The organism is Cryobacterium zongtaii (genome assembly GCF_002909375.1).
Classification (GTDB): domain Bacteria; phylum Actinomycetota; class Actinomycetes; order Actinomycetales; family Microbacteriaceae; genus Cryobacterium; species Cryobacterium zongtaii.
Genome location: NZ_PPXD01000027.1, coordinates 1 through 56,476, shown reverse-complemented (window position 1 = coordinate 56,476; position 56,476 = coordinate 1). Strand labels below are relative to the sequence as shown.

Sequence of the window (56,476 nt, the reverse complement as noted above, 5' to 3'; positions counted from 1 at the left end):
ACCTGCCGTCGTAGGTGTCCAGGTAGTTCTCGACCTGGTAAATCGCCTTGACCACGTCGATCTCGCCGGTCTCCGGGCGGTTGTTCTCGTTGAGGTGGCTGTGGAAGTAGACGCCCCGATCGCGCACCCCGTCGTAGAGCTCGCCGAGCGCCGCGAGGGTGTGCGGCGTCACCGACAGGCTGAACCTGGGTACGACGGCCACCTGCAGCAGCGCCGTGCGGGCATCACCGGTGTCGCGGGCGTGCCAGCGGGAGATCTCGTCGCTGACCAGGTCGAGCGCCTGGCGTTCCGAGGTGATCAGGGCGCTGGCCGAGTCGGGGCCGACGGTCTGGATGCCGCGCCCGCTGACCAGCCTCAGCCCAGCCCGCTCGGACGCGGCGAACAGTGCGTCCTGGGCGTGCGGAAAGGCCGACCCGAACACCAGGGCGCTCGTGGTGCCTGCCGCGGTGCGCCGGCGGGTGAAGTCGCGGGCGATCGCCGCAGCGAAGTCGTCGTCCTGCAGCCGGGTCTCGGCCGGGAAGACGCAGTTGTCGAGCCACTCGAGCAGCTGGCCGCCGCCATACGCATCCGTGGAGTAGGTCTGCGGAAAGTGGATGTGGGTATCGACGAAGCCGGGCAGGATGAAGCCGCCGCGGGTGTCGGTGACCGGCAGCGCTGCGAAGCTCGACGGCAGGTCGACGGCACGGCCGACCCAGGCGATGGTGCCGTCGACGGCGGTGACCAGTGCGCCCTGCGGCAACGACACCAGGTGCGCCGGCGCTTCGGCGAGGGTGGGGGAGCCGGCCACGTGGAAGACGTGGCCGAGGTAGACCTGCTCCAACGACGGCCCCACCGAACCTGCGGCCAGGCTCATCAGACCAACCCGGTGTAGGAATCCCAGGCGGGCCCGGCATCCGCGGCGTCATCGTGCATCACGGTGGCCTGGATCAGCCCGTACGGGCGGTCGGCGGCGTGATAGACCTCGTTGTTGTTCTCCACACCGAATGGTGACAGGTCATAGAGGAAATGGTGCTTGTTGGGTGCGGAGAGCCGGATCTCGGCGATGTTCGGGTAGGCCGCGAGCACGGCCTCGCCCATCTTGTAGAGGGTCTGCTGCAGGGCCAGGGAATGCACCACGGCGAACTGGGTCTTCAACAACGCGGAGATACCGGCGTAGCTCGCCTCCCAGTCCACCACGGTGTGGTCGGTGAAGCGCCAGCCGGCTGTGAGGGAGGTGGCCATCACCCTGTCGGTGGTGGGCTGCAGCAGCGTGTACGGGTCCTGCATGAAGCCGGAGAACTCCGAGCCGGTGGACTTGAGCAGGATCAGGTCTTTCAGCCCGCCGACCACCCAGACCCGCTGATCGGTGCCGGTGCCCTCCACCGAGATCGCCGCGGTGCGCACCTCCTGGCCGCGCCGCACCCAGGTGTGGTCGTGCTCAGTGCCGTCCACGACAACGCGTTCCCAGGCGAACTCCTCGATCTCCACCCTGGCACCTGCCACCGACGTGATGTGATCGACGAAATGGGTGGCCAGATCGAGGCCGTAGCTCTCGATCGAGAGCAAGCCCTTCTCCTTGGCGAAGGAGTACGCGGTCTGCTTCTGGGTGTCGGTGGGCAGTACCTGCAGCTGATCACCGGCGAGGTGTGCATCGGCGAAGTCGCCGTGCAGGGCAGTGGAGACGCTGATGTCGTGGATCTCGTGGCGGGGCGTGTCGCGGTAGATGCGCACGATGCGGTTCTCCGCCTTGCCGTAGCGGTTGGGTCCGAGAACTATCGACATGGGTGCTCCTTCTGGTTCGTACATGATGCGGTGTTCGGGAAAAAGTTCGGGTCAGCGGGCGGTCAGCAGGCGGCCGGCTGGTGGCCGGGCGGATGCGTCGGATCCATCGAATGCGGTGTCGTCGACCGCGTAGATCACGTTTCCGGCCAGCCAGGTGGTGTGCACCCGGCCGAACAGGGTGGCGCCGCCGAAGGCGCTCACCCGGTTTTTGTGCCGCAGGGTATCGACGTCCACGGTGAAGACCTCCTCGGGCGCGAAAGCCACCAGATCGGCGGCCGCACCGACACGGACCCGCCCGGCCGGCAGGCCCACGAAGTCGGCCGTGGCACGGCTCATCCAGTGCAGCACCTGCTCGAGCGTGAGCCCGCGGGCCCTGGCGGCCGTCCACACGGCGGGCAGGCTCAGCTGCAGGCCGGAAATACCGCCCCAGGCCAGGCCGAAGTCACCGCCGTGGCCGAGCTTGAGTTCCCGGGTGGCGGGGGAGTGATCGGAGGCTATGAGATCGATGACACCGTCGGCCAGGCCCTGCCAGAGCAGGTCACGGTTGTCCTCGCCGCGGATCGGCGGGCAGCACTTGAACGCCGTTGCGCCGTCGGCGATGCTCTCGGCGGCGAAGCTGAGGTAGTGCGGGCAGGTCTCCACCGTGATCGGCAGGCCCTCGGCGCGGGCCGCGGCCAGTCTGGGCAACACCAGTGCGGAGGACAGGTGCAGGATGTGGGCGCGCACGCCGGTGCGTCGCACGACGGCGATCACCCGGGCGATCGCGGCGTCCTCGGCCGCATCCGGTCGGCTGGCGACGAAGTCCCGGTAGCCGGTGCCGCCGGCGTTCTCGGCGCTTTCGAGCACGGACGGGTCTTCGGCGTGCACCACGAGCAGTCCGCCGAATCCGGCGATCTCGGTCGCAGCGGCCTCGAGTTGCTCCGAGGAGAGGTGCGGGAACTCGTCGACGCCGGAGGGGGAGAGGAAGGCCTTGAAGCCGAAGACCCCCGCGTCGTGCAGCGGCCGAAGCGAACCGAGGTTGCCAGGAATCGCCCCGCCCCAGAAGCCCACATCGACCGTGGCTTGGGGCGCGGCCGCGGCGCGCTTGCGCTCGAGAGCCGGCACCGTCGTGGTGGGCGGGATGCTGTTCAGCGGCATGTCGATGATCGTGGTCACACCGCCGGCCGCGGCCGCGCGGGTGGCACTCGCGAAGCCCTCCCAGTCGGTGCGGCCGGGTTCGTTGACGTGCACGTGGGTGTCCACGATGCCCGGCTGCAGCACCTGGCCGACCGGGAGGGTGACGTCCTGCCGGGCCGCCAGCGGCGCATCCACCGGCGCGATCGCACGGATGACGCCGCCCGCGATCGCGACGGCCGCCGGGATGAAACCCTGCTCGGTGAGCACACGAGCCGAGCGGATGACCAGGTCGTACATCGGTTCTCCTTCTCGGTTTCTGTGCCGGTCCGAAACGACTCCAGCGGCCCCGTTCGGTGGCTCACCGCTCACCCTAGTGAAGTCGTTCCGGCCTCGTTCCGGGGTTCCGAAACCTGTCGGACACACGACATTCCCGGTGATGAAACACCGACGGTGCCCAGCAGGTCAGGCAGCCGGGTACCCTGCGACGTACGCGTCGATTTCCGCCAGGTAGGCCTGCTTCTCGGCGTCGGGCAGCCAGGAGGCCTGGAAGGAGTTCTTGGCCAGCTGCACCAGCTCGTCGGTGTCGAGCCCGGCCTTCTCGGCCAGCGCCAGGTAGTTGTCGGCCACGTAGGCGCCGAAGTAGGCGGGATCGTCGGAGTTGACGGTGACCAGGACACCGAAGTGCAGCAGGGCCACCATTTCGACGGCCTTCATGTCTGCCGTGACGAAGCTGTTCGACACCGGACAGCAAGTGAGCCCCAGGCCGCGCTCCCGCACCAGGGTGACCAGTTCCGGGTTCTCGACGATATTGGTGCCGTGGTCGATGCGGTCCACCTGGATCTCCTCGAGTACCTGGCGGATGTTCTCGATGCTGCCGACCTGGTCGATGTCGCAGTGCATGGTGAGCTTGAGGCCGTTCGCCCTGGCCAGCGCGAAGACCTCGGCGAACTTCGCCGGCGGGTTGCCTCGCTCGTCGGAGTCGAGGCCGACACCGATGAACCTGTCCAGATAGGGGAGTGCGGACTGCAGCGTCTCCAGCGCGCTCTCGGCGGTGAAGTCGCGCAGGAAGCAGAGGATCAGCTCCGCGGAGACGCCGAGGCCGGCGGCATCCACGGCGGCCCTGTGGTAGCCAAGGATGACGGTTTCGATGGGGATGCCCCGCGAGGTGTGCGCCTGCGGGTCGAAGAACGCCTCCACCCGCCGCACCCCGTCGGCGGCGGCGCGGCGGAAATACGCGGTGGCGAGGTCGTAGAAGTCGGCCTCGGTGACGAGCACGTCCATCGCGGGGTAGTAGACGCCGAGGAAGCTGGCGAGCGAGTCGAACTCATAGGTGGCGCGCACCTGCTCCACCGTGCTCTGGCCGATGTCCACGCCGTTGCGTCGGGCCAGCTCGAGTTTGAGCTCGGGTTCGAGGGTGCCCTCGAGGTGCAGGTGCAGTTCGGCCTTGGGCAGGCCGGCGACGAACGCGATGCTCGGTACGATAGCGGAAGACATTGGGGTTCCTTTCTGGGTGAACTCCGTGACGCTATCACGCCAGGGTTCCGGGACCACTCGGGGAGGAATCCAGTGTTCCAGCACGACTTTTCGGACGTAATGAGCCGGAAATGATTCGGTCTTCGCGGCGTCACACGCAGCAATTAGTGTTCGAGTGATCCGAACATCTGTTGCAGCGGATGCGCCGCGTTGAAACACCTTGATCACCCCAGCAACGCAGTCACACCAGCACCGCGATCACAGCCGCACCACAGCACATTCCATTTCAGCATTCAGGCATTCCGCCCCAGCACGCCGTTGAGTTCCACGGCAATCCCCGAGCACCATCGAGAGGACCGCGTCATGACGCAAGCCCCAGTTTCCCCGTTCACCCGTCGCTCGGCCAAGCGCGTCGGCACCGGCGTCGCCGTGGCCGCCGCACTCACCCTGCTGCTGTCCTCCTGCGCCGGCGACGCCGGCTCCGCCGAGTCGGGCTCCGGCGACGCAGCCTCGTTCGGCGAGGCAAGCATCCAGCTGTCCTGGATCAAGAACGCCGAGTTCATGGGCGAGTTCGTGGCCGAGGATGCCGGCTACTTCGCCGAAGCGGGCTTCGACTCCGTCGACCTGATCCCCGGCCCGGCGTCGGCCGAGGCCGGTGTCATCTCCGGCAACGTCGATCTCGGCGTCGGCAACGCCATCTCCACGGGCACCGTCATCGCCGAGGAGGGCGCACCGCTGAAGATCATCGGGGCGACGTACCAGAAGAACCCGTTCACCATCCTCTCGCTCGCCGGCGTGGGCAACATCGCCACCCTCGACGACCTTGCGGGCAAGACCATCGGCGTCCAGGCCAGCAACCAGAGCCTGTGGGACGCCTTCCTCAAGGTCAATGAGATCGACCCGTCCACGATCACCGTCGTCCCGGTCGAGTACGACCCGACCCCGCTCTTCAACGGCGAGGTCGACGGATGGTTCGCGTACCTCACCAACGAGTCGATCGACGCCGAGCTGGCCGGTCTCGACCCGGTGAACCTGCCGCTGGCCGACAACGGACTGCCGTTCGTCGCCGAGACGTTCACCGCCTCCGAGGATGCGATCGCCAACGACCGCGAGATGCTCAAGGCACTGCTGGTCGCCGAGATCAAGGGCTGGGCCGACGCGATCAACGATCCCGCTGCCGCCGCGAAGCTCACCGTCGACACCTACGGCAAGGACCTCGGACTGACCATGGAGAAGGAGACCCGCCAGGCGGAGATCCAGGCCACCGACCTCGTCGTCAGCCCCGACACCGAGGCCAACGGGCTGTTCACCATCAGCGACGCGCTGCAGAAGGAGTCCGTCGCCACGCTCAAGGCCGCCGGTATCGACATCGACACCGCCACCCTGTTCGACATGAGCCTGCTGGCCGAGGTGTACGAGGAGAACCCCGACCTCATCGCCTACAGCAAGTAGCCACCCGCAGCACAACTCTCGTCGCGGCACCCGTCTCACCGAGGCGGGTGCCGTCGGCGATACTGAACTACCGGCATCCGACGACGCCCAGTAAGGAATGTACGACGTGAGCACGATCGACACCGCTCCACCCACCGCTTCGGGAACCGGCCTGCACGGTACCGGCCTACACATTGAAGCGCTGCACAAGACCTTCTCGGTCGGTCGCAGGGAGGTTGTCGCGCTCGACAACGCGAACCTGCACACCGACAAGGGCAGCTTCCTTTCACTGCTCGGCCCCTCCGGCTGCGGCAAATCCACGATCCTGCGGATCCTCGCCGGCCTGGAGAACCCGACCAGCGGCACCACCCGGGTGGACGGCAAGAGCCCCGCGGAACTCCGCAGCGGCCACGAACTCGGCATCGCCTTCCAAGACTCCGCTCTGCTGCCCTGGCGGAGTGTGCGCAGCAACATCAAGCTTCCGTTCGAGGTCGCCAGGATGCCCGTCGACGAGGACTACGTCACCGAACTCATCCAGCTCGTCGGCCTTGCCGGATTCGAGAAGGCCAAGCCGGCCCAGCTGTCCGGCGGGATGCGCCAGCGCGTCTCAATCGCCCGTTCCCTCGTGCTCAAGCCGTCGGTGCTGCTGCTCGACGAACCGTTCGGTGCCCTCGACGACATGACCCGGCAGCGCCTCAACATCGAACTGCTGCGCATCTGGACCGAGAAGCCCGCGACGACCTTGATGGTCACCCACGGGATCTCCGAGGCGATCTTCCTCAGCGACCAAGTGGCCGTGATGAGTCCGCGGCCCGGCCGCGTCAAGGAGGTCATCGAGATCGACCTGCCCCGCCCGCGCCTGCCCGAGATGATGCGCAGCCCCGAATTCCACGCCCTGCACGACCGGGCGTCCGAACTGCTCTTCGGCGCCGACACCCCGGCCGCCGCCGGGGCGCACTGATGCCGGTCAGCCGCGGCCTGCCCGGTTGGGCCACCGGGCTTCTCGGCGTGATCGTCGTGGTGGCCCTGTGGTGGATCAGCGCGCTCACCATCTTCCAGAACGCCGGCTCGGTGCCCGGCGGTGCCATCCCCACCCCGGCCGAGGTATTCCGCCAGTTCGCCGGCGACGGCATCGGCTTCTACCTGCCGCACATCACCATGACCCTCAGTGAAGCGGCGATCGGGTTCCTCTGGGGCAACGGCCTGGCGCTGCTGCTGGCCGGATTGGTCCTGGTGCTGCCGCGCATCGAGAAGATCGCGCTGCAGATCGCCGTGATCACCTACTGCGTGCCGATCGTGGCGATCGGCCCGATCGCGTATACCGTGATCGGCCCGCCGCGCGGCGACCCGTCCGGCACCGCGATCTTCCTGGCCGCCATGTCGGTGTTCTTCACCACGGTGGTCGGCTCGTTGGTGGGGCTCAAGGCCGCCGACACGGCCAGTCTCGACCTCGTCACCGTGTACGGCGGCACCAAGTTCACCCAGCTGCGGAAGGTCAGGCTGATCGCCGGGCTGCCCAGCGTGCTGAACGCCCTGCAGATCGCGGCTCCGGCCGCGCTGCTCGGCGCCATCCTCGGGGAATACCTCGGCGGCGCCGAGCGGGGCCTCGGCCTGGCCATGCTCGCCGCCGGCAACGCCGCGAACGTGGAACGGGTCTGGAGCCTCGCCCTCGTCGCGGGTCTGCTGGCCGGCATCGGCTACCTGCTCTTCGCGCTGATCTCCCGTTTCGCCACCCCCTGGACCACCGGACGGAGCAGCTCATGAGCGCGCAAACCCATGTTGCCGAGGCCATCGTCGTTCAGGCCGCTGTCCTCACCAAGAGCAGCGGGACGCAGGCGCGCGGCATCGGCGCCTACATCGGCCGGGCCCTGGCCACGGGCCTGCTGACGCTCGTGATCGTCCTCGTCGCCTGGCAGGGCCTGATCCTGCTGCTGGGGATCTCGCCGTTCATCGCCAAGGGACCGCTGGATGTGTTCAACTGGCTCTTCACGGTGCCGGATGCCGCCGAGAACCGGGCGCTGATCCTCACCAACCTCGGTGTCACCCTCACCGACGCGTTCCTCGGTTTCGTCGCCGGGCTGCTGCTCGCCCTGGTGCTGGCCACCCTGTTCACCCTGTCGAAGGGCATCGAGCACGCGCTGATGCCCATCGCCCTGCTGCTGCGCAGCGTGCCGCTGGTGGCCTTCGTCCCGGTGCTGATCCTCATCACCGGCCGCGGACCGAGCATCGCCGTGGTGACCGGTGCCATCGTGGTCCTCTTCCCGGCCCTGGTGAACATCGCCTTCGGCCTGCGGTCGGCATCCCCTCAGGTCAGCGACGTGATCGCCGTCTACGGCGGCACCCCGTTCACCGCGCTTCGCAAGGTGGCGCTGCCCAGCTCGCTGCCGTCGTTCTTCGCCGCCGTCAAGATCTCCATCCCCGGCGCCATCACCGGCGCCCTGCTGGCCGAGTGGCTCGCCACCGGCCAGGGCCTGGGCTACGGCATCGTCGTCGCGGTCTCGCAGGTGAAGAACTTCGAGGTGTGGTCGTCCGTCGTGGTCATCACCATCGTCTCGATGGTGCTCTACGGTGTGGCGCAGTTCGCCGAGAACCTGGTGCTGCGACGGATGGGCATGGACCAGAGCGCGAGCAACTGACCGTGCTCGAAATCGCCGGTGCACTCCTGGACGCCCTCGCGGACGGTCGCCGGGTGGCCGTGGCGACGGTGACCCGGGTGCTCGGCAGCGCGCCGCGCACCCTCGGCACGGCCATGGCCGTCACCGACTCCGGTGCGGTTCTCGGCAGCATCTCCGGCGGCTGCGTCGAGGGTGCGATCTACGACAGTGCCCAGGAGGTGCTCGAGACCGGCCGCGGGCACCTCACCGAATTCGGGGTGAGCGATGACGACGCGTTCGCCGTAGGGCTGTCCTGCGGCGGCACCGTCGAAGTGTTCCTCGCCGAGATCGCCCCGGCCGGACGCAACGCCATGACCGCGGAGGTGCGCGCCCAGCTGGAGCGAGCCGCGGCCGGCCAGGCCGCCGGGCTCGCCCTGGTCGTCGCGGGAACGGGGGCCGGCCTGATCCTGGCACCGGACGGCGCAACCGACCGCGCAACCGATCGCGGGGAGTCCGCCGGCCTCGACGCCGACTCGGTACGCCGCATCCGGGCGCAGCTGGCCGCCGCTGTCAACGCCGGCGAGACCAGCCTGGGCTCGGTGGACTGCGACGGGGCGATCAGCCGGGTGCTCTACCTCGTGGCCCAGGCCCCGCCGCGCTGCCTGATCTTCGGCGCCGTGGACTTCGCCGGCGCTCTGTCGGCCGCCGCGACCCTGCTGGGCTATCGGGTCACCGTGTGCGACGCCCGCGCCGTGTTCGCCACCCCCGAACGTTTCCCGACCGCTGCCGAGGTGGTGGTCGAGTGGCCGAGCGACTACCTCGCCCGCACCCACACCGATGCCCGCACCGTGGTGTGCGTGCTCACCCACGACGAGAAGTTCGACCTGCCGCTGCTCAGCACGGCCCTGAGCCTGGACGTCGGCTACGTGGGCGCCATGGGGTCCCGGCGCACCCACGAAAGACGGATGCTGCGCCTACGAGAGGCGGGCGTCTCCGCCGCCGCCCTCGACAGGCTGCACTCGCCGATCGGCCTGGACCTCGGCGCGAGCAGCCCGGCGGAGACGGCGGTGTCGATCCTCGCCGAGGTTCTCGCCACCCGCTCCGGGGCATCCGGCGCCCCCCTGCGGGACCGGCAGGGCCCGATTCACCCCTCGGTCTGACGCGACCGATTCCCCTCCTTGCTGACCGGGATTTTCCTTCAGCCCTCACCCCATTCGGGGGACGAATCGGGCGCGCCCGCGCATTAGCGTGCTCACCGAATCCCTTGAATGGAGGAGTCACCATGACCAGCACACGGCAGGCACCGGGCAGCACGACCGGGGCGGAAACCAACAACTACACAACCGACAGCGGTACGTCGGGCTGGACCGGCTGGATAGTCTTCGCAGGCGTCATGATGTTGATGATGGGCGCGTTCCACGTCATCCAGGGCCTGGTCGCACTGTTCCAGGACACCTATTACCTCGTCGGCCAGGAAGGACTGGTGGTGCAGGTCGACTACACGACCTGGGGCTGGGTGCACACGATCCTGGGTGCTGTGGTGATCCTGGCCGGCGTCGCCCTGCTCGCGGGGCAGATGTGGGCACGAGTCGTCGCCGTCATCCTGGCGTTCGGCAGCGCCCTGGTGAACATCGCCTTCCTCGGCGCCTACCCGCTCTGGTCGCTCACCATGATCGCCATCGACGTTCTGGTGATCTACGCGGTGACCATGCACGGCAAGGAAATGAAGCCGATCAGCTCCTAGCCCTGGCGCTGTGAGCCACGTGCGACCGCCTGTCAGGCGCCCCTGTTCATCAGGCGCCACAGGCGGTCGCGCGACATCGGCAGTTCGTACGAGCGGATGCCGAGAGCATCGCGCACCGCGTTGGCCAGCGCCGGCGCCACCGGGTTGTACGGCGACTCGCTCATCGACTTGGCGCCGTACGGCCCCAGGTCGTCGGCGGTGTCCGCGAAGTACACCTCGGTCACCGGCAGGTCCGCCAGCTGCGGTATGTGATAGTTGCGCAGCACCCTTGTTTCAACGGTGCCGGCGCCGTCGAGGATGAGTTCCTCGTACAGCGCGGTACCGATGGCCTGCGCCACCCCGCCCTCGATCTGGCCGCGGCACTGTTCGGGATTCATCACGAAGCCGGCATCCGCGGTCTGGATGGACTGCAACATGCGCACCTCGCCGGTGGCGGTGTTCACGGCCACCCGGAACGCGTGCACGTTGAATGCCAGCGAACGGCGGGCGCCGTCCTCCCGGCCGGTTCCGGTGAGGCCGTCCGGGCCGGAAAGCGCGGCCAGCGGCACGAACACGTCGCCGGCCCGCAGTCCGTCGGCCGCGAGGACGAAGTCCCCGGCCGCAATGCCGGTGAGTCGGGCCGCTTTCTCGCGCAGCAGACCGGCCAGCTCGAGCGCCGCGCCGTGCACGGCCTTGCCGGCCACCACTACCCCGGCCGACCCGAAGGCGCCGGTGTCGTAGCCGGCGGCGTCGGTGTCGGACTGGCGGATCTCGATGCGATCCGGGCCGGTGTTCAGCACCGTCGCCGCGATCTGGGTGTGCACCGTCGTGGTGCCGTTGCCGAACTCGGCGGTGCCCACCCGCACCAGGTAGCGTCCATTCTGGTCCAGGGTGATGGTCGCCTGCGAGAAGTGGCCGCGCGGCGGGGTCGTCGCGATCATCGCCGACGCCATGCCCTCGCCCACCCGCCAGGTGGCGCCGGTCGGGGCGGCCACCCCATTGCCGCGAATCAGGGCCGCCTGGGCCAGGTCGAGGCACTGGTCCAGGCCATAGCTGGCGAAGCCGATGTCGTCGCCCTCCTGATGGGTCACCACGAGAGGGTCGCCGGGGCGCACCGAGTTGATCCGGCGGATGTCGAACGGGTTCAGGCCCAGCTCGACGGCGAGTTCGTCGAGGGCGCACTCGATCCCGTAGATGACCTGGCCCAGCCCGTAACCGCGGAAGGCGCCCGACGGCGGATTGTTCGTGTACACGGCCTGAGCATCCACCCGTTTGTTGGGCACGTTGTACAGCGCCACGGACTCGCTGGTGCCGTGGAACATGACGCCGGGGGCGTGGTTGCCGTATGAGCCGGTGTCGGAGAGCACGTCGACCGTCAGGGCGGTGAGCCGGCCGTCGCCCGTGGCAGCCAGGGTGACGCCTACCCGCATCGGGTGCCGGGTGGGCGAGGCGGCGAGTTCGTCGGTGCGGGTGAACTCGTACTGCACGGGCCGCCCGGTCTTCAGTACCGCGAGGGTCACGATGTCCTCGGTGAGGATCTCCTGCTTGCCGCCGAAGCCGCCGCCGACGCGGGCGGTGAACACTCGCACGGCCTCGAGATCGAGGTCGAAGATGCGGCTGATCTCTTTCTGCACCAGGAACGGTACCTGGGAGCTGGTACGCAGCACGAGCCGTTCGTCCTCCAGCCAGCCGATGGTGGCGTGGGTCTCCAGCTGGGTGTGGGCGACCCGCTGGGTCTGCCAGGTTCCGGTCACCACGGTGTGCGCAGTGGCCAGTGCCGCCGTCACATCGCCGTACTCGCCGTGCAGCTCGGCGACGAGGTTCCGGGACGGGTCGGCCAGGCGGCTGATCGTCGCATCCTTCTCGCCGTGCACCAGCGGGGCGCCGGGGCGCAGCGCTTCGGCGGGGTCGAAGACCGCGGGCAGCAACTCGTAGTCCACCTCGAGCAACCGGCAGGCGTGCTCCGCGATGGCCACGGAATCGGCGACCACCGCGGCCACCCGCTGGCCGCGGTGCCGCATCACGGAGTCCAGAACCAGGCTGTCGTCGGGGTCGTCGAGCCGGCTCTCGTGCCTGGCCGAGGAGTACAGGGTGGCGGGGGAGTCGGCGGCGCTGAGCACGGCGCGCACCCCGGGCAGGGCGCGGGCGGCGGTGTCGTCGAGGGAGAGCACCCTGGCGTGGGCGTGCGGGCTCCGCAGCACGGCGAGGTGCAGCAGGCCCGGCACGGCCACGTCGAGGGTGTACGGCTCCTGTCCGCTGACCACCCTGGCGGCGGCGGGGGCGCGGAGCGAGCCGCCGACGCGGCCGTCGGTGGCGGAGGTGCGCGCGGTGGTTCGGGGCTTGGTGCGACGCACCGGGCCGAGGCCGGAGATCGGGGCGGCGACCGGTGCGGAGCCGGCTGCGGAGTCGGGGGTTGCCGCATCCGCTGCACCGGCGGCGGTGTGTTCGTGGTCGTGCCCGCAGCCGCCGTCGGCCGGGGTGTGCCGGTCGCGGATGGCGTCGTCGATGGCCCGGTAGCCCGTGCACCGGCACAGGTTGCCCTTGAGCAGGCGGGGCAGGTCGTCGAGCTGGTGCTCCTGGATGGTCGACGCCGTCACGATCATGCCCGGCGTGCAGAAGCCGCACTGGAAACCGGCCGCGTCGATGAAGCGCTGCTGGATCGGGGCCAGGGTCTCCGGCCCGCCGATGCCGGTGGCGGTGGTGACCTCGCGACCCTCGGCGCGGTAGGCCGGGTAGATGCACGAGTGCACCGGGGTGCCGTCCACGAGCACCGAGCAGGCGCCGCAGTCGCCGGTGTCGCAGCCCTTCTTGACCTCGAAGTGTTCCTGCTGGCGCAGGTAGGTGCGCAGGGCCTGGCCGGCCGCGGCCGGCGCGTCGATCGGGTTGCCGTTCACGGTCAGCTTCATGCGCGGCTCCCGTCGCCGGTGCCGGGTCTGGGCGGGTCGGTCGGCGCGGCCAGTTCTTGGCGGATTTCCTCGCCGAGCAGTCCGCTCATGGCGCGGCGCCAGTCGGCGGCGCCGTGCGCATCCGTGAACCAGGCGTCTAGACCTGCGATGTCGGCGGCCAAGGCGGCCGGATCGGGCAGCGAGGGGTAGCGCAGTTGCACCGGGCGCACGGTGCCGCCGGTCACGGTGAGCACAAAACGGCCGTCGGTGTCGAGGCGGCCGATGAGCACGGCGCCGGAGCGGCCGAGGGGGGACAGGGCGATCTTGCGGTACGCGGTGCGGGCAGTAAGCGTGGCGGCGGGCACGTGGATGGAGCGCAGCACGTCGCCGGGTTCGAGCACGTTGGTGGTGTTGCCGGTGACGAAGTCGAGGGCCGGCATCCGGCTGTCGGTGCCGTCGGCGTGCCAGATCAGGACCTCGGCGTCGAGGGCGGCGGTGAGGCAGATCATCGGGCCCGCGGGCAGCGAGGTGCACAGGTTGCCGCCGACGGTGGCGACGTTCCAGACCTTGAAGGAGCCGAACAGGGCCGTGCAGGCCAGGTGGAAGATGGGGTGGGCGACCCAGCCGGGCTCGGCGGGCATCCGCGACAGTTCGGCGAGGGTGCAGGTGGCGGCGATCTCGAGTCCGTCTGCCCCGGTGGTCAGCGCCGGCCAGCCCATGGTCTGCAGGTCGACGAGGCCGGTGAGGTGGATGCGCGGGTCGGCGAAGAGTTCGGAACCGCCGGCCAGCGGCACCACGGTCTCGCCGAGGGCGGCCAGGTCGGCGCGGGTGCGGGCCTGCGTGATGGTCGCAACGGTGGTCAGGTCCATCCGTGCCTCCCAATGTCGTGGATGCGCAGCATCCGGGTGTCGCCGGGCCTGTGGGCCCGCCGAGGGGCGCCATCGCGGGCGCCGACATCCCTAGTCAAGCGCAGCATTGTGTCGGTCGTGTAAACCGGCCCGGCCGCCCTCAGCCGATGCCCAGTTTTGCGGCGTGATCTGGGTGCACCTGTTGCCCGTGCGGACTTCTGCGCCCGGTGTACCCGGACCATTTGTCCGTTGGGGGAACCGTTGGCGGGGCGTCGGGAGACGGGTCAGCGGAGCGCGGCGACCCACTCGGTGCTGCCGTCGGTGAAGCCCTGTTCCTTCCAGATGGGCACCCGGGCCTTGATCTCGTCTACCAGGGCGGCGCAGGCCGCGAAGGCCTCGGCCCGGTGCGCGGACGCCACGGCGCAGGCCAGCGCCACGTCCCCGATGCCCAGATCGCCCACCCGGTGCGCGGCGGCGATCCGGCAGCCCGGGTGGGCCAGGGCCACCTCGTGCGCGACCTCCTCGAGCACGGTCTGGGCGCTCGGATGGGCGCTGTAGCGCAGCCAGGTCACGCCGCGGTCCTCGTCGTGGTTGCGCACAACACCCGCGAACGACACGACGGCGCCTGCTGTGGCGTCGGCCACGGCATCCGTGCACTCGTCGACGGTGATCGGGGTGTCGTCGACGCGGGCGAACAGCACGTGCGGGGTGGGCTCAGTGGCCATGTCGGGGGTCCTTGGGGGGTGTGCCATTGCGGGCGACGGCCTTGGGCGATGGGGCCTTCGACGATGAGGCCTTGGCGGGAGCGGCCTGGTGGTCGGCGGCGGCCGGCGTACCGGCATGGTCGACTCCACGCACCTGGTCGATGAGGTGGTCGAGCAGCTCGGCGAGCACGGCCAGCCCGTCGCGCACGCCCCCGGTGGAACCGGGCAGGTTGATCACGACGGTGCGGCCCCTGGCGATGCCCGCATAACCGCGAGAGAGCACGGCGAGCGGTGTGGCGGCCGTGCCCCGCCGCCGCAGCTCCTCCATGATTCCGGGCAGCTGGCGATCCAGCAGCGGCAGGGTCTGCTCCGGGGTCTGGTCGGTGGGGCTCACGCCGGTGCCGCCTGTCGTGATGACCAGGTCGAGGCCGGCTTCGATGGCCGCGGCCAGAGCGTCGCCGACAGATTCGCCGTCGGCGACGACGGCCCGGTCCAAGACCAGCCAGCCGCGCTCGCGCAGCCAGGCGTCGATGACGGGTCCGGTGCGGTCGGTGTACACGCCGGCGGCCGCGCGGGTCGACGCCACGATCACCTGCCCGGTGCGCCCGTCGCCGGGCCGTCCGCTCGGCCCGGCTGTCGCGCTCACTCGGTGCTCCAGTCGCCGCTCTTGCCGCCGGACTTCGCCAGCACCCTGATGCCGGTGATCACCGCGTGTTTGTCCACGGCCTTGATCATGTCGTACAGGGTGAGCGCCGCCACAGACACCGCGGTCAGCGCCTCCATCTCGACACCGGTCACCCCGGTGGTCTTCACCGTCGCGCTGATGAGAACCCGATCGTCACCGGGAGCGAAGTCGATGGTGGCACCGCTGAGCGGGAGGGGGTGACAGAGCGGGATCAACGCCGAGGTCTGCTTGGCGCCCATGATGCCGGCCACCCTGGCCACGGCGAGGGCCTCGCCCTTGGGTAGTTCGCCGGCGACCAGCAGGGCGATCACGTCGGGCCGGGTGATCAGGGTGGCCGTGGCGGTGGCTCGTCGTTTGGTGACGGGCTTGTCGGTCACGTCCACCATGAGGGCGGCGCCGTCGGCGCGTACGTGGCTGAGCCGGGCGGGCGGCGCCGGGGTGTTGTCGGACGGTGTTTCAGTCATCGATACTCCAATAGTCCACGGGTTCGCCCGCGGCGACACTGCCGACCCCGACGGGCAGGTGCACGAGCACCGTCGCGGTGGCATAGGCGTGCAGGAGGTGCGAACTGGCACCGCCCACCAGTTCGAGGGTGCCGTCGGGTCGCAGGATGCCGCGCCGCAGCTGGTGTTTGCCGGCCGGCGACTCCACCGGCGCGGAAAGGGGGGCGCTCCGCAACTCCCGGTCGGGTCTCGCCAGTCCGGCCAGGCGCCGCAGAACCGGCCGCAGGAACACCTCGAACGAGATGAGGGCGCTCACCGGGTTGCCGGGGAAGGTGATCACGGGCACGGTGTGGATCGGCACGGTGGTGCTCGGCACGGTGGTGCTCGGCACAGTGTTGATCGGCACCGCGATCGCGCCGAGCCCCTGCGGGCCGCCGGGCTGCATCGCGACGTGCTGGAAGGTCACACCGAGTGGGCCCAGCGCATCGCGCACCACCTCCCGGGCCCCGGCGCTGACGCCGCCGACGGTGACCACGAGGTCCACCTCCGGGGCCTCGGCGAGGAGGGCAAGGAGGTCGGCGGCATCGTCGGAACGGCACGGCCGGGCGGTCACCGTGCAGCCGGCATCTCGCAGGGCCTGGCCGAGGATGACGCTGTTGGAGTCGTAGATCTGGCCGGCGGCCAGGTTCTCGCCGGGCTCGCGGATCTCGTGGCCGGTCGCGATGAGCAAGACCCTGACACGCCGCAGCACGGAAACCGAGGTCAGCCCGGTCCCGGCGAGGACCCCGTACTGGGCCGGGCCGAGCCGGGTTCCCGCGTCGAGGAGCCTGTCACCGGGGTTCACGTCGCTGCCGGTCGGGCGCACGAACCCGCCGACCGGAACGGCGGCGCGGAACGAGACGCTCTGAACCACGGGAGACATGCCGTCGGGGTCATGCGGCTGGAAGCGGGGCGGATCGGCCTGCTCGATCGGCACCACGGCATCCGCGCCCGCCGGGATCGGCGCGCCCGTCATGATCGGGGCGGCGGTGCCCGGCGCCAGCTGCCCGGCGGGGTCACCCGCGGCGATCCGGCCGGCCACGGTCAGGCTGGTCGGTGTGAGCTCCGAGGCTGCCGCGAGGTCCCCGGCGCGCACGGCGTAGCCGTCCATCTGTGAGTTGTCGAAGGGAGGCAGCGCCACGGGGGAGTCGACGGCGATCGCGAGGGACCTGTCCCGGTAGCTGTCGGGGTCACCGGTCAGTCGAGCACTCGAGAGGGGGAGCACCTCAGCGGCGCGGTTCTGGAACAGCGGTGCGAGAAGCGCCGCCACGGCCTCCCGGTGCTGGTCGATCGTGCGCGCGCTCATGCCACCATCTTGCCGCAGTTCGCCGCCGCGAAGCCGTGTGTGCACCGGCTCGGCGGCGGCCGGCGCCGGCCGGTTGCTTGAAGGCGGCTCGGCCCGGGCGTATCGTGCCTCGAATACACGGGCCGTAGGACGGGCTCTCATACGGAAGGGCAACTCATGGGACACCTCGTGGTGCAGCAGTTCGTGACCCTCGACGGCTTCGCGGCCAACCTCGACAACGAGTTCACGGCCTACGAACTTCTCGATGGCCGCACCGACGAATTCGACCGGAGCCAGCTGGCGTGGCTCGACGGCGTCGAGACAATGGTGCTCGGCGCCAACACGTACCGCATGTTCGTGGGCTACTGGCCCACACCGGAAGCGGCGGACGAGGTCCTCACCGGCCCACTCAACGCTTTGCGTCGCCACGTGTTCTCCCGCACGCTCAGCCAGGCCCCGTGGGGCGACCTGCCCGCGGCGACCCTGGAGTCCGGCGACGCCGTCGAGGCCATCCGCCGGATCAAGGCCGAGACCAGCGGCATCGTCGTGCTGTGGGGCAGCCTGAGCCTCAGCCGGGCATTCTTCGCCGCCGGCGAGGTGGATGAGGTGCGCCTCGTGGTGATGCCCGTCGTGATCGGCGCCGGCCGCGGGGTGTTCCCGGCCGACTCCGACCCGGCCGTTCTCGACCTGCGCGGTGCGCAGAGCTTCGATGACGGCCTGGTCGAGCTTCACTACGCCCTGCGCGCCGCTCCGGAGTGGTGACCCGTCGTAGGCTGGACGAACGGGCCGGCAGGTACGGCCCGCCCACCGACGAAGGGTTCATCACCATGCAGGTGCAGGTGCGCTATTACGCCGCGGCCAAGGCGGCGACGGGGGTAGCTGAGGAAACCCGCGACCTGCCCGCCGGGGCCACCATCGGCGCCTTCCTGACGGATCTGGGCGGCAGCTCGCCCGCCGTCTTCGCCCGCTGCTCCTTCATCGTGAACGGAACGGCCACCACCGACCGCGCCCGCGTGCTGAACGAGGGCGACAGGCTCGACGTCCTGCCGCCATTCGCCGGCGGCTGACCTGTCCGGAGGGTCAGGGCGCTACGGCGTCACAACGGCGAAGGTCGGATCCGGGCTGTCCAGCAGCGCGAACAACCTCGGCAGCACGCCGGCGTCCCCGGTCATGTCCACCCCGCTGAAGGAGCCGCCGGCCACGGCCTGGGCCAGCCGGGCGTGGGTGATGCGCACGTTGAGGTCCGCCGGGCGGGGTTTGTCGATCGGATAGTGGATCAGTGCTCCGTGGCTGAGCTCCAGCCTGTAGAGCTCCCGCGTGTCCGTGATCACCCAGTTGATGGCGAAGCCCTCGTTCCACGACCGGGGCCCCACCAGCCGGATCGCCAGGGTGTCGAAGAGCTGGGTGACAGTGAGCACGTCGAGCAGACCGCCGGCCTCGAGGTCGTTGCGGCCCACGCCGTACCGCAGCTCGGTCGCCCCGGTGAGGAAGACGTTCCGCCAGGTGGCGTTCTCCGCGCCGAAGCCCAGCCGCTCCAGGCCCGTGGCCAACAGTTCGCGGGCCGCGCCGTCACCGGGGTCGGCGAAGACGGCGTGACTGGCCAGCTCCACGGCGAACCGCAGATCACCGGCATCCAGGTATCGCCTGGCGTGCTCGAGGGTGGCCGCGACGCCGCCCATCACATCGACGTACCGGGTGGCCGCGGCCGTCGGCGGATGCTGCCACAGGTGCGCCGGGTTGCCGTCGTACCAGCCGAGGTAGCGCTGGTAGATCGCCTTGACGTTGTGGCTCACTGACCCGTAGTAGCCGTGGGTGTGCCATTTCCCGGCCAGCGACGGCGGCATTTCGAAGGCCTCGGCGATCTCGCTACCGGTCTGGCCCTGGTTCATCAGTCGCACGGTCTGGTCGTGAAGGTAGGCGTAGAGGTCGCGCTGCTCGGTGAGGAAGGCGACGATGGCGTCGGTTCCCCAGGTCGGCCAGTGGTGCGACGCAAATTCCACATCGGACCGGTGGCCGAACAGTTCGGTGGCCTCACTCAGGTAACGGGACCACATGCGGGGGTCGCGCACCTGCGCGCCGCGCAGGGTGAGCAGGTTGTGCATGGTGTGGGTGGCGTTCTCGGCCATGCACAGGGCGCGCTGCGCCGGGAAGTACAGGTTCATCTCCGACGGGCACTCGGTGCCGGGGGTGAGCTGGAAGACGATCCGCACGCCGTCGAGCACCTCTTCCTGGCCCGTCGTCGTGATGTCGAGGGTGGGCACGACCAGGCCGATGCTGCCTGTCGACGCGCCGGCGCCCAGGCCGATACCGATTCGGCCGGCGGCGTTCCGGGCAAGCGGGTGCCCGTCGTAGTAGTAGCCGCGGCGGAACATCGCGGTTCCGGCGTAGACGTTCTCGGACACCGCGTTGTCGAGAAAGTGTTCGGGGGCGACGATGGGGATGCCGGTGTCGGGTTCGATCACACCGAGCACGCCGCCGAAGTGGTCGGCGTGAGCGTGGGTGTACACGATCGCCGACACCGGGCGGTCGCCGCGATGGCTGCGGTACAGCGCCAGTGCGGCCGCTGCGGTCTCCGCCGAGATGAGCGGGTCGATCACGATGACCCCGTGGTCGCCCTCGACGAGAGTCATGTTGGACAGGTCGAAGCCGCGTACCTGATAGATGCCCTCCGTCACCAGGTACAGGCCGTGCCTGGCGGTCAGCGCGCTCTGCCGCCAGAGACCGTCGTGCACATTCTCCGACCCCGCACCGGCCAGGAAGGCGAGGGACTCCATCTCCCAGACCACCCGGCCGTCGGTGGCGTGGATGATCAGGGGGTCGAGGGTGCCGAGGAAACCACGGTCGACGGCCTCGTCGCTGCCGCGCGACCCCGTCGCCGTGTTCCCGGTTGGATGTTTGTCATCGCCCATGATGACCACCTCTCTTGCCGTGCTCTCTCGGGACGTTCTACCGTGCCCGTTGCGCACACCATAACCGGGCGCCCACCTGGCAACCACCCCGCGATTTCCACGGGCCAGGCGCCAGCGCGGGCATCACCCTCGGTGCGGCCCACCTCGACCGGGACGCCAGCCGGCTCTCCTACTGCTGTCTCAGCGTGCGGCGAGATCAGTACCGCGCTTTGTCCGGTTCGATCTGCCGCACCCAGTCGTCGACGCCGCCCGCGAGGTGGGTGACCGCCGACCAGCCGTTGTCGCGGAGCACCTCGCGGGCGTACTCGGACCGGGCGCCGTGGTGGCAGTAGAGGATGACGCGGTCGTCGGGTTCCATCACCGTGCGGGCCTCGTCGGTGAGCAGCTGCGCCATCGGCACCAGCGCCGATCCGTCGATGGCGACGATGTCGCGCTCCCACGGCTCCCGGATGTCCACGAGCACGAAGTCGGCGAGCCCCGCCTGCCGGTCGGCGAGCAGGCCGGCGAGCTCGGCCGAGGTGACCTCGTCGGGTGCCGGTGCGCCGGGGTGCGCCTGCACCGGGATCGGGTGGGTGTGCACCTGGCTGTGGCTGGTGTCGCGGGGCGGGTCGGCGGCCGCGGCCGGCGCGAGGGGGCCGGTCACACCTGTCGCGGTGGCCGCACCGTATGGCAGCTCCCGCCAGGAGGCGTCGAGGCCGTCGTGCACGAGCAGCCGGCCGAACAAGGGTTCGCCGAAGCCCACGATGAGTTTGAGCGTTTCGGTGGCCATCATGGCGCCGACGCTGGCGCACACCGAGCCGAGCACTCCGGCCATGGCGCAGGTTTCGGCCTCGTCGGGGCCCGGGGTGCTCGGGAAGAGGTCTTCCAGGCGGGTGCCGCCGGCCGGCCCGTCGACCCAGAACGTCGTGACCAGGCCGTCGAAGCGCAGCACGGAGCCCCAGATGTACGGCTTGTGCAGCAGCGCCGCGGCGTCGTGGGCGAGGTGGCGGGTGGCGAAGTTGTCGGTGCCGTCGATGACGATGTCGTAGTCGGCGATCAGGGCGAGCACGTTGGCGGCCGTGAGGCGGGTCTGGTGCGCCACGACCTTGATCAGCGGGTTGTGCGCGCGCAGGGCGGCCGCGGCGGCCTCGGCCTTGGGCCGGGCCAGGTCGGCCATCGTGTAGATGGTCTGGCGGTGCAGGTTGGAGACCTCCACGCTGTCGGAATCCACGATGCCGAGAGTGCCGACGCCCGCGGCGGCCAGGGCGGTGAGCACCGGGGAGCCCAGCCCGCCGGCACCGATCATCAGCACCCTGGCGGCCGCGAGGCGGCGCTGACCGAGATCGCCGACCTGCTCGAGCGAGAGCTGCCGGGCGTAGCGTTGGCGTTGGGCCGGGGTGAGCGGCGGTCCCGGCGAAACCAGGGGAGCGTGCGGCATGGCGGCCCTTTCTGCTGGCTTCCAGCCTAGGCCTGAACCGCGCCAGGACTGCCGGCGCCGGCGTTTTGTATCCTGCCGTCATCCTCTGCCGGGGCCCGGCCGGTGGCGGTACCCTGAAGTATGACGTTCGTCGCACCACCCTCTGCCCCCGCGCGTGACCAGGCTCCGCATCACGAGAGCCTGCCTGACGAGAGCCTGGCCGACCAGACTCTGAGTTCCGATGAGGTGCTGCGGATCCGCAATGACTTCCCGGTGCTGCACCAGCTCGTCAACGGGCATCCGCTGGCCTACCTCGACTCCGGTGCCACCTCGCAGAACCCGATCAGCGTGATGGAGGCCGAGCAGGAGTACTACGAGCAGCGGAACGCCGCCGTGCACCGCGGCGCGCACACCCTGGCCTTCGCCGCCACCGAGGTGTTCGAGGCCGCCCGCGCCACGGTCGCCGCGTTCGTCGGCGCCCGGGAACACGAGATCGTCTGGACCTCCAACGCCACCGAGGGTGTGAACCTCGTCTCGTACTCGTTCTCCAACGCGTCCCTCGGCCTCGGCGGCCCCGCCGCCGCCCGCTTCAAGCTGGGGTCCGCCGACGAGATCGTCGTCACCGAGATGGAGCACCACTCCAACCTCATCCCCTGGCAGCAGCTGGCGCTTCGCACCGGAGCCACCCTCCGTTTCATCCCGGTTCTGCCGGACGGCACCCTCGACATGGCCGCCGCCGCCGAGATCCTGAACCCGCGCACCCGGCTGCTGGCCGTCACCCACGCCTCCAACGTGGTGGGCACCATCAACCCCATCGACGAGCTCGTGGCCATGGCCCACGCCGTCGACGCCCTGGTCTTCCTGGACGCCTGCCAGTCGGCGCCGCACCTGGCCCTGGACCTCACCGCGCTCGACGTGGACTTCGCGGTGTTCTCCGGGCACAAGATGCTCGGCCCCACCGGCATCGGCGTGCTCTACGGCAAGGCCGAGCTGCTCGCCGCGATGCCGCCGTTCCTCACCGGCGGGTCCATGATCACCACCGTCGACATGCAGGGCGCCGAGTTCCTCACCCCGCCGCAGCGGTTCGAGGCCGGCACCCAGCGCATCTCCCAGGCCATCGCGCTGGCCTCCGCGGTCGACTACCTCAGCCACACGGGCATGGGCCGCATCCGCACCCGCGAAGCCGAACTCGGCCGCCGGCTCGTCGAGGGCGTCACCGCCATCCCCGGCGTGCGGCTGCTCGGCCCCGGCCTCGGGGTCGAACGCATCGGCCTGGCCGCGGTGGATGTCGCCGGCGTGCACGCGCACGACGTCGGCCAGTTCCTCGACGAGGCCGGCATCGCCGTGCGGGTCGGGCACCACTGCGCCCAGCCGCTGCACAAGAAACTCGGCGTCACCGCGTCGACCCGCGCGAGCACCTACCTGTACACGACCGACGACGAGGTCGACCAGTTCCTGGCCGTGCTCGCCGAGGTCGGCCCGTTCTTCGGAGTACCCCGATGACCTCGTCCGCCATGCAGCAGCTGTACCAGCAGATCATCCTCGACCACGCGAAGTCCGCGCACGGCGCCGTCGCCGAGCTGTCGGAGCTCGACGAGGACGCGGCAGCGGTCGCCGCCGCCGCCGGTCTGCGCCAGGCCCAGTCGCACCAGGTGAACACCACCTGCGGCGATGAGATCACCGTGCGGGTGGCCCTGTCCGGCGCCGGGGCGGATGCCCGGATCGACGGCTTCGCCTGGCGGGGCGTCGGCTGCTCCATCTCGATGGCGTCGGCCTCAGTGCTCAACGACACCGTGCGCGGCACCAGCGTCGCCGAGTCGCTGGTCATGCTCGACCTGTTCCGGGAGATGCTGCGCTCCCGCGGCACCATCGAACCCGACGAAGAGGTGCTCGGAGACGCCGCGGCGTTCGCCGGCGTCTCCAAGTACCCGGCCAGGGTCAAGTGCGCCATGCTGCCCTGGGTGGCCTTCGAGGCCGCCCTGCTCCAGCTGGGCTAGCCGACTGACAATCCGGCCTGCCGGCGCTAGCCGATCGAGCTGGCGATGCGGTCGCGCAGGGCGCTGGTGGGGGCCAGCCGGGCCAGGTACTCGGCGCCGTCGAGGGCGTTGGCGATGGCGGGGCGGATGTCGACGTCTGGCCACAGCTCGCGCAGACCCCGCTCGAACCGGGTGGCGATCTCGGGGGCGCGCAGCACCCCGCCGATGCCGCAGACCACGGGGGACGGGCTGGTGTCTTCGCCGACCCGGCGGAGCCCGGTGGCGGCCGAGAGCACCAGCTCTGCGGCGGCTCCGGCGCAGATCGCGGCGGCGACGGCATCCGTTGCGGCCAGTTCGGTGACCTGACGGGAGTAGGCGGCGATGCGGCTCACCCGCAGCGGATCGGCCTGCAGCTCGAGGTAGGCCATTTCGATGTGGGGGAACTCCCGGCGCATGACGGCGGACAGCGCGGTTGCGGGGCCGCGGCCGTCGTAGGCGCGCATCACGGCGTCCAGGGCTGCGCGGCCGAGCCAGTAGCCGCTGCCGGCGTCGCCGATCAGGTTGCCCCAACCGTCGATGCGGGCCACATCGTTCGCACCCACCGCGAGGGTGACCACGCCGGTGCCGGCGGCGACGACCACGCCGAGCTCGTCCCCGAGGGCGCCGAGGTAGCTCGTGACGGAGTCGTGGGCGAGGAAGACCTCGCGCACCCCGAGTGCCGCGCCGGCGGCAAGGAGTTCGCGCGGGTCGGTTTCGGCCTTCGAGAAGCCGGAGATGCCGGCGCTGACGGTGACGATCGGCTGCCGGGTCGATGACGCGACGGAGGCGACGACCTCGCCGAGCTGGGGGATCAGGGCGCTGTCGGTGCGGATCCCGCCGAATTCGAACGGAACCCACTCGCCGTTCCCGGTGTGCAGGCGCGCCCGGATACCGGTTTGGCCGGCATCGATGGTGAGGGAGCTGGATTCGACACTCATGGGTGGTCCGTTCTTGCGGGTGGTACGGGTGCGGGTCGTACGGGTGCGGGTGGTGTTGAACTGAGCAGTGCGGAACCGGGCGGTGCGGAACTCGGCGGTGCGGAACTGGGCGGTGCGGCCAGCCAGGCCCGGTACTGGCGGCCCAGGAAGTCTGCGGCGGGTTTGCCGTAGACGCAGTAGTCGTCATTCTGCGCCGCATCGGCCGCCGCGTACAGGGTCGTCGGCCAGTCCCAGAGCATGAAGCCGCGCATCCATTCTCGCCGACCGGTGGCCGCGAACATGTCCTCGTAGTAGCGCAGCTGCTCGGCGCCGGAGGGAACCCCTGGCAGGGCCCAGTCGTTGGGCTTGTCGGGTGAGCCGGTGCGGCTCGGGCAGCCGGCCTCCATGAAGAAGAACGGTTTGCCGGTGGCCGTCACGACCTGCTCGATGCGATCCAGCTGCTCGTCCCAGGTGTCGATCGGGTAGTAGCCGCTGGAGGTGATCACGTCGACGGCGTCCCACCAGGAGACGTGGTCCTCCTGGAACTTGTCGCAGTTGTAGGTCACCAGGCCGCTGTAAACCTCGCGCACCGCGGTGATCAGGGTGCGCCAGCGCGCATCCTGGCCGTCGGCGCGCACCATCTCGCAGCCTATGCAGAGCATCTCTGCGCCCTCCTCCTCGGCGAGCCGGGCGGCGTGCAGGATGAACGCCGTGTACGACCGGAACCAGGCGGTCCAGCCGGGTTCGCCGGGCACCTCCCAGTCGAAGAAGCCGATGTAGGCGCGCCAAGTGCCGTCGGCGCAGTTGACCACGGGCTTGAGGCAGACCTTGAGCCCGTGCGCTTTGGCCTCGCGGATGGCCCAGCGCACCTCGTCGTCGGCTACCGTCGGCGCGTCGCCGAACGGTATCTCCTCCGACTGGGCGGTGTCCTGCAACGCCGCGTAGGCCAGGGCGGTCCAGTTCACGCCGAGGCCGGCCATGAGCCGCATCGAGTCGGCGGCCGCCGGGGTCGCCCAGGTTCCCCGAACGCCCGTCCAGCCCCAGGTCATGCCGCAGACCGGTTCGGTGAGAACGGATGCCGCATCGGGCCCGGTCTTGTTCCTCACCGCCGCACCAGCTGATTGGTGCTGCGCAGCACACCCGGCACCGTGAAAGCTGCCGGGTCGACCTCGAGCAGAGAGGTGACCGTGAAGACCACGCTTTCGCCGGGCAGCAGGGTGACCAGCATGTCGTCGACCAGGGCATCCGGGTCGACCTTGTCGACCAACAAGACCAGGTCGCGGGTCAGCACCGGAACGGTGACCCGCACGCTGTAGCCGTCGGCGGTGCGCACGGCGCTCACCTCGGGGTTGGCCGGTGTCAGGGTGCTGTCTCGGGCTTCGGCGAAGAACCAGTGCCCACGCACCCCGGCCAGCTCGGCGCGGAGGAGCTCCGCTGCCGCATCCGTTGCCGCGGACACGGATGCGGGCAGCGGCACGGTCACGCTCGACCGCGCCGGCAGGGTGACCCGCTCGGCGTGCTCGGCCAGGACGGCTCCCGTGTCTGTGTACCGCCGCACCAGGAGCTCGCCGCTCCAGGTGTCGGCGGAGTCGTTGACCGCGATGACGGCCAGGCCGCTCTCGCGGGGCTGGATGGTGACCAGCCTGTCGGCGTAGGCGTGCTTGATCGCGTAAAGCAGGGGCTTCGGCCGGCCGTAGCCGTCCACGGCGGCCCAGGAGGTGACCGGCCAGCAGTCGTTGAGCTGCCAGACTATGCTGCCCATGCAGTGTGGAGAGAGCGAGCGGAAGTGCTCGATCGCGGTGCTGATAGCGGTGGCCTGGTTCAGTGACATCGCCCAGTGCCAGTCGCCGGTCTCTCTGGGCAGCGGCAGGTGCGGCAGCAGCCCGTCGGTGAGCTTGACGTTGCCCTCCATGGCCTTCTGGTGCACGAGCATGCCCGGCGATTCCGGGGTCAGCGGCTCATCGTGGATCGATTCCGTCAGGGTCGACCAGGTGGGCGGGCCCTGCCAGCCGAACTCGGCCACGAAGCGCGGCTGGTACTCGCGGTATGCGGGGTAGTCCCGCTGGTTCCAGAGGTCCCAGATGTGCATGGTGCCGTGCTCGGGATCGTTGGGGTGCAGGTCATTGGAGGCAGTGCCGGCAACCGGGGAGAACGGACTGCCGGGCGTGTAGCCGATGTGCGGGGCCAGCTCGGCGACCAGGGCGGGAAACACGTCGTAGTAGAAGCCGCCGCCCCAGGTCTTGCCGTCCAGGCGCAGCTTCCAGTTCCATTCCTCGAAGCCCCAGAGGTTCTCGTTGTTGCCGTTCAGCACCACGAGCGACGGATGCGCGGCGAGCCTCGCGACGTTCTCCCGGGCCTCGGCCTCGATCTCGTCGCCGAGCGGGGCCTCTTCGGCGTAGGCGGCGCAGGCGAGCAGGAAGTCCTGCCAGGTGAGGATGCCGCGCTCGTCGCAGAGGTGGTAGAAGTCGTCGCTCTCGAAAATGCCGCCGCCCCACACCCGGATCAGGTTGATGTTGGCGAACTCGGCCTGTGTGAGCCGGTCGAGATAGCGGGCTTTGGTGACCCGGTGCGGGAAGGCGTCGTCGGGGATCCAGTTGGCGCCCCGCACGAACACCGGTTGGCCGTTGATGACCAGGGTGAACGGGGTACCGTTCTCGTCGGGCGTGGTGTCGAATTCGACGGTGCGGAAGCCGATCCGGGTGCTCGACCGGTCCAGTTCCACCGCGGTGTCGGCCGCGCGCAGAGTGACCTCCAGCTCGTAGAGCGGGTGCTCACCGTAGCCGAGCGGCCACCACAGGTCCACGTCGGGCACGCTCAGGCTCACGGTGGCGCCGGTCGCTCCGGCCGGCAGCTCCACGGTGCGGCTGACGCCGGCGACGGATGCCGTGACGCTGACCGGGGTCTCCGTAGCGCGGTCCACCTCCACGTGGACGTCCACCAGCCCGGTGCTGGTCGGCCCTGTCGGGTCAGACACCGTGGCGATCGGGCGCACACTCGCCAGCCGGGCGGTCGACCAGCTGACCAGGGTCACCGGCTTCCATAGCCCGGAGGTGGACGTGTCGATGCCCCAGTCCCAGCCGAAGCTGCAGGCCATCTTGCGAATGGCGTTGTAGGGGTGGTGGTTCACGTGCGGACGGTAGCCGAGGTCCAGGCTCGCGGCATCCGCGGCCTTGATGGGGGAGCGAAACACCACCACGAGCTCGTTGAGGCCGGCTTTGAGGCGGGCACTCACGTCGAAGCTGTAGCTGCGGTGCATATTGCGGGTACTGCCCAGCGACACCCCGTTCAGCTCGATCTCGGCGATGGTGTCGAGCCCGGCGAAGACCAGGTCGGTCTTCTCGGCCCCGGCCGGGTTCCAGGCGAAGGTGGTGCTGTAGCGCCAGTCCGTCAGCCCGATCCAGGAGAGCAGCTGCTCGTTGCCGTCGAGGTACGGGTCGGGAATCAGCTCGGCGGCCAGCAGGTCGGTGTGCACGGATCCGGGCACGGTGGCCGGCACGGTGAGGCGCCGGATGCTCGCCGGCACCGGTCCGTCCAGAGCTGTGACACTCCAGTCGGTGTCGAGCAACCGGGTGACGGGAGCAGGGGAGGACGAGGGGATGGTGTGTGCAGACATTACGGGTTTCCAGACATTACTTGGTGGCTCCGGACGTGACGCCGTTGTAGATGAATCGTTGCAGGAACAGGAAGATGATCAGGGTCGGCACGATGACGATCATGATGCCGGCCGCGATGATCTCCCACTGTGCGCCGTACGGTCCCTGGAACCTGAAGAGCGAGGTGCTGATCACGGCCAGGTCCTGAGCGGGCATATAGAGGTACGGGATGTAGAACTCGTTGTAGATGGCGATGCCCTTGATGATGACGACCGTGGCGATGGCGGGGCCGAGCAGCGGCAGGATGATGCGCCAGTACACCCCGAACCGGCTCGCGCCGTCGAGCATGGCGGCTTCGTCGAGCGACCGGGGGATCGACTGCATGAACTGGATGAAGATGTAGATCGAGAGGATGTCTGTACCCATGAACAGGATGATCGCCGCCCCGTGGGTGTTGACCAGGTGGAAGAAGTTCACCACCTGATAGGTCGCCACCTGGGTGGTGACGGCCGGAACCAGGGTGGCCACGAGGAAGAGCCCGAAGACCACCTTCTTGAAGCGGAACTCGAATCTGTCGAGCACGTACGCGGCCATGGTGCCGATCAGGATGGTGCCGGTGACGGAGATCACCGCGATGATCGAGGTGTTCAGGAACCCGAGCATCATCCGTCCGTCGACGAAGGCCGTGGCGAAGTTGGCGAAGTTGAACCAGTTCGACGGAGGCACCAGGGGGCCGGTGGTGGCGTATTCGGTGTTGCTCTTCAGCGACGCGAACAGGATCACGATGATGGGCACGAGCGCGACGAGCGAACCGAGAACGAGGGACAGGTACTTCCCCGTGGTGCCGAGATGTCTGATCATGAGGCCAACGTCACTTTCTCGTCGGGGACGACCTTGCGCTGCAGCCAGGTGACGAGCAGCACGATGATGAGCAGGATGACCGCCATCGCCGAGGCCAGTCCGACCTTGCGGTACACGAAGGCCGTTTGGATGGTCTGGATGACGAAGGTCATGCTGCCGTTGGTGCCGCCGGTGATGATGTACGGCAGTTCGAACGCGGAGAGGCTGCCGGCGATAGCCAGGATGAAGGACAGGCTGATGATGCGCTGGATGCCCGGGGCGATGATGTAGCGGAACTGCTGCCACTTGTTCGCGCCGTCCAGGTCGGCCGCCTCGTAGAGTTCGCCGGGGATCGACTGGATCGCGCCGAGGAAGAGCACGAAGTTGAGGCCGATGTAGCGCCAGATGGCGACGCCGGCGAGGGAGTAGTTGACCACATCCGGGTTACCGAGCCACTGGGTGGAGAGCTCGCCGAGGCCGACGAAGCCGAGCACGGCGTCGAGGGTGCCGCCCGGGCGGAAGAAGAACAGGAAGATGAACGCGATGGCGACGGCGTTGATCAGGTAGGGAAAGAACAGGATGCCCTTGAACAGGTTGCGGAACCGGGTCTTGAAGCTGAGGATCGTGGCGAAGTAGAGCGCCAGGGCCATCTGCAGGAACGACGCCCCGAAGTAGTACAGGCTGACCACGAAGACCTGCCAGTACTTGGGATCGGTGAAGATCTTGACGAAGTTGTTCAGCCCGACGACGTCTTTGGTCTTGTCCAGGCCGTCCCAGGAGGTGAAGCTGTACCAGATCATGTTGCCCACCGGGATATAGGTGAACGTGATCAGCAGGGCCAGCGGGATGGCCAGGAACAGCCACGGCATGACGATGGAGTCTTTGCGTTTGCCGGTTGCGCTGATGGTGGTGCGGATGAAGCGGTGCGAGAACCGGCTGAACAGGTCCGGCGCTTTCGCTGGGGCCAGTTGTTGAGACACCGAGCGTCCTTTCTTTTGCCTGGGGCAGTGTCGGTCTGGGCAGAGCGCGGCCGGCCGTTGAATGCCCGGCCGGCCGGCTGTTACTGCGGACTTCCCCTGGTGGTGCGGGTGGGGACGGGGCCTAGCCCTCGACGGATGCCTTGGCCTTGGCCCAGGCAGCGTTCAGGTCGGCGAAGAGCGACGCCTTGTCGCCGTCGGCGGCACCGCGGGCGGTGTCGACGATCTTCTGGCGGTAGAGCGGGCCGGTCAGGTCGATCTCGGACTCGCTGGTGATGTCGTTCTCCAGGGTGGCCTGGTCGGCCGGCACCGGCGTGAGCTCGAGGAATTCGACGCCGCTGGCGGTGAAGTCAGCGAGGGCGTCCGGGGCGGGGCCGTCGACGACGGGGGAGAGCCCGCCCTGGTCTGTGGCGTAGCCGGACTCCTGGGCGAACCAGTCGATCCAGGCGCGGGCCGTGGCCTTGTTCTTCGAGTTGATGCTGATGGCGTTCTGGTAGTCGCCACCGATCGTGGAGTACGACTGTCCGTCGACGGCACTGGGGAAGGCCATGTAGCCGATGTCCTCGGCCGATCCGCCGGCGGTCACCGCGGCATCCTGCATCTGGGTGATGGCCCAGGAGCCCAGGACCATGGAGCCGATCTCGCCGCTGCCGAGCCCGCCCTTGGACGATTCCCAGTCCGTGGTGGTGGGGTCTTCTTCACTCAGGCCCTGCGCGACGATGTCGTAGAGCAGCCCGTCGGCGATCTCGTGGTACTCGCCGGTCGCCCACGGGGCGTCGGACTCGACGAGGGTGATTGACGCGTCCTTGTCGCCGGTCGCGGCCCGGTTGCCGTCCCACTGGCTCAGCGGCCAGCCGTCGCCGTAGTTCGTGTAGTACGGCACCGCGTCGGTGTTGTCCTTGATGAGCTGGAGGTCGGCGAGGAACTCATCGGGGGTGGTCGGCATCTCGGTGACGCCGGCGTCGGCCCAGACATTCTTGTTGTAGACGATGCCCTGAGCGTTTCCGGTGATGGCGACTCCGTAGGCGAGGTCGTCGTAGGCTTTCTCGGCGACGAAGCGGTAGGTCTCGCTCATCTCCTCCAGGGAACCCAACGGCTCGAAGAACTGTGCCAGCTGCACCTTGGTGACGGTGCTGGGAATGAGGAGCACGTCACCGTAGCTGCCCGAGGACAACCGGGTGGAGATGTCGGTTTCGTAGTCCTTGATGGCCTCGAACTTGACGGAGGTGCCGGGGTAGGCCTTTTCGAACTGGGCGGCGTAGTCCTTGAAGACGGTGTCGACGATGTCGGTGCGCTGGGTGATCACGGTGATCTCCCCGGTGATCTCGCCCTCGTCTGCCGGGGCCGACCCGGAGCATCCTGCTAGTAGTGCGGTGGCCGCCAGAGCGGCTACCCCCATGATGAGCTTCTTTGCCATCGGTTTTCTCCTAATCGGTATCACCATTGACCCGTTGAGACACGACCGCGACTTCCCGCCCGTGGATCTCTGGTGTTGCTGTTGGGCCTCATGCTAGGCCCGGTTTTGGCGGGCCGTCAAACAAAAATGTCAGCGCTGTCCGAAGTTGTCCTATTCACACTTGGGTGCCGCAGATCGTTGGGATAGCGGGGAACTCACGGGTTTCTCGATCAAAAAACTCTTGCCAATGTCTGCAAAATGTCTTACGTTGACATGGCGATGATTTGGCCGGTTTGGACTGCTCGCGGATCGAAGGAGATCTCATGACGACACAATCGCGCGCGACACTGGCCGACGTGGCGATGCTCGCGGGAGTGAGCTCCAAGACGGTGTCGCGGGTCTTCGCCGGTGCCGGCAACGTCTCGTCGGACACGCGGGAGCGGGTTCTCAAGGCCGCCAAGCGGTTGCGCTTCCGGCCCAACAACCTGGCCCGCAACCTGCGCCGCGGGGGAGTCACCAACACCGTCGCGTTCGTGATCGGCGACCTGAAGAACCCGTTCTACTTCCACGTCGCGGCCGGTATCGAACGCGAACTGGCGCTTCGCGGTCTCACCATGGTGCTCGCCACGACGGATGACTCACCGGACAGCGAGGAACGCGTCGTGGACGCCCTGATCTCGCAACGGGTGCGGGCGCTGCTGCTGATCCCCATCGCCGACGACCAGTCCTACCTCGAGGGCGAACGCCAGCTTGGCACCCCGGTGGTGAGCGTCGACCGGCCGGCCCGCAACCTCGTCGCCGACTCCGTGGTGTTGCAGAACCGCCAAGGTATGGCGGACGCGGTGCGCTCGCTCACGGCCATCGGCCACCGCAGGATCGGTTTCATCTCCAACCCGTCCGCGATGTACACCCAGCGGGAACGCCTGGCCGGGTACCGCGAGGCGCTGCGCGAGGTGGGCGTCACCGAGACCGCGCAGTGGGAGCGCCTCGACGACGACCCCGACATCTCTCCGGAACTCGCCGTGCAGAGCCTGCTCGACCTGCCGGACCCGCCGACGGCGATCGTGGCCGGCAACAACCGCGGCAGCGCGGGCGCCGTGCGGGTGCTGCGCAATCTCGAGCCGCCGGTGGCGTTCATCGGCTTCGACGATTTCGAGCTGGCGGACGCCCTGGACATCTCCGTCGTGGCCTACGACCCGATGGAACTCGGCCGCACCGCCGCTCGACTTGCCCTCGAGCACCTGGCCGACCCCGACTCGTTCACCAAACAGGTCGAGATCCCCACCCGGCTGATCCACCGCGGCTCCGGTGAGATCCCGCCGCCGCGCTGAGCCGGCCGGCGGGCCAGTTGGCACCGGCGGGCGGCTACCCGGCCAGCTGGCGGGCGAGCCAGGCGGCCTGGCGCACGAAGTGGTGGCCCTGGCCGCCCTCGTGCTCGTTGAACGGGTACACCTCGATGTCGGCATCCGCTGCCCAGTGGTTGTGCGCGGCGAAAACCGTGGACGGCGGGCAGACGGGGTCGAGCAACCCCACCGAGAACAGCGCGGGAGCGGTGGCCCGCTTGGCGAAGTTGACCCCGTCGAAGTACGAGAGCGTCGCGAAGGTCTGCTCGACCTCGTCCCGGTGCACCGCGAGATAGCGCACGACCTCCTGGTACGGGTCGTTGCCGGTCATTCCGACGGCGCGCTCGAAGTGGCAGAGGAAGGGCACCTCCGGCATCGCCGCAACCAGGCCGGTGGAGAGGGCCGCGGCCGCGATGGCGATGCCACCGCCCTGGCTGCCGCCGCACACCGTCACCCGCTCCGGGTCGACCCTGTCGAGCGTGCGCACGGCATCGATCGCGCGCACGGCATCGGTGAACACCCGCCGGTAGTAGTAGTCGTCGGGTGACTGGATGCCGCGGGTCATGAAGCCGGAGCCGGCCGGTCCGCTGCCGTGCGGGTCGGCGGTGTCGCCACCGGAGCCCCAGCCGCTGCCCTGCCCGCGGGTGTCCATGAACAGGTAGGCGTAGCCGCTGGCCACCCAGCCGAGGTGCTCGTGCGGGAAGCCCCGGCCGCCGCCGTAACCGTTGTACTCGACCACCGCGGGCAACCGGGCCGGCAGGAACCCGGCCCTGTCGACGGGGAGCATGAACCACGCCTTGACGGGGTCACCGGCGAAGCCGTTGAAGGTGACGTCGTAGACCTCCACCTCGCTCAGCGGCGAGTCGACCCTGGTGAGCCGGGGCTCGTCCGGGTGCAGCCGGGACTCGGCCAGGGTGCGCTGCCAGAACGCGTCGAAGTCGGCCGGTTCGGAGACCGCGGGGCGGTACTGCGTGAGCTCGGGCAGGGGCATGTCTAAGCGGGGCACTGGTTGCCTTTCTGGAGGGGCGAATGCGGGTGGCTGGGTTCTGTCAGGAGTTCTGGTGCAGGACGATGGCCGAGTACCGGCCGCCGAGCGCCATCAGTTCGTCGTGGCTGCCGAGTTCGACGATGCGGCCGGCCTCGATGTAGACGATCCGGTCGGCCTCACGGATGGTGGACAGCCGGTGCGCCGCGATGATCGTCGTGCGATCGCGGAAGAGGGTGCTGAGGGCATCCTTGACCTTCTCCTCGGACACGGAGTCGAGGGCGCTGGTGGGTTCGTCGAGCACGAGGATGCGCGGGTCACGTACCAGGGCCCTGGCGATGGCGAGGCGCTGGCGCTGGCCGCCGGAGAGCCGGGCGCCCCGGTCGCCGACCACGGAGTCCAGGCCAGCGCCCTGGCCGGCGAGGATGTCCAGCGCGTTGGCGCCGGCCAGGGCGGCCAGCACGGCTTCGTCGCTGACGCCGGTCAGGCCGTAGGCGACGTTGTCGCGGATGGTGCCCTCGAACAGCACCGATTCCTGCGGCACGACGGAGACGAAGAACCGGGCGCTGCGCAGGTCGAGGGTGGCGGCGTCGACGCCGTCCAGCAGCAGCCGCCCGGTGCTGGGCCGCACGAAGCCGAGGACCAGGTTGAGCAGGGTCGACTTGCCCGACCCGGACGGGCCGACCAGCGCGATGGTCTCGCCGGCCCGGATCGACAGGGAGATGTCCCGCAGGGCGGGCCGGTCATCCTCGTAGCTGAAGCCCACGCCCTCAAGGTCGATCCGGCCGGCAACCGCGGTCACGAGCTGCTTGCCCTCGTTCACCTCCACGTCGGGCTCCTCCATCACCTCGGCGATCGACCGAATGGAGTCGATGCCCCGGGTGAAGATCGGCGTCACATTGAGCAGGGCCACGATGCCGCCCGTGAGCACCGTGAAGTAGGTGCTGAGCAGCACAACCTCGCCCGGGCTGATGGCGATGACCCGGGTGATCGATGCCGCGGATGCGCCGATCAGGCAGATCACGCCGAGCGCCTGGTACGACAACCAGGAGAGCGCCCCGAACCGGCCGTTGAGGGTGTCCAGTGCCTGCCCGGCCACGCGCACGTTCTCGGCCTGGCCGGCGACACGACGGGTGGCGACGCGTTCGAGGCCGTGCCCGCGGGTGATGGGGATCAGCGCCGCCATCTCGCCCACACCGGCCGAGAATCGTTCCACCTCGTGCCGGAAGTTCTCGTTGCGGTCGGCGGCGCGCGATCGGATGTAGCCGATGAGCAGCACGGCCAGGGGCACGGTGACGGCGAAGACTCCGACGAAGGCGGGCACGGTGAGGGCGGTCAGCACCACCGCGCCGGTAAGGGTGAACAGGGCGGAGAGGAAGGTGGGCAGGGCCTGCTGCATCATCATCTCGATGCTCTCGACATCCCGCACCACCTTGGTGTGCACGATCGAGGCGCTCTGCCGGTTGTGGAAGCCGATCGACAGCCGTTGGAGGCGCTCGGCGAGGGCGTTGCGCACATCCACGGCCATCGACCGGATCGCCCGGCTGGACAGCCGCACGAAGATCATGTGGAACGGGTAATTCAGGCTCAGCAGTGCCAGGGCGCAGGCTGCCCAGAGCCACAGCTGCGGCAGGGGACCGCGGTCCACGACGATGTCGATGACGGCCGCGGTGATCGGCGGCAGCAGCCAGGCCGGGCTGTCCTTGATGAGAAATGCAGCGGTGGCCAGGGAGAGTCGGCCGCGGTGGGGGATCAACAGGCGCAACAGCGAGCGGACCGGGGAGGAGGCGACGAAGGACCGTTCGATCGATCGCAGTGCGGAATTATCACCCATGGAAGACCTTTTGGAGCTCATCCGCGGCGCTTGATGGCGCGGCGGCAACCTCGACACTGGTCGAGGGGCTGGAGGTGCGTCCTCAGCCGGGAGCTGTCGGAGCCCACGGCTGTCGCGGGGTGAGGTCGCCGGCACCAACGCTGGTGCCAGCACCGACTATACCGGCGTTGAGAGCGCGGCCACACGACCGGATTGCGGCACGCCGGGTCAGATGACGCCCAGGGCGGTGAGGGCGTCGCGGATGGCCGGGGCCACGTGTACCGCGTACGCGGGGGTCAGGTGCACGGTGTCGTACTTGGTCGGGAGGGTTCCGGCGAAAGCCGGGCAGATGCCCGCCGAGCAGCTGAAAGGCAGCGAACTGACAAAGTGGTCACCGGTCGCAGACGGGGCCGACAGCGCTGCGGCGAACTGCTGCCAGACCGATCCGACCCCGACGTTGCAGTCCTGGGGACTGGACACCGCCGAGTAGCACCGGCCGAGATCTGCCCCGAGCGGTGGGGGCGCGAGGTAGACGATCTTCCCGGCGGCGTTGTAGCCGGCCGTTTCGGCGAGGGTCGATGCGACCAGGCTCTCGACCGACAGCGGTGACCGGTTGGCGTCCTGCCCCTCGGCGAAGGCGTTGGCCACCACCACCAGCTGCGGGGCGTCCGCGACGATCCGGTCGCTGATGTCGAGTTTGCGTTGCGGGCAGGCGTCCATCACCCCGGCACCCTCGTTGGCGACCAGCACCTCAGTGAACCGGCAGCCGTAGAGCCCGATCGTGGTGATCTTCCACTGTCCGTCGCTGGCTTCGGCGATGGCCTTGAACGCGGGGGCGTAGGAGAGTGCTTCGGAGTCGCCGACGAGGTACATGTGGTTGGGGGCGCTGTCGGCACCCCAGGTGCAGCGGCCGAAGTCGGGGGTGTCGCCGATGTCGAAGCAGTCGCGTGCGGGGTTGTCGTTCGAGGTCCGTGCCATGGCGTCGTCTCGGGAGGGGGACAGGTTGTCCGGCCAGGCGGTCGCGGCCACGGCGGCGGCCAGCTCGGCCTGCAACGCCACCTCGGGGTTCACGGCGGAGTCGGTGCCTGCGACCGAGGGCGCCTCGGTCGTCGCCCGCCCGCCGGCGGGCTGGAATGACACAGCGACGACGATCACGATGACGAGGACGCCCATCGACGACAGGATGAACTGGCTGCCGAAGGCCTCTCGCCAGCTGTGCCAGGCGTCGCGGCGCTCACCGGCCGGGCGGCGGCCGCGCAGCCAGGGGGAGCGGTGGAACGGCTGTTCAACAAGGTAGTACGACGTCACCGAGACGGCGAGGATCGTGCCGAGAATGACCAGGGTGCTCTGCAGGCTCTGGGCGGGAAGCAGCATGCTGAGGAAGACGAAGACCGGGAAGTGCCAGAGGTACAGCGAGTAGGAGATGTTGCCGAGGTACACGCTGACCGGGTTGGTGAGCGGGACCAGGGTGCGCTGCGGGCCGCCGATACCGGCTGCGAGCACGAGCGCCGTCGCCAGCACGGGGAGGGCGGCACCAGGGCCGGGGAAGGCGATGTCCCCGGTGACCACGACGAACGATGCGACGATGCCGGCCAGGCCGGCCCAGCCGAGGACGACTCGCCAGGCGACGGGCATCCGTGCGGCCAGCGGTGCGGCGACGGCCAGGATCGCGCCGATGCCGAGCTCCCAGGCCCTGGAGAACGTCGAGAAGTAGGCAATTGTCGGATTCGTTGCGCTGTCCCAGACGGCGTAGGCGAAGGATGCCGCGATGACGACGGCCGCGAGGATGCCGACGGCGCGCCGGCCGCGACCTGGCGTGCGGGATCCCCGGGCCAATACGAACAGCACCAAAACCATCAGCCACGGCCAGACGAGGTAGAACTGTTCCTCCACCGAGAGCGACCAGTAGTGCTGCACCGCCGAGGCCGGCGCGAGGGTACTGAAGTAGTCGGTGCCGAGGGCAGCGAACCGCCAGTTGGCGACGAAGAGGAACGACGCGCCGGCGTCCCACAGGGTGGACATCGCCCGGGTCTGGTTGAACAGGACGGAGCCGATCGCGCCGGTGGCGACGAGCACCACGGCCGCGGACGGAAGGAGGCGGCGGAGCCGACTGCCGTAGAAGGACCGGAGCGAGATACGCCCGGTGCGCTCGTGTTCGCGCAGCAGGATGCCCGTGATGAGAAAACCCGAGATGACGAAGAAGATGTCGACACCGACAAATCCGCCGGCGGGCCAGTGGAGCACGTGGTCGAAGATGACGGCGATGACCGCGAGGGCTCGGAGCCCCTGGATGTCCCGCCGGCGGGTGGACGGCGGCGCGGCTGGGGGCCTGGTCGGCGGCCGGGCCGGTGGCCTCGGGCGGGGCTGCGGGGCCTCGGCCGGCGCTGTCGTGCGGATCGTGACGGTGCGGGTGGCATTGGGGCGGGAGGCGCCCGGGCGGGACGGCGTCGGTCGGGACGGCGTTCGTTGGGACGGCGGGGTCGCTGATGCGCCGGGCGGTGTTGCCCCGATCCCAGTGTGCACGCGTCCCCCAGCTATTGAACCGTTGCCGAGCCTATCCCGACGGCGCTCGTTCTAGACGGCAGGGTCCTGCAGGTCCTGCGGCGCGGCGCGTGGGGTGAGCTCGGCGCGGAGCGGCCAATCCTGGCCGTCCAGGATGATCTGGGCGCACCGGCCGGTGTCGGCGTTCACCACGATGGGAGCCATCAGGTTCACGGTCGTGCCGGTCTCGCCCGGGTTGGTCACCACCAGGACCATCGCCTGCTCTGGTGCGGCGAGGTCGAGGGCCCTGGCGTGCTCGTCGGAGATCACGGGCGCGTAGTCCGGCAGGTACACCGACGCGTCGAGCACGAACAGCCGGGTGTGCTCGTCGATGGCTGACTGCAGGGCGAACAGTCCGGCGGCGCCGGTGATCTCGCGCAGCTGGAAGTCGGTCAGCGGGGCCAGTCCGGGCGGCGGGGAGAGGAAACTCAGGGTGGCGGTCATGAAAGGAAGTCCATCAGGGTCGGTTGAATTACGCGGGCGGTGACGGCGAGGGCGGACTGGTAGGCGACCTCCTGCAGCTTGAGGTCGAGGATCACCGTCGCCAGGTCGGCATCCTCGAGCTGCACCCGCTGTGCCTCGAGGGTGCCCTTCTGGGTGACCAGTGCCGCGGTGGCGCTTTCGATGCGGGTCTGCCGGGCGCCGACGTCAGAGTTGGCGGCGATGACCCTGTTCAGGGCGGTGTCAATGGCGCCCAGATGGCTCGACACCGTCGCCGGCGAGTTGCGCAGGGCATCCGAGACCGTCGCGAGCAGGGCGAAGATCGAGTCGGGGCCACTGCCGAAGACGGCGGAGCCGTCGGCATCCACCCGCACCGTGCTGTCGGCGCCCACGCGCCGGTCGACCCCCGGGGTGGATCCGCCGCTGTGCACGCCGGCGTCGGTGAACGCCACGCCGGTGTCGGAATTGCCGGCGAAGACGGTGCGGCCGAGGTGCGTCGCGTTGGCCTGGCTGAGCAGGTCCTGTTTGAGGCCGTCGATCTGCAGGGCGATGGCTTCCCTGGCAGCCGGCGACATGGTGCCGGCGTTCGCGCCCTGAACGGTGAGGTCGCGCACCCGGTTCAGGATGGTGGTGCTCGCGCCGAGCGCGGTGTCCAGCGTGGTCAGCCAGCCGTTGCCGTTGTCGGCGTTGCGGGTGTACTGGGCGGTGGCACGCTGCTCGGCACGCACCGCGAGGGCGTTGGCGGCGCGGGCGGGGTCGTCGGAGGCCCGGCTGATGGTCTTCAGCGAAGAGGACTGCTCCTGCAGCTGGGCCAGGCGCTGGGCGCTGGCCTGCAGATTGGCCTGGGCGGCGCGCATCTGGGTCTGGCTGGTCACGCGGGGGATCATCGGCTACCTTCCCACCAGTCCGGTGCGGTTGATCAGGGTGTCGAGCATCTCGTCCACGGCCGTCATCACCCGGGCGGCGCCCTGGTAGGCGTGTTGGAAGGTCAGCAGATTGACGTTCTCCTCGTCGATGTCGACCGAGGAGTTGGACAGCTGCAGGGTGACCGCGGCGGTCGCCGACAGGTTCGCCGACGACGCCTGGGCGAGTTCGATGCCGGTGGCGACGCCGAGCCTGGTGACGAATTCGGACCAGACCGAGTTGGGGGAGGCGACCGGGAGCCCATCCTCGTCCACCGCGTGCTTGGTACCGAGCTGGGCGATCTTGTCGGCGTTGGCGCCGTTGGCTGCCCCGGCACCGACGGCGCCAGCGGCGATCTCGGTCGCGTTCTTCGGAGAGACGCCCAGCGTCGCTGCGGCATCGCCCGCGACGTAGTCGAAGAAGGTGCCGCCGGGGATTCCAGCGCTGGTGACCCCACCACGATGGATGCTGTTCACGGAGTCGGCCAGGTGGGTGGCGAAGCCGTTGTAGGAGGCGGCGGCTTCGGCGAGGGCGCCCCCGGTGCCATCGGTATCCGCCGGTCCCAGCAGGGACAGGGCGCCGGCAAGCTCGCCGCCGTCTACGGCAACGGGCTGGCCGGGGTGATGGGACCACTCGAGCTGAACGGGGCCGTTGGCGACCGCCAGGCTGGTGGGCCCGTTCACAGTGAGCACCTGCACGTCGGTACCGGACACCAGGGGGTTTCCGCCGATCAGGACGTCCACCGTGCCGTTGGCCTGGGGGCGCACGCTGGCCCCGGTGATGGCGGAGATCGTGGCGGTGAGCGCGTCACGCTTGTCGATGAGTTCGTTGGCCGACCCGCCGGAGGCGAGGGTCTGGCGGATGATGCCGTTGAGCTCGCCCACCTGCGCCGCGGCCCCGTTGACCTCGGTGACCAGCGCGTCGGCGCTGCTGCGTACAACGGCCCATTCGTCGGTCACGGCGCGGTATCCGGCGGTGATCTGGCTGGTGAGCTGGCCGGCCTCGCCGAGCAGCAGCCCGGCGGATGCGGCGGGGTCGGCCCCGTTGGCGAGATCCTGCCAGGCCGCCCAGAATTCCTGCAGCTGGTGGGAAAGCCCGTTGACGCCGGGTTCCTTGAGCGAATTCTCGACCGAGCCGAGGGCATTGGCGCGCACGGCGGTGTAGCCGGCGGTCGCGGCGGTCGCCCGAACCTTGGCATCCAGGGTGGCACTGCCCAGGCGCGCGATGCCGTCGACGGATACTCCCGTGCCGGGGGTCGCGCCCCAGGCGACGACGCCGGCCCGCGCTGCGGCGTTGGTGGCGGAGGTCGTCACCCGCTGGCGGGTGTAGCCCTCGGTGTTGACGTTGGCGATGTTCTGCCCCACCACGTCGAGCCCGGCGCGTGCCGCGACGAGTCCGGAGTATGCGGTATTCAACCCGCCGAATGTGCTCATGGGGTCCTCAGTGGTGAAGTCATCGCGGAAGTCTCACAGGCTCTGGTCGAAGAGTCGGGCACCGGCGCTCTGAGCCCCGGAGGCGCCGCGGGAATCGTAGGTGGTGGCCTGCGCGTCGACGCCGGCCAGGGATTCCTGGGTGTAACGCGCGGCCGAACGCAGGAACTGTTCGTTGACATCACGCAGGCTGCGGATCTGCGCGATCAGCTCGGTCATGGCGGTGAGGTGGGCGCTGAGGATGTCGCCCCACGGCCCGGCGGGAGCCTGCTGGACGAGTTCGCTCAGCGTGGCATCCGCTGAGGTGCCCCACTCCGCGGCGACGGCCGCCACCTCGACCGATCGGCCCAGGCCAGCCTCGCGCACCAGCTCGAGCACCTGCTCGACCTCGCGGGTGGCGTGCTGAACCCAGCGTGTGCGACCGGCGCTGAGCAACAGCTGTTCCTCGTCGAGTTTGAAAACGAGCAGTTCGAGCAGTTCACGTTCGCGCCACAGCAGGGCGGACAGTTCGTTGGCGCCCATGTCGTCACTGCCCTCCCGCTGTTGAAAACCCGATGGTCCATCGTACGAGCCCATGCTCGTTCGGGGGTACTATCGGCCGGTTCTCCCGGTTGGTTAGCGGCATTCTGGTCACATGGCGCCCGCAGGACCCGATTTCCGGTGGCCGAGTCCTCTAAAGAGAGGACACCGTAAGCCCCGTTCTGGGGGCACGCCTACGCCAGAATCAACAAGCGCGGTTGTTACCGTAATAGCTAGGCGAAAACACACCGAAACGGGACCCGAACCCCTGTTCCGGCGGGCTGTTTGCGCTCTTGATACGACGTCACCCCCCACGCGTGCTTACCCGGCAGTGAAACGCAGAACCAGTCTTGCGCTCACCGTCAGCGAGAACAACGCCGGCACCAACCAGGAGGGCAACCGTTGAACCGTTCGGAACGTAACCGGCTTGTCGTCGACAACCTGCCCCTCGTCGGCTATCTCGTCTCCGAAGTCTGGGCCAAGGCTCGCCACCTCTCCCGCGACGACCTGGCCTCGGCCGGCTCTCTGGCCCTGATCACCTCCGCGGACGCGTTCGACCCGGCCCTGGGCGTGCCGTTCGGCGCCTTCGCCCGCCGCCGCATCATCGGTGCCTTCGCCGACGAGATGCGCTCCAACGACTGGGCCACCCGGATGGCCCGCCGCCGCATCAAGGACACCCGCCAGGTGCAGGAGACCCTCGCCTCCGCGCTCGGCCGCAGCGCCACCGTCGACGAGATCGCCTCCGCGCTCGGCGTGGACCGCGAGACCGCTCTGGCCGGCCTGGCCGACTCCGAGCGCACGCTGAGCACCCTCGACGACAGCACCGCCGAGTTCCTCGTCGCCGACACCGTGCTCCCCGAGGAGTCCCTGCTGTCTGCCGAGCGACTCGCCTACCTGCGAGCGGGCGTGTCTGCGCTGCCCGAGCGGATGCGGCTGATCATCGAGCAGGTCTACTTCGAGGACCGCTCGGTCAAGGAGATCGCAGCTAGCCTCGGCATCACCCACTCCGCCGTGTCCCAGCAACGCTCGGAGGCCATCCGGTTGTTGCGTGACGGCCTGGGCACCCACTACGCGGACGACGCGGAGGCCGACTTCGTACCGGAGTCCACCGTGGCGCCGGCTCGCCGCAGCGCCTACCTATCGCGGATGGCCGACCAGGCGATGCTCGGCATGGCCCACCTGGCGCACGACAGGATGCCGGCCGCAGTTCCCGTCCTCTCCGCGGCCCCCGCCGCTCCCATGGCTTACACGGTCGACGGGTTGGCCGGCGTCACCGATATCGCCCACGCGGAGGCGGTCACGCTCGACAGCCGCGAACTTTTCTCCAGCAACGGCTAACGCGCCGCGGGGTGGGGCCGATAGGTCTCAGTGTCAGCCCATGGATGGGCCGGCGCACACCACCCAATCACGGAGGAACACATCATGGGTATGCAGATCAACACCAACCTCGCGGCGAACAACACCTACCGCAACCTGGCTTCGACCCAGACCGACATGGCCAAGTCGCTCGAACGCCTCTCCAGCGGCCTCCGCATCAACCGCGCAGGCGATGACGCGGCCGGTCTGGCCATCTCCGAGGGACTGAAGTCGCAGGTCGGTGGCCTCACGGTCGCCAGCCGCAACGCCCAGGACGCCGTCTCGGTCATCCAGACCGCTGAAGGTTCTTTGAGCGAGGTGCAGACCATTCTGCAGCGCGTTCGTGACCTCGCCGTTCAGGCCGGTAACGGCTCGAACAACGCCAAGTCCCGCGACGCCATCGCCACCGAGGTCACGGCGCTGGGCCTGGAGCTGACCCGCATCAGCGAGTCGACCAACTTCAACGGCACCAAGCTGCTCAACACGGCGGCTGCGACCACCGACCTGACGTTCCAGATCGGCGCCGGTGGCACCGCCGCAGCCGACCAGATCGACGTCAAGCTCACCGACGTTTCCGCCATCGGAACCGCCGTCTCCGGACTCGCGACAGCCGGCTTCGCCGACTCCGCAGCGGCACTCGCGACGATCAACACGATCGACGGCCACATCACCGCTGTGTCCACCTCGCGCGCCTCGCTCGGTGCCGACCAGAACCGGTTCGAGAGCGTCATCCGCAACCTCGCCGTCTCCAAGGAGAACCTCACCGCAGCCGGTTCGCGTATCCGCGACACCGACATGGCCGAGGAAATGGTCAAGTACACCCGCTCCAGCATCCTGTCGCAGGCCGGTACCGCCATGCTCGCGCAGGCGAACCAGTCCAACCAGGGCGTTCTCTCGCTGCTGCGCTAAATCACGGACTGACCGACCGACCGGCCCACAAGCCGCAGAGTCGACTGACCGGGAATCGGCCGGTGGCACGCACGATCTGACCTGGACCTCAGACCGAGCGGGCCGCCGGCCACTCGCACACCCGCAGACAACGGAACGGACACGGCGCCATGGGACTCTCCATCGATGGCCTGATCAGCGGCCAGGACACCACGACCCTGATCAACAACCTCATCGCGGTCGAGGCGATCCCGCAGACCCTGCTCAAGGGCAAGGTCTCCGCCGCCCAGAACTACACCACCGCCGTGCAGGGCCTGAACACCCAGGTCGCCGCTCTCAACGACGCCGCCACCAAGGCCGCCAAACCCGCCAGCTACGACCTCTACACCGCCACCAGCAGTTCCAGCCAGGTCACCGCGACCACGAGCACCGGCGCCGCCGCCGGCGTGCTCGACATCACCGTCGGCCGGCTCGCGCAGAACCAGGTCACCGTCACCGGGCCGCTCACCGCCTGGCCCGACGCCGCCCTCACCCTCACCGACGCGGCCGGAAAAGCCACCGTGCTCACCCCGGCCTCCACATCGCTCGACGACGTCGTGACCGCCGTCAACGCGGCCGGGCTCGGCATCACCGCCACCAAGGTCGCCGTGGGCGCCGACGGCTTCCGCGTGCAGTTCAGCAGTGCCGCCCCCGGCGCCGCCGCGTCTTTCACTCTCACCGGCGGCACGGTCCCGACCACCCAGGTCAAGGCCGCCCAGGATGCCCAGGTCACGCTGTGGGCCGGCACCACGGCCGAACAGACGATCACCTCGGGCAGCAACACCTTCACCAACCTGCTGCCCGGCCTGGATGTGACCGTCCAAGCGGTCTCCACCACACCGGTCACGCTCACCGTGACACGGGACGACGCCGCCATCACCAAGATCGCCGGCGGCCTCGTCAGCGGCCTCAACGACATCTTCGCCGTCATCACCAACCGGTCGGCCGTGTCGACCACGACCGACTCCACAGGTAAGAGCGTCACCACCGCCGGGCTCTTCGCCGGCGACGGCACCATCCGCACGGTCAACCAGAACCTGCTCACCGCCGCGTCGATGCCCGTGGACGGGCGCTCCCCGTCGGAGATCGGCATCAGCATCACCAAGAGCGGCACCCTGGAATTCGACGCCGAGAAGTTCGCCGCTGCCCTGGCCAAGGACCCGGCCGGCGTGATGAAAACCGTGCAGGAGATCTCCGGCCGGGTCGCGTCGGCCGCGGCGACGGCATCGGACAAATACGACGGCACCCTCACCACCACCATCACCAGCCAGCAGTCCCAGGTGCGCACGATGGGCCTGGAGATCAGCGACTGGGACCTGAGGCTCACGGCCAAACGCACCTCGCTCGAACGGGTCTACACGGCCATGGAATCCAGGCTGGGTGAGCTGAAAACGCAGTCCTCCTGGCTCACCTCGCAGATCAATTCACTACCCGATACCTACACAGGGAGCTCCAGCTGATGACCACCGCACTGTTCCCACCCCACCAGCTTTCGATGCCACAGCAGTCAGCCCAGCCTTCGGCGGCCCAGCTGGCCGCCGCACAGGGCAAACGCGCCCAGCTCAACCGTGAGGCCGTGCTGTCGGCCACGCCGGTGCGCCTGCTCACCATGCTCTACGACAGGCTGATGCTCGACCTGGACCGCGCCGAGGCCGCCCAGGACGGCGAGAACTGGCCGATCGCCTCCGAGAACCTGCTGCACGCGCAGGCCATCGTCGACGAACTCACCACCTCGCTCAACGTCACCGCGTGGGACGGAGCCGACGGGCTGCTCGCCATCTACACCTACGTCTCGAACGCGCTGATCGGTGCGAACATCCACCGTGACGTTGCCCGCACCCGGGAGAGCATCGTTCTGCTCGAGCCGCTGCGTCAGGCCTGGCACGAAGCGGCCGCTGCGTTGCCGGCGACGCCGACCGCGGCGAGCGGAGAGGGCTACCGTGGAGTCGCCTGAGGTCCACTCCAGCAGCGCCCGGCCCCACAGCACCCGTTCGGGCCTCGCCGCGCCGGGGGAGCCGCGCACCAGCAACGCCGAATGGCTGCAGGTGCTCGACGAGCTGGAGACCAGCCTGGGCAGCGGTGCCCGGGACGCCGTGCTCTCCGCCCAGGGCGGCCAACTCGTGACCGGGGTGCAGTGGCGTGCCCCCGAACACATCGGCCAGCTCCCGCGCGAACTCGAGGAACGGGCGCGGGTGCTGCTCACCGGCCAGCTCGAACTGATCCGCGAGATCGAGGATGCACGCCGCTCCGCCGGCGCCCACCTGGCCGCCGTGCGCACCATCCTCTCCACCCACCTCTCCGACCAGCCGGTCTATCTGGATATCGCGGGCTGACCCGGCAGAATTTCTGACAGATTCCCTGACAAATATCCCGAAACGTCCTAACGAACGCTCGTCGACGGCCGATAGCTACGGATGAGCACGGATTGCTCATCACAGGCCACGGATCGGCCGTCCGGCACATTGACGACGAATCGGGCCCCTGCGTGATTGAATCCGTGACCACCGCGGCGCTGACCAGCGCCCTGGACGGACTGGCCCTGCGCCAGCGCACCATCGCGAACAACATCGCGAACGTGAACACCCCCGGCTACCAGGCCCAGCGGGTCTCGTTCGAGGACGCCCTCGCCCAGTCGGTGCGGGACGGCGACGGCCACACCGCGGCCAGCACCGCACGCTCGCTGGAGCCGACCAGACTCGACGGCAACAACGTGAACCTCGACACCGAAACGGTCTCGAACATCGACACCGTGCTGCGCTACCAGTTCGCCGCCCAGGCCGTGGCGGGCGCCGACTCGAGCATGCGCGCAGCGCTCCGGACCAGCTGATGGGCCTCGACGCTCTCGGCATCGCCGGCACCGGTCTCACCCTGCACCGCAAGTGGCTCGACGCTGTCGCCGACAACATCGCCAACGCCAACACCGCGACCGCCACCTCCGGGGATGCCTTCCAGGCCCGGTACATCGTCGCCCAGGAGGGTGAGGGCGTCTCGGGTGCCTACGTGGCCGGCGCCGCGCTGGGCGACGCCGAGGGCCTGCTCGTCTACGAACCCGACAACCCCATCGCGGATGCCGACGGCTACGTGCGCCGCCCCGACATCGACATGGCCGAACAGATGGGCGAGCTGATCATGGCCCAGCGCGGCTACCAGGCCAACGCCGCGGTCATCGACCGGGCCAAGACCTCCTATGAAGCCGCCCTGCAGATCGGACGCAACTGATGACCATCCCCGCCATCGGCTCCGTGCCCGCCGTCAGCGCCACGTCGTACCTGCCCGCCAGCACGGCCACGGGCGCCACCGAATCCTCTGACACCGGCTTCGCCAGCGCCCTCACCGGCGCGGTGAACAACCTCCAGCAGCTGCAGTCCACCTCCAACAGCTACGCCATCCAGGCGGTGACGGGTGACCTCGACGACATCCACACCGCCACCATCGCGTCTTCACGCGCCGCGGTCACCCTTGAGCTCGTCGCTGCCGTGCGCAACAAGGGCGTCGAAGCGTTCAACGACATCATGAGAATGCAGGCCTGATGCCCGCTCAGATCACCTCGGTGTTCCGTCGCCTGGGCAACGCCGTCCGCGAATTCACCGTCGCCCAGCGCACCATGGCCATCATCGGGGTCGCCGTGCTCGCCCTGGGCACCGCCGCGCTCACGATGTGGGCCACCCAACCGGCGTACACCCCGCTGTACTCGGGACTGAGCGGCTCCGACGCCAACACCATCGTGGAGCAGCTGCGCACCGACGGTGTCGCCTACGAGCTGAGCGACGGGGGAGCGACCATCCTGGTGCCGGAGGCCGACGTCTACGACCAGCGGCTCAAATCCGCCGCCGCCGGCCTGCCGACGTCGAGCACCGGAGGCTACTCGCTGCTGGACACCATGGGGGTCACCGCCTCCGAGTTCCAGCAGTCGGTCACCTACAAGCGGGCCCTCGAGGGCGAACTCGCCGCGACCATCGAGGCCATGAAGGGTGTGCAGACCGCTTCGGTGCGGCTGGCGATCCCCGAGGCCACGGTGTTCACCGAGGAGACCAATGATCCCACCGCATCCGTCTTCGTGGGCACCCGGAACGGCGTCACCCTGAACGCCGAGCAGGTGCAGGCCATCGTGCACCTCACCAGCGCCTCCATCGACGGCATGAAGCCCACGGATGTCGCGGTCATCGACGCGGCCGGCGTCGTGCTCTCCGCCGTGGGCGTCGGGGCCACGGGGTCGGCCGGCCAGCAGGCCGGCGACTACGAGGAACGGGTGCGCGGTTCGGTGCAGGCCATGCTCGACAAGGTCGTGGGACCCGGCAACGCCACCGTCGTGGTCGCCGCAAATATGAGCAACCAGAGCGCCCAGGTCGTGGAGGAGACCTTCGCGGTTCCCGAGAACGCCCCGGCGCTCAACGAGGCCGTGACGACAGAGTCCTACTCCGGTGCCGGGGATGCCGCGGCCGGTGTGCTCGGACCCGACAACATCGCCGTGCCGGCCGAGACCACGGCGGACGGCACCTTCACCAGCGAGGACACCACCCGTAACAACGCCATCAACAAGGTCACCGAAACGCGCACGGTGCCCGCAGGGGAGATCAACCGGCAGACGGTGTCGGTGGCGGTGAACGCCGCGGTCGCCGAAGACCTCAACGTGACCGACCTGACCAGCCTGGTGTCCTCCGCCGCCGGCATCGACGTAGCCAGGGGAGACGCCGTGACCGTGGAGGTCGTGAGCTTCAACGCCGCCGGCGCCGACGCCGCGGCTGCGGCGCTGGCCGAGGCCGCCGCGGCCGAAGAGGCCGCCCGCAATGCCGGCATCCTGCAGGTGGGGCTGATCGTGGCCGGCACCGTGATCGCTTTTGTGCTCGGGCTGATCCTCTATGCCAGGCGCTCACGCCGGCAGAGCCGCAAGGCCATCGAGCTGAGTGACCTGGTGCAGGCGCGGTCTGCGCTGGATGCGCCGACGGTGCCGTTGTCGTTGCCGCCGCAGATGGCGCCACTGTTCATCGACTCCACGCCCACCGAGGTCTACCCGGTCGCCGGCGGCGGTGCCCTGCCCAGCGGCGGCGACCAGCGGGTGGCCGACATCGACGCCCTTGCCCTGCGTGACCCGCAGATGGCGGCCGAGATGCTGCGCGGTCTGATGGACGATCGGCAGCCCGCATGATGGACGCCAAGACCGGCCTGACCGGCACCCAGAAGGTGGCCGTGGTCCTGATGACCATGGACCAGCAACGCGCGTCAGAGGTGATGAAGCAGTTCTCCGAGGTCGAGGCGGCCGAGATCATCGCCGAAATCGTGCAGCTGCGCCGGGTCGACGCGTCGGTCATGGACAGCGCCGTAGCCGAGTTCCACGAACTCACCACCATCGGCGCCCGCAACCCGCGCGGCGGTCACGCCGTCGCGGTCGGACTGCTGGAGAAGTCTTTCGGCGCCGAGCGGGCGGCCGGCGTGATGAGCCGGGTGGCGACCTCCATGGCCGGCAAGGCATTCGAGTTCCTCGACACCGTCGACTCGATGCAGGTGCTCGCGCTTCTCGACGGCGAACTGCCGCAGACCATCGCCCTGGTGCTCGCCCACCTGCGTCCGGAACACGCCTCCGCGATCCTCTCCGGGCTGGACGGCCCGGTACGCACCGATGTCGCCCAGTGCATCGCCTCCACAGGGCCGGCCACGCCGGAGGCCGTGCGGGTGGTCACCGACATCCTCAAGAAACGCATCGGAGCCGTCGCCGCGTCGCGGGACTCCGCCGAGGTCGTCGGCGGTGTGCAACCGCTGGTGGAGATCATCAACCGCGCCGACATCAACACCGAACGGGCCCTGCTCGAGGCGCTGGATGAACGCGACCCGGTGCTCGCCGAAGAGGTGCGCTCCCGCATGCTCACCTTCGCCGACATCATCAAGCTGGAAAACCGCGATGTGCAGCTGGTGCTGCGCGGCATCGACGCCGCCGTGCTGGCCGTGGCCATGAAGGGGTCCACCGAGCTGGTCGTCGACATCATCCAGCGCAACCTCTCCGAGCGGAACCGCGAGATCCTCAACGACGAGGTCACCGGCCTCGGACCGGTGCGGGTCTCGCAGGTGGAAGAGGCCCGCGCCACCATCGTGCGGTCGATCCGCGACCTGGCCGCGCAGGGCGCGATCACCGTGCAGCGTGCCGACGAGGATGACTTCGTTGTTTAGCGCGGCACGCACCGGCGCTGGGGTTCCGGATGCCGACTTCTCGGCGCTGGTCTTTCCCACCCTCGCCGACGCCGGGGGGAATATCGGACGCGATGACGACCGCACCAGGGTCGAGCGCCAGTGGCAGGCCAGAGGCCACGCCGCCGGGTACGCCGAGGGACTGCGGGCGGCGGCGGCGGCCGTCGACGCGCGGGTGGCCACGCTCGAGGCCGAGCATGCCGAGCTGATGCAGGCCGCCGGCCGGCAGCGCGACCGCACGTTGGAGGTGCTCAACGCCGTGGTCCGCGCGCTCGAGACCCGTACCGTGCCGGTGCTCCACGACGTCGAAGACACCCTGCTCGGCGCCGCCATCGACCTGGCCGAGGCGATCATCGGCCACGCTCTCGCCGACGAGGCGACCGCGGTGCGCTCGGCGCTGGCTCGCACCCGGGCCGACGGGGCAGCGGGGTCTCTCGGTCACACTGTGCGGCTGAACCCGCACGACCTCGCTGCCCTCGACGGCTCCGCACTCGACGGCTCCGCGCTGGCCGGGTCTGGCGTCACCCTGGTGGCGGATGCGAGCCTGTCCCGCGGCGACGCCGTCAGCGAGTTCCCCGACGGCTACCTCGACGCCCGCATCGGCAGTGCCCTGCAGCGGGCAAGGGCGGCGTTGGCCGGAGGCGTGTCATGACCCTCACTAGGCCGGACAGCACCGACCGCCTGGCCAGAGCCCTGGCGGCGGCCCGCCCGGAGCGGGTGGGCGTGGTCTCGTCGATCGTGGGCCTGAGCGTGGACGTGCGCGGGCTGAACGACGCCATCGGCGACCTCGTCGTGATCGGCGGACCCGGATCGCAGGCAGGCACCGGTGCCGGGGGCGTTGACGCCGAAGTCGTGGCCACCACCCCCGATGGCATGCGCTGCATGCCGTTGGCCAGGCTCACCGGCATCCGGGTCGGCGACCCCGTGCGCGGCGGCGGCGGCGGCACGGGCTTTCTCGTCCCCACCGGTTCGGGCCTGCTCGGCCGGGTGATCGACGGGCTCGGCCGTCCCATCGACGGCAAGGGACCACTCGTCGCTGCGCAGCGGGTGCCCCTGGACCACGCCAGCCCGTCCGCCATGGCAAGGTCGCGCATCCAGTCACCGTTGCAGCTGGGGGTGCGGGTGCTCGACACCCTCACCACCGTGGGCAAGGGCCAGCGGATGGGCCTGTTCGCCGGTTCCGGCGTGGGAAAGTCGTCGCTGCTGTCGATGATCGCCCGCGGCACCGACGCCGAAGTGTCGGTGATCGCTCTGGTGGGCGAGCGCGGCCGCGAGGTGCGCGAATTCCTCGAGGACGACCTCGGTGCCGAGGGTCTGGCCCGGTCGATCGTCGTTGTGTCCACCTCGGACGAGCCGGCCATGATGCGCCTGCGGGCCGCGTTCGTCGCCACCCGAATCGCCGAGTCGTTCCGCGACCGGGGCGCCGACGTCATGCTGATGATGGACTCGCTCACCCGGGTGGCGATGGCCCAACGCGAGATCGGCCTGTCGGTTGGCGAACCGCCCGCCACCCGCGGCTACCCGCCGTCGACGTTCTCGCTGCTCGCCCGCCTCCTCGAACGGGCCGGCACCGACCAGTCCGGCTCGATCACCGGCATCTACACAGTGCTCGTCGACGGCGACGATCACAACGAACCCATCGCCGATGCCGCCCGCTCCATCCTCGACGGCCACGTGGTGCTCGACCGCAAACTGGCCGTGCTCGGCCACTTTCCGTCCGTTGACGCCCTCGCCTCGATCTCCAGGGTGGCGTCGCGGGTGACGACGCCGGAGCAGGCCGCCGTTGCCGGCACTCTCCGGGCGGTGCTCGCCGCCCGGCGCGCCGCTCAGGACCTGCTCGACGTGGGCGCCTATCGCCGCGGCACCAACCCGTTGGTCGACGCCGCCGTGGAGCACGACGCCGCCATCACCGCGTTCCTGCAGCAGCGGATGGACGAGCACACCCCGGCCGCCGAGGCCTGGGACAGACTCGCCGCGCTGGCCCGGCTGCTGGGCGGTGCCCGATGACCCGCCAGTTCTCTCTCGCCGGCCTGCTGCGCCTGCGCCACCTGCAGCAGGACCAGGCCGCGGGCGACCTCGCCGTCGCCAATGCACGGCTACGGGCCGCCGCGACCCGCATCGACGAGACCCGTGCCGCGCTGGAGCACCTGCCGATCAGCGCCACCGGCGCCGACACCCTTTACGCGATCGCCGCCGCCCGGGCGTCTTCCCGCAGCATGCTGGCCGAACTCGCGGCCCTCGACGCGGTCGCCCAGCAGGGCGTCGTCGACGCGCAACGCGAATTCGAGTCGAGGAAGTCCGCCGCCGTGAGCCTGGAGAAGCTCGAGGGGCGCCACGGCGACTTGGCCGCGGCCGAAGGCCTGCACGCCGAACAGACCATCATCGACGAGATAGCGTCGACCGGCTGGCACCGACGGCTGGGCGACGAACGAGCCGGCACCGCTTCGTCGGGCACCGGGGCACCAACGGGGGAGAAGCGATGACGATGGTGGAAGCGCTCGGCCGGATGGGCGAGATTCAGGCCAGGCTGGTGCAGCTCAACGACCTTGTCGCCGGCGGTACCGGAGCGACGAGCGTCACGGCCGGCAGGGGGGCCGGGTCGTCAGTCTCCGCGACCAGCTTCGCCGATGCCCTCGCCGCGGCCACCGGCACGACAGCCCCGACCACCGGCGCAGCCGGCTCGGGAGCGACCGGTGCCGGCGTCGTCGCGGCGGCCGAGAAGTACCTGGGCGTGCCATACGTCTTCGGCGGCGAGGACAGCACCGGAATGGACTGCTCGGGTCTCGTGCAACGCGTCTACGCCGACCTCGGCATCGAGGTGCCCCGTCTGGTGTCCGGGCAGATGACCATCGGCACCGAGGTGGCGTCGCTGGCCGAGGCCAAGCCCGGTGACCTCATCGTCATCGGCGGCGGCGACCACATCCTGATCTACGCCGGCAACAACCAGGTGATCCACGCGCCATACGAGGGGCGCACGGTCAGCAAGGTGGATGCCTACATGGACGATTCCGAGATCACCACCATCCGCCGGGTGATCCCCGATCAGGCGGCCACCGCCAGCGTGGCATCGAGCTCCACCGACCTGCTCACGGCGGCATTCGCGTCGATGTTCAACGGCGCCGCGTCCAACGGCAGCGCGTCCACCGGCTCCTCGTCCGCTTCGGCACTGTCCCTGTCTGGATTGCTCTCGTGACCGCGCCCACGCAGTTCCCTCTGACCCCGGGAGCGCCCGGGGTCGCCCCCGGTCGCGGGTCCCGCGGTTCCCAGCCGGATCCCGCCGTCGGCGCCGACGCGTTCGCGGGAGCGTTGCGCGGTGCCGCGTCCGGTCCGGAATCCGGCGCCGGATCGGTTGGGGCACGTCGCGTAGCTTCTGCAGGCCCCGGCGGTGCTGGGCCCGGGGGAGCTGTCCGTAGCGGTGTTCCTTCCAGCGGTGGCACCGCGCTCAGCAGGCCCGTGCCCACCCGGCCCTCACCCACCACAACCGCATCCGCGAGCCGCACCGAACCCAGCGACACTGAACCTGGCGACGACGCTGAACTCAACGACGAACCCTTCGCGTCTGCGCCTGCCGCGTCCCTTCCCACAGGGTCGCCGTCGGTATCTTCCGCAATCGTCGCGTCACCTCAGCCGGGATCAGGTTCGGCCGTGGCCGGAGCCCTGCCGGGCGGGATGAGCCAAGCGTCGGCTTCACCTGCCGATCCCGGCGCCACCCCGATCGGCCCCGGCATCGTCGCCCCGGTCGGAGCGGGGGATGCCGGTGTCGGATCCGGAGCCGGCCCCGCTGCGCCGATGGCACCGGCCTTGGGCCAGCCGGCGGGAACCGCCGCCACCGGGCACGCAGCACCCGCTACTACCGGGAGCACCGACACCAGCATCGCCCCGATCGGCACCGCGGCGAACGGCACTGCCGCGGACGAAACTGCCGCGAACGGCACCGCCGCGGACGGGGCCGCGTTGATCGCGCCCGCAACGGCCGCCACTGCCGCGACCCCTAGTGCCGCGACCGCCGCTGCCGCGACCATCATTGCCGAGACCACCCCTGCCGCGAACGGGACCTCGTTGACCGCGGCCGCAGCGACCGACACTGCTCCGACCACCACTGACGCGACAGTCACCGACGCGACAACCACCGACGCGACCGCCCCTGCCGCGACCGCCTCTGCCGGCACCGCGGCTGCCGCGACCGGCACTGCAGCGACCGGCACCGCAACGACCGGCCCTGCCGCGACGGCGACTGCAGTCACCGGTGCTGGCGCGACGGCGATTGCGGCGACCGATACTGCCGCCGGCGCCGCCGGTGCCGTGGGGTCGCCCCGGACGCCCGGTGCGGCTACAGACGAACCCGCTGGCGCTGAGGCACCAGCGGCCGGCCTCACTCTGGCGGCCGCCTCCGGGCCGGTGGCCGCGGTACCCGTCAACGGCTCAACCGCCGGTGCCCCGGCGCTTCCGCCCTCTACCGGTCCTGCCGTTCCGGCGCCGCTGGCGAGCCAGGTGGCCCGTCCGCTGTTCACCCTGGCGGCCGCCGGACCCGGTGAACACACGATGTCGATCAGCGTCACTCCCGACGATCTCGGGCCGGTCCTGGTGCGGGCGCAGATCAGCGCCACCGGCATCCGTCTGGAGCTCTTCGCCCCCACCGACGTCGCGCGGGACGCCCTGCGGCTCATCCTGCCCGACCTGCGCCGCGACCTGGCCGGCGGCGCACTGTCGGCGAGCCTCGACGTCTCCACGCGCAGCCAGCCCGGCGATGCCGGCTCGTCGGGCCGGCAGGACCGCCCCGCCGCCGACCAGCCCGGCCAGGGCAACGCGGCGCTCGGCGGAGATCCGCGCGGAGCCCAGGACCGCCGCCGGGAATCCGGTGCACCCGACCAGTGGCTGCGGTCCCCGCCGATCGGCGCCGACGCCGCGGACCCGCTAGCGGACCCGACCCAACCCGACCAGACCAGGGGACGTATCGATGTTCTCGCCTGACCCGCCGCCCGGCACCCCTTTGCCCTGTACCTCACCACGCACCGCTCACCGCACGCAGCCTCCCAGAAACGAGAACCCATGACCGTCGACGCCGTCGGCTCCGTGTCCACCGCCGCAGCCGACTCCAGCGCTGGAGCCAGCATGTACTCGACGACACCGGCGCGCACGCCCAAGCAGACTCTCGATTCCGAGACCTTCATGTCGCTTCTGGTGGCCCAGCTGCGCAACCAGGATCCGAGTTCGCCCATGGACACCAACCAGATGATCTCCCAGACCACCCAGCTGGCCATGATGGAGAAACTCACCGCGCTGTCCACCACCGCGGACGAGAACTTCTCGCTGCAGATGCGCACGGCCGCAGCCGCTCTCGTCGGACAGGACGTCACCTACACGGATGCCACCGGCGCGAGCGTCACCGGCATCGCGTCAGCGGTCTCCTACGCCGGCCCGGTGCCCCAGGTCACCGTCGGCACGGCCAGCGTGGCTCTCGACGCGATCTCGGGGGTGACCGCCCCCACCGGGTGATCCGGCTCCGCGCCCGCACCCAGCGAGCCCGCCACTCGCCAGCTCGATCTGCACCAACGCGACACACTCCCGCAAACCGGGCGGGGTCGCCGCATCCCTACTCCGTCATCACCTTCTGAAAGGCAGCACTCATGCTTCGCTCCCTGTACTCCGGCATCTCCGGCCTTCGCGCCCACCAGACCATGCTCGACGTCACCGGCAACAACATCGCCAACGTCAACACCACGGCGTTCAAGGGCTCGGCCACCCAGTTCCAGGACACCCTCTCGCAGCTCACCCAGGGCGCCGGCGGCCCGGGCGCCACGACCGGCGGTACCAACCCGGCACAGGTGGGCCTCGGTGTGCAGGTCGCCGGCATCGCCACCAACTTCGCGCAGGGGTCGTCGCAGGCTACCGGCAAGGCCTCGGACATGCTCATCTCCGGCGACGGGTTCTTCCTCACCCAGCAGGGCGGCGAGACCATCTACACCAGGGCCGGCTCCTTCGACTTCGACTCCGCCGGTCGCCTCGTCACCCCGTCGGGTGCGATCGTGCAGGGCTGGGGCGCGGTGGATGGCGTGGTCAACGAGGGCGGCGCTGTCGGGGACCTGTCCCTGCCGCTGAACGCGGTCGTTCCGGGCAAGGCGACGAGTTTGGTCGCGATGAGCGGCACCTTGCCCTCTGATGCTGTCGGAGGCACGCAGCTGCTGCGAGACATCAAGGTCTACGACGCCTCGGGTGCTGCCCGAACGGTCTCCCTAACCTTCACCAAGGCTGCGACGGGCAGCGGTTGGGGTGTCTCGGGTACCGATGGCGGCACTGCGGCAACGACCACGCTGGGCTTCACCGGCAACGTCGTGACGTCCGGCGGCTCACTCGTCATCGGTGACCCCGCCGCCGGCGGAATCACCGTGGACCTCAGCGCGCTGAACGGCCTGGCCGGTATCAGCACTGTGGGGGTCAAGTCGCAGGACGGCAGCGCCCCCGGCTCGCTCGAGTCCTACACGTTCGGCAAGGACGGCACCCTAATCGGTCTGTTCAGCAACGGTGAGCAGAAGGCGCTGGGCCGGATCGCCCTCGCCACTTTCACCAACCCTGGCGGGCTCGAGAAGACCGGCTCGAACGGCTACCGGGCCACTTTCAACTCCGGAACCGCCGAACTCGGCGCGCCCGGCTCCACCGGGCTGGGCTCGCTCACCGGGGGAGCCCTGGAAATGTCGAATGTCGACCTGTCGCAGGAGTTCACCAACCTGATCGTCGCCCAGCGCGGCTTCCAGGCGAACGCCCGCATCATCACCACCTCCGACGAGGTACTGCAGGAACTCACCAACCTCAAGCGCTAACGCAGCGCACGTGCCGGCTTGATCAGGCCCTGGGTGGTGCTGTTGTTTTTGGCGGCCCGTCCCGGGTGCGGCCGGGCATCTCGATGAGTGTTTGGCCGGGGTCGATGGTTGTGGGTGGGCGGAGCCAGTAGCGGCCGGTGTTTTCGAAGATCTGCCAGTGCTGGTTGTGGAGCAGCAGGTGGTGGGCGGG

General features: G+C 69.5%; 53 protein-coding genes (1 of these 53 cut by a window edge). 28 read left to right on the top strand and 25 right to left on the bottom strand.

The window, feature by feature from the left end; all coding sequences use genetic code 11:
• From C3B61_RS18305 to add, 4 genes are all read right to left on the bottom strand, one after another.
• Nucleotides 1-853, bottom strand: the 5' portion of a protein-coding gene (locus tag C3B61_RS18305; RefSeq protein WP_103461919.1) for an amidohydrolase family protein. Its footprint begins 584 nt before the window's first position; the window shows 853 of its 1,437 coding nt (coding positions 1-853); the start codon lies at nt 851-853; the stop codon falls past the left edge of the window.
• Nucleotides 853-1,761 carry a factor-independent urate hydroxylase gene (pucL, locus tag C3B61_RS18300; RefSeq protein ID WP_103461918.1) on the bottom strand — a complete coding sequence of 303 codons (909 nt, stop codon included), beginning with the start codon at nt 1,759-1,761 and terminating at the stop codon, nt 853-855. The genes C3B61_RS18305 and pucL overlap by 1 nt, the downstream gene beginning before the upstream one ends.
• 51 nt (nt 1,762-1,812) lie before the next feature.
• Complete coding sequence (allB, locus tag C3B61_RS18295) at nt 1,813-3,174, bottom strand: allantoinase AllB (RefSeq protein WP_103461917.1); 1,362 nt, start codon at nt 3,172-3,174, stop codon at nt 1,813-1,815.
• Between the two features lie 165 nt (nt 3,175-3,339).
• The gene (add, locus tag C3B61_RS18290; RefSeq protein ID WP_103431627.1) at nt 3,340-4,371 is read right to left on the bottom strand and encodes an adenosine deaminase; all 1,032 of its coding nucleotides are present in this window, start codon (nt 4,369-4,371) and stop codon (nt 3,340-3,342) included.
• Between the two features lie 342 nt (nt 4,372-4,713).
• On the opposite strand from add, the gene C3B61_RS18285 reads away from it, so the two are divergent.
• The 6 genes from C3B61_RS18285 (at nt 4,714) to C3B61_RS18260 (ending at nt 10,119) form a co-directional block, all read left to right on the top strand.
• Nucleotides 4,714-5,802, top strand: a complete 1,089-nt coding sequence (locus tag C3B61_RS18285) for an ABC transporter substrate-binding protein (RefSeq protein ID WP_103461916.1) — start codon at nt 4,714-4,716, stop codon at nt 5,800-5,802.
• Nucleotides 5,803-5,908: 106 nt separating this feature from the next.
• Nucleotides 5,909-6,742, top strand: coding sequence for an ABC transporter ATP-binding protein (locus C3B61_RS18280; protein ID WP_244286000.1), 834 nt, complete (start codon nt 5,909-5,911; stop codon nt 6,740-6,742).
• Nucleotides 6,742-7,545, top strand: coding sequence for an ABC transporter permease (locus tag C3B61_RS18275; protein ID WP_088455964.1), 804 nt, complete (start codon nt 6,742-6,744; stop codon nt 7,543-7,545). The genes C3B61_RS18280 and C3B61_RS18275 overlap by 1 nt, the downstream gene beginning before the upstream one ends.
• On the top strand, nt 7,542-8,417 hold the full coding sequence (locus C3B61_RS18270) for an ABC transporter permease (protein ID WP_103461914.1): 876 nt from the start codon (nt 7,542-7,544) through the stop codon (nt 8,415-8,417). Before C3B61_RS18275 ends, C3B61_RS18270 begins: the two co-directional genes overlap by 4 nt.
• A gap of 2 nt (nt 8,418-8,419) precedes the next feature.
• The gene (locus C3B61_RS18265; RefSeq protein WP_103461913.1) at nt 8,420-9,535 is read left to right on the top strand and encodes an XdhC family protein; all 1,116 of its coding nucleotides are present in this window, start codon (nt 8,420-8,422) and stop codon (nt 9,533-9,535) included.
• Nucleotides 9,536-9,657: 122 nt separating this feature from the next.
• Complete coding sequence (locus tag C3B61_RS18260) at nt 9,658-10,119, top strand: DUF7144 family membrane protein (protein WP_088455967.1); 462 nt, start codon at nt 9,658-9,660, stop codon at nt 10,117-10,119.
• A gap of 32 nt (nt 10,120-10,151) precedes the next feature.
• On the opposite strand, the gene C3B61_RS18255 is transcribed toward C3B61_RS18260, so the two are convergent.
• From C3B61_RS18255 to C3B61_RS18230, 6 genes are all read right to left on the bottom strand, one after another.
• A complete protein-coding gene (locus tag C3B61_RS18255) occupies nt 10,152-13,004 on the bottom strand; it encodes a molybdopterin-dependent oxidoreductase (protein ID WP_103461912.1) in 2,853 nt (950 codons plus the stop codon).
• A complete protein-coding gene (locus tag C3B61_RS18250; protein ID WP_103461911.1) occupies nt 13,001-13,852 on the bottom strand; it encodes an FAD binding domain-containing protein in 852 nt (283 codons plus the stop codon). Before C3B61_RS18250 ends, C3B61_RS18255 begins: the two co-directional genes overlap by 4 nt.
• A gap of 263 nt (nt 13,853-14,115) precedes the next feature.
• The gene (locus tag C3B61_RS18245) at nt 14,116-14,556 is read right to left on the bottom strand and encodes a molybdenum cofactor biosynthesis protein MoaE (protein ID WP_174776303.1); all 441 of its coding nucleotides are present in this window, start codon (nt 14,554-14,556) and stop codon (nt 14,116-14,118) included.
• Nucleotides 14,546-15,181: a MogA/MoaB family molybdenum cofactor biosynthesis protein gene (locus C3B61_RS18240; protein WP_103461910.1), complete on the bottom strand. Its 636-nt coding sequence runs from the start codon at nt 15,179-15,181 to the stop codon at nt 14,546-14,548. The genes C3B61_RS18245 and C3B61_RS18240 overlap by 11 nt, the downstream gene beginning before the upstream one ends.
• A complete protein-coding gene (moaC, locus tag C3B61_RS18235; RefSeq protein ID WP_103461909.1) occupies nt 15,178-15,684 on the bottom strand; it encodes a cyclic pyranopterin monophosphate synthase MoaC in 507 nt (168 codons plus the stop codon). The genes C3B61_RS18240 and moaC overlap by 4 nt, the downstream gene beginning before the upstream one ends.
• Complete coding sequence (locus tag C3B61_RS18230; RefSeq protein WP_103461908.1) at nt 15,677-17,008, bottom strand: molybdopterin molybdotransferase MoeA; 1,332 nt, start codon at nt 17,006-17,008, stop codon at nt 15,677-15,679. Before C3B61_RS18230 ends, moaC begins: the two co-directional genes overlap by 8 nt.
• A 156-nt stretch (nt 17,009-17,164) precedes the next feature.
• Here C3B61_RS18230 and C3B61_RS18225 point away from each other — a divergent pair, with 156 nt between their 5' ends.
• Together C3B61_RS18225 and C3B61_RS18220 are read left to right on the top strand one after the other, a co-directional pair.
• Nucleotides 17,165-17,749: a dihydrofolate reductase family protein gene (locus tag C3B61_RS18225; RefSeq protein ID WP_103461907.1), complete on the top strand. Its 585-nt coding sequence runs from the start codon at nt 17,165-17,167 to the stop codon at nt 17,747-17,749.
• Entirely contained in the window at nt 17,746-18,054 is a 309-nt protein-coding gene (locus C3B61_RS18220; RefSeq protein WP_241990288.1) for a MoaD/ThiS family protein, read from the top strand. The genes C3B61_RS18225 and C3B61_RS18220 overlap by 4 nt, the downstream gene beginning before the upstream one ends.
• Nucleotides 18,055-18,075: 21 nt before the next feature.
• On the opposite strand, the gene C3B61_RS18215 is transcribed toward C3B61_RS18220, so the two are convergent.
• Both C3B61_RS18215 and C3B61_RS18210 read right to left on the bottom strand, forming a co-directional pair.
• Nucleotides 18,076-19,896: an alkyl/aryl-sulfatase gene (locus C3B61_RS18215; protein ID WP_103461942.1), complete on the bottom strand. Its 1,821-nt coding sequence runs from the start codon at nt 19,894-19,896 to the stop codon at nt 18,076-18,078.
• A 196-nt stretch (nt 19,897-20,092) separates the two neighbouring features.
• Nucleotides 20,093-21,313, bottom strand: coding sequence for a ThiF family adenylyltransferase (locus tag C3B61_RS18210; RefSeq protein ID WP_103461906.1), 1,221 nt, complete (start codon nt 21,311-21,313; stop codon nt 20,093-20,095).
• A 120-nt stretch (nt 21,314-21,433) separates the two neighbouring features.
• Here C3B61_RS18210 and C3B61_RS18205 point away from each other — a divergent pair, with 120 nt between their 5' ends.
• On the top strand, nt 21,434-22,795 hold the full coding sequence (locus C3B61_RS18205; RefSeq protein ID WP_103461905.1) for an aminotransferase class V-fold PLP-dependent enzyme: 1,362 nt from the start codon (nt 21,434-21,436) through the stop codon (nt 22,793-22,795).
• On the top strand, nt 22,792-23,289 hold the full coding sequence (gene sufU, locus C3B61_RS18200) for a Fe-S cluster assembly sulfur transfer protein SufU (protein ID WP_103461904.1): 498 nt from the start codon (nt 22,792-22,794) through the stop codon (nt 23,287-23,289). Before C3B61_RS18205 ends, sufU begins: the two co-directional genes overlap by 4 nt.
• A 26-nt stretch (nt 23,290-23,315) precedes the next feature.
• Here the strand turns inward: sufU and C3B61_RS18195 are convergent, their stop codons facing one another.
• The 6 genes from C3B61_RS18195 to C3B61_RS18170 all read right to left on the bottom strand — a co-directional run bounded on the left by C3B61_RS18195 (nt 23,316) and on the right by C3B61_RS18170 (nt 31,051).
• Nucleotides 23,316-24,245, bottom strand: coding sequence for a BadF/BadG/BcrA/BcrD ATPase family protein (locus tag C3B61_RS18195; RefSeq protein WP_103461903.1), 930 nt, complete (start codon nt 24,243-24,245; stop codon nt 23,316-23,318).
• Nucleotides 24,242-25,330: a glycoside hydrolase family 113 gene (locus C3B61_RS18190; protein WP_425266429.1), complete on the bottom strand. Its 1,089-nt coding sequence runs from the start codon at nt 25,328-25,330 to the stop codon at nt 24,242-24,244. The genes C3B61_RS18195 and C3B61_RS18190 overlap by 4 nt, the downstream gene beginning before the upstream one ends.
• Nucleotides 25,327-27,837, bottom strand: a complete 2,511-nt coding sequence (locus C3B61_RS18185; protein WP_103461902.1) for a glycoside hydrolase family 2 protein — start codon at nt 27,835-27,837, stop codon at nt 25,327-25,329. The genes C3B61_RS18190 and C3B61_RS18185 overlap by 4 nt, the downstream gene beginning before the upstream one ends.
• A gap of 16 nt (nt 27,838-27,853) precedes the next feature.
• Entirely contained in the window at nt 27,854-28,678 is an 825-nt protein-coding gene (locus C3B61_RS18180) for a carbohydrate ABC transporter permease (protein ID WP_088455979.1), read from the bottom strand.
• Entirely contained in the window at nt 28,675-29,574 is a 900-nt protein-coding gene (locus tag C3B61_RS18175; protein ID WP_240632488.1) for a carbohydrate ABC transporter permease, read from the bottom strand. Before C3B61_RS18175 ends, C3B61_RS18180 begins: the two co-directional genes overlap by 4 nt.
• Nucleotides 29,575-29,758: 184 nt before the next feature.
• The gene (locus tag C3B61_RS18170) at nt 29,759-31,051 is read right to left on the bottom strand and encodes an ABC transporter substrate-binding protein (RefSeq protein ID WP_103461901.1); all 1,293 of its coding nucleotides are present in this window, start codon (nt 31,049-31,051) and stop codon (nt 29,759-29,761) included.
• A gap of 302 nt (nt 31,052-31,353) precedes the next feature.
• Here C3B61_RS18170 and C3B61_RS18165 point away from each other — a divergent pair, with 302 nt between their 5' ends.
• The gene (locus tag C3B61_RS18165) at nt 31,354-32,361 is read left to right on the top strand and encodes a LacI family DNA-binding transcriptional regulator (RefSeq protein ID WP_088455981.1); all 1,008 of its coding nucleotides are present in this window, start codon (nt 31,354-31,356) and stop codon (nt 32,359-32,361) included.
• A gap of 34 nt (nt 32,362-32,395) precedes the next feature.
• Here C3B61_RS18165 and C3B61_RS18160 read toward each other — a convergent pair whose 3' ends face one another.
• The 7 genes from C3B61_RS18160 to C3B61_RS18130 all read right to left on the bottom strand — a co-directional run bounded on the left by C3B61_RS18160 (nt 32,396) and on the right by C3B61_RS18130 (nt 41,008).
• Nucleotides 32,396-33,379 carry an acetylxylan esterase gene (locus tag C3B61_RS18160; protein WP_103461900.1) on the bottom strand — a complete coding sequence of 328 codons (984 nt, stop codon included), beginning with the start codon at nt 33,377-33,379 and terminating at the stop codon, nt 32,396-32,398.
• Between the two features lie 43 nt (nt 33,380-33,422).
• Nucleotides 33,423-35,192: an ABC transporter ATP-binding protein gene (locus tag C3B61_RS18155; RefSeq protein WP_103461899.1), complete on the bottom strand. Its 1,770-nt coding sequence runs from the start codon at nt 35,190-35,192 to the stop codon at nt 33,423-33,425.
• A gap of 207 nt (nt 35,193-35,399) precedes the next feature.
• A complete protein-coding gene (locus C3B61_RS20190) occupies nt 35,400-37,694 on the bottom strand; it encodes an acyltransferase family protein (protein WP_279628332.1) in 2,295 nt (764 codons plus the stop codon).
• Between the two features lie 51 nt (nt 37,695-37,745).
• Nucleotides 37,746-38,156, bottom strand: coding sequence for a flagellar assembly protein FliW (locus C3B61_RS18145; protein ID WP_088455984.1), 411 nt, complete (start codon nt 38,154-38,156; stop codon nt 37,746-37,748).
• Nucleotides 38,153-39,028 carry a flagellin N-terminal helical domain-containing protein gene (locus C3B61_RS18140; RefSeq protein ID WP_243398797.1) on the bottom strand — a complete coding sequence of 292 codons (876 nt, stop codon included), beginning with the start codon at nt 39,026-39,028 and terminating at the stop codon, nt 38,153-38,155. Before C3B61_RS18140 ends, C3B61_RS18145 begins: the two co-directional genes overlap by 4 nt.
• A 15-nt stretch (nt 39,029-39,043) precedes the next feature.
• The gene (gene flgK / locus C3B61_RS18135; protein ID WP_103461897.1) at nt 39,044-40,489 is read right to left on the bottom strand and encodes a flagellar hook-associated protein FlgK; all 1,446 of its coding nucleotides are present in this window, start codon (nt 40,487-40,489) and stop codon (nt 39,044-39,046) included.
• 33 nt (nt 40,490-40,522) lie between these two features.
• Nucleotides 40,523-41,008: a flagellar protein FlgN gene (locus C3B61_RS18130; protein WP_103461896.1), complete on the bottom strand. Its 486-nt coding sequence runs from the start codon at nt 41,006-41,008 to the stop codon at nt 40,523-40,525.
• A gap of 399 nt (nt 41,009-41,407) precedes the next feature.
• On the opposite strand from C3B61_RS18130, the gene C3B61_RS18125 reads away from it, so the two are divergent.
• The 17 genes from C3B61_RS18125 (at nt 41,408) to C3B61_RS18045 (ending at nt 56,286) form a co-directional block, all read left to right on the top strand.
• Nucleotides 41,408-42,343 carry a sigma-70 family RNA polymerase sigma factor gene (locus tag C3B61_RS18125; RefSeq protein ID WP_103461895.1) on the top strand — a complete coding sequence of 312 codons (936 nt, stop codon included), beginning with the start codon at nt 41,408-41,410 and terminating at the stop codon, nt 42,341-42,343.
• An 84-nt stretch (nt 42,344-42,427) separates the two neighbouring features.
• Nucleotides 42,428-43,270 (top strand): flagellin N-terminal helical domain-containing protein, encoded by an 843-nt coding sequence (locus tag C3B61_RS18120; protein WP_088455988.1) that lies wholly within the window; start codon nt 42,428-42,430, stop codon nt 43,268-43,270.
• A 149-nt stretch (nt 43,271-43,419) separates the two neighbouring features.
• Complete coding sequence (gene fliD, locus C3B61_RS18115) at nt 43,420-44,748, top strand: flagellar filament capping protein FliD (RefSeq protein ID WP_103461894.1); 1,329 nt, start codon at nt 43,420-43,422, stop codon at nt 44,746-44,748.
• Nucleotides 44,748-45,242 (top strand): flagellar export chaperone FliS, encoded by a 495-nt coding sequence (gene fliS / locus C3B61_RS18110; protein WP_241990290.1) that lies wholly within the window; start codon nt 44,748-44,750, stop codon nt 45,240-45,242. The genes fliD and fliS overlap by 1 nt, the downstream gene beginning before the upstream one ends.
• Nucleotides 45,229-45,621, top strand: a complete 393-nt coding sequence (locus C3B61_RS18105) for a hypothetical protein (RefSeq protein WP_088455990.1) — start codon at nt 45,229-45,231, stop codon at nt 45,619-45,621. Before fliS ends, C3B61_RS18105 begins: the two co-directional genes overlap by 14 nt.
• A gap of 152 nt (nt 45,622-45,773) precedes the next feature.
• On the top strand, nt 45,774-46,115 hold the full coding sequence (locus tag C3B61_RS18100) for a flagellar basal body rod protein FlgB (protein ID WP_088457967.1): 342 nt from the start codon (nt 45,774-45,776) through the stop codon (nt 46,113-46,115).
• Nucleotides 46,115-46,507, top strand: a complete 393-nt coding sequence (locus C3B61_RS18095; RefSeq protein WP_088455991.1) for a flagellar basal body rod protein FlgC — start codon at nt 46,115-46,117, stop codon at nt 46,505-46,507. The genes C3B61_RS18100 and C3B61_RS18095 overlap by 1 nt, the downstream gene beginning before the upstream one ends.
• Nucleotides 46,507-46,818 (top strand): flagellar hook-basal body complex protein FliE, encoded by a 312-nt coding sequence (fliE, locus tag C3B61_RS18090; protein ID WP_103461893.1) that lies wholly within the window; start codon nt 46,507-46,509, stop codon nt 46,816-46,818. Before C3B61_RS18095 ends, fliE begins: the two co-directional genes overlap by 1 nt.
• Nucleotides 46,818-48,434 carry a flagellar basal-body MS-ring/collar protein FliF gene (gene fliF, locus C3B61_RS18085; protein WP_103461892.1) on the top strand — a complete coding sequence of 539 codons (1,617 nt, stop codon included), beginning with the start codon at nt 46,818-46,820 and terminating at the stop codon, nt 48,432-48,434. The genes fliE and fliF overlap by 1 nt, the downstream gene beginning before the upstream one ends.
• On the top strand, nt 48,431-49,450 hold the full coding sequence (gene fliG, locus C3B61_RS18080) for a flagellar motor switch protein FliG (RefSeq protein WP_370289794.1): 1,020 nt from the start codon (nt 48,431-48,433) through the stop codon (nt 49,448-49,450). Before fliF ends, fliG begins: the two co-directional genes overlap by 4 nt.
• Nucleotides 49,443-50,120, top strand: coding sequence for a FliH/SctL family protein (locus C3B61_RS18075; protein WP_103461890.1), 678 nt, complete (start codon nt 49,443-49,445; stop codon nt 50,118-50,120). Before fliG ends, C3B61_RS18075 begins: the two co-directional genes overlap by 8 nt.
• A complete protein-coding gene (locus C3B61_RS18070; RefSeq protein ID WP_103461889.1) occupies nt 50,117-51,475 on the top strand; it encodes a FliI/YscN family ATPase in 1,359 nt (452 codons plus the stop codon). The genes C3B61_RS18075 and C3B61_RS18070 overlap by 4 nt, the downstream gene beginning before the upstream one ends.
• Nucleotides 51,472-51,951: a hypothetical protein gene (locus C3B61_RS18065; protein WP_208858859.1), complete on the top strand. Its 480-nt coding sequence runs from the start codon at nt 51,472-51,474 to the stop codon at nt 51,949-51,951. Before C3B61_RS18070 ends, C3B61_RS18065 begins: the two co-directional genes overlap by 4 nt.
• On the top strand, nt 51,948-52,661 hold the full coding sequence (locus C3B61_RS18060; protein ID WP_103461888.1) for a C40 family peptidase: 714 nt from the start codon (nt 51,948-51,950) through the stop codon (nt 52,659-52,661). The genes C3B61_RS18065 and C3B61_RS18060 overlap by 4 nt, the downstream gene beginning before the upstream one ends.
• A 452-nt stretch (nt 52,662-53,113) precedes the next feature.
• Nucleotides 53,114-54,439: a flagellar hook-length control protein FliK gene (locus C3B61_RS19980; protein ID WP_133160360.1), complete on the top strand. Its 1,326-nt coding sequence runs from the start codon at nt 53,114-53,116 to the stop codon at nt 54,437-54,439.
• Between the two features lie 78 nt (nt 54,440-54,517).
• Nucleotides 54,518-54,964 carry a flagellar hook assembly protein FlgD gene (locus C3B61_RS18050; RefSeq protein WP_103461886.1) on the top strand — a complete coding sequence of 149 codons (447 nt, stop codon included), beginning with the start codon at nt 54,518-54,520 and terminating at the stop codon, nt 54,962-54,964.
• Nucleotides 54,965-55,095: 131 nt separating this feature from the next.
• Entirely contained in the window at nt 55,096-56,286 is a 1,191-nt protein-coding gene (locus C3B61_RS18045; RefSeq protein ID WP_103461885.1) for a flagellar hook protein FlgE, read from the top strand.
• Nucleotides 56,287-56,476 lie beyond the last annotated feature (190 nt).

Excerpts from the sequence above, each read along its gene's own strand:
- C3B61_RS18180 (WP_088455979.1), bottom strand. The coding sequence starts at position 28,678 with ATGATCAGACATCTCGGCACCACGGGGAAGTACCTGTCCCTCGTTCTC.
- C3B61_RS18230 (WP_103461908.1), bottom strand. The coding sequence starts at position 17,008 with ATGAGCGCGCGCACGATCGACCAGCACCGGGAGGCCGTGGCGGCGCTT.
- fliS (WP_241990290.1), top strand. The coding sequence starts at position 44,748 with ATGACCACCGCACTGTTCCCACCCCACCAGCTTTCGATGCCACAGCAG.
- C3B61_RS18215 (WP_103461942.1), bottom strand. The coding sequence starts at position 19,896 with ATGGGCGATGACAAACATCCAACCGGGAACACGGCGACGGGGTCGCGC.
- C3B61_RS18245 (WP_174776303.1), bottom strand. The coding sequence starts at position 14,556 with ATGGCCACTGAGCCCACCCCGCACGTGCTGTTCGCCCGCGTCGACGAC.
- C3B61_RS18170 (WP_103461901.1), bottom strand. The coding sequence starts at position 31,051 with ATGGCAAAGAAGCTCATCATGGGGGTAGCCGCTCTGGCGGCCACCGCA.
- C3B61_RS18045 (WP_103461885.1), top strand. The coding sequence starts at position 55,096 with ATGCTTCGCTCCCTGTACTCCGGCATCTCCGGCCTTCGCGCCCACCAG.
- allB (WP_103461917.1), bottom strand. The coding sequence starts at position 3,174 with ATGTACGACCTGGTCATCCGCTCGGCTCGTGTGCTCACCGAGCAGGGT.
- pucL (WP_103461918.1), bottom strand. The coding sequence starts at position 1,761 with ATGTCGATAGTTCTCGGACCCAACCGCTACGGCAAGGCGGAGAACCGC.
- moaC (WP_103461909.1), bottom strand. The coding sequence starts at position 15,684 with ATGACTGAAACACCGTCCGACAACACCCCGGCGCCGCCCGCCCGGCTC.
- flgK (WP_103461897.1), bottom strand. The coding sequence starts at position 40,489 with ATGAGCACATTCGGCGGGTTGAATACCGCATACTCCGGACTCGTCGCG.
- C3B61_RS18210 (WP_103461906.1), bottom strand. The coding sequence starts at position 21,313 with ATGCCGCACGCTCCCCTGGTTTCGCCGGGACCGCCGCTCACCCCGGCC.
- fliG (WP_370289794.1), top strand. The coding sequence starts at position 48,431 with ATGATGGACGCCAAGACCGGCCTGACCGGCACCCAGAAGGTGGCCGTG.
- C3B61_RS18285 (WP_103461916.1), top strand. The coding sequence starts at position 4,714 with ATGACGCAAGCCCCAGTTTCCCCGTTCACCCGTCGCTCGGCCAAGCGC.
- C3B61_RS18145 (WP_088455984.1), bottom strand. The coding sequence starts at position 38,156 with ATGACCGCCACCCTGAGTTTCCTCTCCCCGCCGCCCGGACTGGCCCCG.
- C3B61_RS18270 (WP_103461914.1), top strand. The coding sequence starts at position 7,542 with ATGAGCGCGCAAACCCATGTTGCCGAGGCCATCGTCGTTCAGGCCGCT.
- C3B61_RS18275 (WP_088455964.1), top strand. The coding sequence starts at position 6,742 with ATGCCGGTCAGCCGCGGCCTGCCCGGTTGGGCCACCGGGCTTCTCGGC.
- C3B61_RS18155 (WP_103461899.1), bottom strand. The coding sequence starts at position 35,192 with ATGGGTGATAATTCCGCACTGCGATCGATCGAACGGTCCTTCGTCGCC.
- C3B61_RS18070 (WP_103461889.1), top strand. The coding sequence starts at position 50,117 with ATGACCCTCACTAGGCCGGACAGCACCGACCGCCTGGCCAGAGCCCTG.
- C3B61_RS18225 (WP_103461907.1), top strand. The coding sequence starts at position 17,165 with ATGGGACACCTCGTGGTGCAGCAGTTCGTGACCCTCGACGGCTTCGCG.
- C3B61_RS18050 (WP_103461886.1), top strand. The coding sequence starts at position 54,518 with ATGACCGTCGACGCCGTCGGCTCCGTGTCCACCGCCGCAGCCGACTCC.
- sufU (WP_103461904.1), top strand. The coding sequence starts at position 22,792 with ATGACCTCGTCCGCCATGCAGCAGCTGTACCAGCAGATCATCCTCGAC.
- C3B61_RS18205 (WP_103461905.1), top strand. The coding sequence starts at position 21,434 with ATGACGTTCGTCGCACCACCCTCTGCCCCCGCGCGTGACCAGGCTCCG.
- add (WP_103431627.1), bottom strand. The coding sequence starts at position 4,371 with ATGTCTTCCGCTATCGTACCGAGCATCGCGTTCGTCGCCGGCCTGCCC.
- fliE (WP_103461893.1), top strand. The coding sequence starts at position 46,507 with ATGACCATCCCCGCCATCGGCTCCGTGCCCGCCGTCAGCGCCACGTCG.
- C3B61_RS18255 (WP_103461912.1), bottom strand. The coding sequence starts at position 13,004 with ATGAAGCTGACCGTGAACGGCAACCCGATCGACGCGCCGGCCGCGGCC.
- C3B61_RS18165 (WP_088455981.1), top strand. The coding sequence starts at position 31,354 with ATGACGACACAATCGCGCGCGACACTGGCCGACGTGGCGATGCTCGCG.
- C3B61_RS18250 (WP_103461911.1), bottom strand. The coding sequence starts at position 13,852 with ATGGACCTGACCACCGTTGCGACCATCACGCAGGCCCGCACCCGCGCC.
- fliD (WP_103461894.1), top strand. The coding sequence starts at position 43,420 with ATGGGACTCTCCATCGATGGCCTGATCAGCGGCCAGGACACCACGACC.
- C3B61_RS18260 (WP_088455967.1), top strand. The coding sequence starts at position 9,658 with ATGACCAGCACACGGCAGGCACCGGGCAGCACGACCGGGGCGGAAACC.
- C3B61_RS18060 (WP_103461888.1), top strand. The coding sequence starts at position 51,948 with ATGACGATGGTGGAAGCGCTCGGCCGGATGGGCGAGATTCAGGCCAGG.
- C3B61_RS18095 (WP_088455991.1), top strand. The coding sequence starts at position 46,115 with ATGGGCCTCGACGCTCTCGGCATCGCCGGCACCGGTCTCACCCTGCAC.
- fliF (WP_103461892.1), top strand. The coding sequence starts at position 46,818 with ATGCCCGCTCAGATCACCTCGGTGTTCCGTCGCCTGGGCAACGCCGTC.
- C3B61_RS18130 (WP_103461896.1), bottom strand. The coding sequence starts at position 41,008 with ATGGGCGCCAACGAACTGTCCGCCCTGCTGTGGCGCGAACGTGAACTG.
- C3B61_RS18120 (WP_088455988.1), top strand. The coding sequence starts at position 42,428 with ATGGGTATGCAGATCAACACCAACCTCGCGGCGAACAACACCTACCGC.
- C3B61_RS18185 (WP_103461902.1), bottom strand. The coding sequence starts at position 27,837 with ATGTCTGCACACACCATCCCCTCGTCCTCCCCTGCTCCCGTCACCCGG.
- C3B61_RS18065 (WP_208858859.1), top strand. The coding sequence starts at position 51,472 with ATGACCCGCCAGTTCTCTCTCGCCGGCCTGCTGCGCCTGCGCCACCTG.
- C3B61_RS18195 (WP_103461903.1), bottom strand. The coding sequence starts at position 24,245 with ATGAGTGTCGAATCCAGCTCCCTCACCATCGATGCCGGCCAAACCGGT.